This is a genomic window from Burkholderia sp. 4M9327F10 (assembly GCF_005503145.1).
GTDB lineage: Bacteria > Pseudomonadota > Gammaproteobacteria > Burkholderiales > Burkholderiaceae > Paraburkholderia.
Genome location: NZ_SCNV01000062.1, coordinates 1 through 51,265 on the forward strand (window position 1 = coordinate 1; position 51,265 = coordinate 51,265).

Here is a 51,265-nt window from a genome sequence, read left to right on the forward strand (position 1 = left end):
TCTGGAAGCGCTTTACCGTGGCCGCGCACGACATGGTGTCGCTGTTCACGCAGAAAGGCATGAGCCTGATCGCGGCGGCGGGCGCGGTCGTCGTACAGGCGCAGCGCGGACCCATGCAGCTTGCCGCGCAGGAGGACATGACCGTCGAATCGGTCAATGGTGCGGTTCACGTGAAGGCGGCGAAGGAGATCATTCTCAACGTGAACGGCACCTACGTAAAGATCAACGGGGGCGGCGTCGAGATCGGTTCGCGCGGTGGTGTGCTGTACCGAACTGCTGGTGTGAAGGGTAGCGGCCCCGCGCAGATGGATCTGAGCGGTGCGGCGTTTGCGCCGCGGTTCGTTCCATACTCTACGCAGTGCGAGGTGTGGCGTACCAATCCAGATTTTGTACCACCACCACCAGCACCAACGTCTGAGTTGAATGGGCTGGGAAGCACGGGAGCAGTGCCGCCCTCACCGTCGCCAGAAACAATCCTGGTGCCGCCGTCTGCGCTGGGTGACTTCTTTGGCGGCAATCGCAGTCCGATGAAGGTAAATGATCCTGACAATGCGCCGAAAACGGGATCGGCGGCCAATCTTGATGAATATCCTAAAGCGGTAAAATTGGCTCAGCCTGCGCCTTGCAATTGGACAATGAGCGCTTTTAATACGAGTGCAACGTTGCATCGGGAAACGCCGACTTACTACAGGTACGGCTCCACTGATCACACACCAGAAAAGGACGCCAACAATGATCCGATCAGTTGGGCTGGGCCAGCGGATACAACTTGTCACTTTGACTATGATTCTGACGCTAAGACGCTAACGGCAAAGGTAGTCATCGCATTGGTGCCGAGGTTACTGGTCAAAATGAATCCAGCAACCAATCAGCCTTTACGTGATGCTGCTGGTCAATACGTTATCGTCAATTACGAAACTGTTAGTAACGGCGCGAATTCCGGTAAGACTTTCGCGCAGCAAGGGCTTATGTTGATCGACCGGGATGTTAGCGACGTAAATGGTTCAATCTACAAAAATCTAATTGAAAAAACATTGAATCAAGGCGGATACAAATTGATTCTTGACGGTTGCCAGAGAGTTGCTTCATGCGGCTGCCGCGTTTCGGTAAAATTCTGCGCTGATATCCGGATTGTTACCCCGACGGAAGCTAGGCGGCTTAACGCTGATACTACCATTGATTTGTTCCCCAACGTGGATCGGGCAGACGCGAAGAATTGGCCCGCGGCGGATCATTACGGGGTTGATAATTCCGGGCAAACGGTAGCGGAAAATTGGCAAGTCAAGGCGCATGAGACAGGACACTTATTTGCGTTCCCCGATGAATACTGGAAATACGGGGGATTTGTGCACAAGCAGTACGTCAAAAGCGATATGACGCTTGATTTCGACCTTGGTAGAGAAAATGTAAACGACAACAAGACATGGCAAATCGAGTCGCAAGACAATCTTATGGGCTATGGATGCAACAAATCAAATGCCGTTATCCAGCCATATTATCTTGAATATATTCGGCAGTGGTTTTCAAGCTACACCAATAAGAAATGGAGGGTTGGCTATGAAAATAAAACATGATTTGCAGATGCAGCCGAGAGCTGCCGCGAATATAGCCCTGATGCACGGGCTGTTCACGGTGGCATTTTTTTTCGTGTCGTTCATTTTCTTATGGAGCACAAAAGTTATGGCTGCCGATAGCGAGGCATCGCTTGCTGATAGCGGAAAATTCACATTGCTATGGAGCGGTGGACACGACTGGGGTTCGAGAGAAATCAGCTTCGACGGAAATCGAAGGTTTTATTACGCGATCGGAGATACCTTGCGTAGCGACACGCAGACTGGAGTTGGTGCTTTCCAACTTGACTTGCAGAATGCTGATCTCGAAGAGGCCAAGACTGCTGCGAATATTCTTTGTGATAAAAGTATCCAAAAGGATGATTTCAAAACAACTGATTCCCCAGCTATTTTCTCTGTGACCTGTTTTGAAGGTGGGGTGCCCGTTACAAAAAAAGGCATTCTTCAAGCAATCCCTGACGATCTTAGGGGAAAGCTTTTTGTAATTACTTCTAGATTATCAGACAAAGCATATTTAGAGGGAAGAAGGCTGACCAAACTTGACTTTACGCCATACAAAGTGGAGTACCGCGATGGCAAATTCATTGTATCAGTCCGATTTATAAATTCTGGAAGCCGATGGATTAAATTTGCTACACCCGATCAGTGGCAGGGAACTACCTGGGGTGGGCGGTTGGGGATAGGTGCAATAAATAAGATTGGAGCCAATGGGGTAAATGAATCAGTAAAAGGTAGCTGGGGGTTTGCGTTGGGCGGGCAAACATTAATTAACAGGGATGAATTTTCAGGGGGAGTCGTTATTCTAAACCCAGGGGAATCGAAGATTCTCAAATTTCAGACTATCCCTGATAACAAAGCTTCAAAGGGGGAATACGAATTCTCTGGTGTCGCATTTATGAATATTGAATGTGAAGGAGGTGGGGCGGCACTGTCCGGGCTCGTGGTTCTGGGTCCAATCAAAACGCGCATTACCATCGACCGCGACTACCCCTCAACGCCAGAGGAACGCCAACAGTGGGAAGCGACGCATCGCGCCAGCATGTCATCCCGGCCAGTCAAGTCCGGCGAAACGTTCGCGGAGGATGGCCTGTACCGTGCGGCGGGCATGAGTTTCAGTGCCAACCAGCGCAGCCTTCAGGTCAAGCCGTTCAAGGCAGGGGACCTGGCGACGACCGAAAACGTGAAGATGCTGATGGATGGCGGCAATGGCCTCAACATCAACGGGCCGGTGCAGTGGATGTGGGAGGCGACCGCCCCCACGCCCATCAAGCAGTACTCGTTCGACATGATCGATGACACTCGCCAGTTCTGTGCAGCGGGTTCGACATGCCCGCGCAGTGGTCGCTGGCTCGCACGCACCCTCACGGAACGCCTGTCTGCGGACGAGGCATATCGCTATGATTTCACACGCATCGTTACCCTCCGGCGTGGCGATGCCATGCCTGCCGGTGACGGAAACACCGACTGGGAATGGGTGGGAGCCTGAAATGGAACCACGCGCCCATATCTACGAAGGGGATCGGACTACCGCGCGCGGGACCGTGGCCGATGGCATTGACGGTACCGGCTACAACGGACGCAGGATGGGCTATGTCGGCGCACCCGTCACCTGTCCCGCCTGCGGCACCACTGGCCGGATCGGCCGCAACGGCGAACGCTTCGAACAGGACTGGTACGGCAAGGTACCCGCGCTGGAGGGCGACTTCTGCCTGTGTGCCTGCAATCCGAAACCGCGGCTGCTTGCCTCGCAGCACGAATGGGCGGTTGATGCCTGATCCGCTATCGATGGAGACACGATGAAATTTCGCTGGAATCCGCCCATCGGCGGCGAGTGGTCGGCGGGTGACCCACCGCCCATCTGGATATATGCGGTGCTGTTTTTCCTGCTTCTATGCCTGTTTGCGGGAGGCACTATCGCGATGTGGCCGCACGGAAAGCCAGTCGCGTCAGATGACTTTGTACGAACTGCGCTGGTGGCCCCGTTCCTTCTCTGGGTGGCGATCAGTTCAACGATTTACACGTGGATGTACAGCAGTCTCGCTTTTGAAGTGGCAGTCAAGAATACGGCGCGCTGGCATGTGCTTACGCGATGGCAACGAAAGGTACGTGCGGGCGTGGCCGTTCTCGATAGCGTGGTTCTTACCCAGGTGCCGGATCTCGCAGAGCGCATGCTGAAGCTCGAAGGTGATCCGCCGGACAATCCCGGAAAGGTCATGCGACTCGATAGCGTAGATGAAGTGGAGGATGCGTTGCGGGAGCGCGCGATGCTCGAAAGGCTTTTGACGCCGCTCACTGTGCGGCTTGCCCGCGCGGCACGCGGCGATTCGTTCGACATCGTGATCCAGTGCGAGCGGGCTGAGTCATCCCTTCAGGTGCAGGCCGCGTGGGAGCAACTGCAATTGCCTGGACGACCTCGTATCCGGTGGTTGGGAAACGACCAGGACCCAGGCTTTGCCGATATCTGGTTCGAGGACGACAGACACGTGCCTTATGCTTATGGCTCGTCCGCACCAGACAGGACGCCAAAGTACCGGCTGGTACTGGCGTGGCATCTGAACGAAGCAGGGCCGGACAGCCAACCGCATACTTCGGAGGCAGCAGTGGCGTTACTGCTTGGCTCGCCGGCACTCATGCAGGAAAAACCAGAGCTAAAACGTCAGGCATGGCTGCTGCGCCAGATCGTTTCGGATGCTGACGAGGTGGACAAGGCGCTTGCGTTGCTGCTCGGTGCGGAACAGGTGCCGCGTGAGCGTATTCATCACTTCTGGTATAGCCGCCTCAAGGGACTGGCGCAGCACGCGACCCTTGGAGCGGTGCGCGACAACGAACTGAAGGTGGAGGAACATGCGCTCGACCCGGCAATGGGTCCACAAGCGCCAGTGGCACGCTGGGTCCTTCAGGCGCTCGCGGCGAAGATGGCCCATTTCGGACAGGGGGCGCAACTTGTCGCACTGCCCCGGGCAAATGGCGTCGCGCTGAATATCGTCGTCAAGGATGCGCCCGCTGCGAATGTGCCATGGAAAGCCGAATATGAGTACAACATCTTCGCATGGGCCGACCTGCTTGGTTGCATGAGCCTATGGGCGTTTGTGATCATGGTCTCGCCCGACAAGACGTGGGGCACCTTTGAGACCGTTTTTACGGTCGCGATTGTTGTCGCGGTCCTGTTGATTTTTGCATGGCGCATCTATCTGGGGCCGCGAATCTACACGGATTACGTCTGGCTCAAGTATGGCTCACCGTGACGAGATTGAGGACATGAAGAAATACATGGCTGGGCGTTGCCGACGTTGTTCCTGACGCGCTTGACGGCGGCGGTATCCATTGCGGTGATCAACTCCGTTGGGAATCTCGGTGGATTTGCCGGACCGTTTGCTATCGGCTACATCAAGGGGGCTGGGAAGAGCGCCACACCGGGGTTGCTGTTTCTGGCTGGATTGCTTGTGCTGGCGTTTTTTATGACTTTCTTTATTCAGGTTGTAGGGAAAGGCGCTTTCGGTACGCAACCCGTTACCGTCAAGCAGACCGGCTAAGGAAACCCCCAAAGTCGGCCACGCCGCAATACATCGCATGGCCGGCAAAGCGTTGCACTAGAAACCTTGCGTTTTAACGGAGATCATCAAATCGTTCGTTCTGAAACTCGCTTTTATGCTTCAACCTAAAATTCTCTGGACGAGTGAATTGTCTGAACTATACTAAACGCCGCGATCCATCTTGTATCCCGCCGAAGGAAGCCGGCCCGTGAACGGTCGCGCAGACACTGATAAGAGGCGTAAATGTCCGAGCTTGCGGCCAGCGATGTGAGCAACAAGAGCAACGGGAGCAAGGTCAGCGCTAGCCCGGCTACGTCGGGCAGCACTGATGCGGTCCGTGTCCTCGACGCCGAGATGAATTGGCTGGCCATGTTGCTGGACGCGGCAATCCGCCTGTACTTTGGCCAACCGTGCGAGGTGGACGATATCGCGCGTATTCCGGCTCCCGAACTGCGCGACGAAACCACGTGGTACGCGCAGATCGTCCGCGAGCACGCAACCGAACTGGACGAGCGCGTGACACTGGCGCTCGCGCTCGCACCTTATCTGCGCCCGCAATTGCTCGATCCGCTGTTTGCCCGCAACCCTAATCTCGAACGTGCCTTTTCCGAATTCGGCGGAACGTCGCGTGGCGCGCACGTCGGCTTCTGGCCGACCTATGAAACCGCTGCCTTTGTGATTGGCGGCGGCTTGGCACTGGAGCGGCGCATCAACCTGACGCGCCTTGCCGATGCCAGCCACCCGCTGCGCGAGGCGCGCATACTTCATCTCGAGCAGGCCGAGCACGTATCGAACTGGTTTGCAGCTCCCTTGCAGGTCGACCCGCTCGCGTTGTCGCGTATCACCTCAGGGGTCGAACGGCGGCCCGAGTACAGCAATACATTCCCCGCGCGTCGTCTATCCACTCCCCTTGACTGGAGCGATCTCGTGTTGCAGGCGGGTGTGCGCGCCGAAGTCGATGAACTGCGTGCGTGGATCGAACACAGTGCGACACTGCTCGATACGTGGCAACTCGACCGCCATATCAAGCCCGGTTATCGCAGCCTTTTTTATGGGCCGCCCGGCACCGGAAAAACGCTGACCGCGTCGTTGCTGGGAAAAACCACTGGGCTCGATGTATACCGCATCGACCTCTCGCTCGTGGTATCGAAGTTTATCGGCGAGACCGAGAAGAATCTCGCCCAGGTCTTCGATGAAGCCGAGAAGCGCGAGTGGATCCTGTTCTTCGACGAGGCCGATGCGCTGTTTGGCAAGCGCACCGCGACCAGCAGCGCGAACGATCGCTATGCGAATCAGGAGGTCGCGTATCTGTTGCAACGAGTCGAAGATTTTCCGGGCGTGGTGATTCTCGCGTCGAATCTCAAAGGCAATATTGACGATGCGTTCGCGCGACGCTTCCAGTCGATGATCTACTTTCCGTCACCGGGGCCAGTGGAGCGCCTGACGCTGTGGCGAAATGCATTCTCACGCGGGCCGGGGCTCGCAGCCGATGTCGATCTGGAGCGCATCGCGGCGGCCTACGAAGTCACGGGCGGCGCCATTGTCAACGTGTTGCGGCACGCGGCGCTCGCGACTTTGCGGCGCAGCGGCGAGACGATCGCGCAGGCGGATATCATCGAAGGAATTCGTCGCGAGTTTCGCAAGGACGGCAAGACGCCTTGACCGGCACTCGGGTGCGGCCATCTGGCGGCGCCTCTTTAACCTAAGTGCAGTGCGAATTGGAAAGGCTACTCGATGATCGACAAGGCTCTAGGTTTTTTGCTCGACGAACTGAACCGCTTTCTTGAGCCGCGTAGTCCCGGCGGCGAGCCGCTCGCCGTGCTGTCGAGTCTCGCCATACCGCACGGCGGTGCGGCGCCCGGCACGGACAACAAGCTCGTGATGTCGCTCCTCAGCATCGAGAAGGAGGGCGCGGCGGCGGCGCTGCCTGCGCCGTTGCGTGACCCCTCTGCGCCGGCTCCGGCCGGGGCGCCGGCTAGCTTCGCCCGGGTTGCGGCGCCTTTGCCATTGAATCTGAACCTGGTGGTGGCTGCCTCGTTCGGAACGAATTATCACGAGGCGCTCAAAGTGTTGAGCGCGGCCATCGGTTTTTTTCAGGCGCGTCCCGCTTTTACGTCGCAGAATGCGGCGAGCCTGCCGGCCGGCATTGAGCGGCTTTCAATTGAAATGGTCAGTTGCGATCTGACCATGCTGAGCAATGTCTGGTCCGTGCTCGGCGCGAATTATCTGCCTTCGGCACTCTACAAGATCCGCATGCTGAGCGTGCAACAGGGGTGGGTGGCCGCGTTCGAACCGGCGGTTGGTGGCGCCGCGACGGATCTCGGGACACGTTCATGAGCGTCTATCGCTTGTTGTTCGCGCTCGACATCCGCCATACCTATTTTCCTGACGGCTGGTGCCACGTGTTGAACGTCAGGCCGACACCGTCGTGCGAACGTCTGATGCGCGCGTACCGGTTGCTGTTCAAGGCCACTTACCGGGGCGCAGAAGTCTATTACGATGCGAGCGCGCAACGGCAAGGTGTGCCGGGCTCGCTATTGGGCTTCGCAGCGCAGGGGGCGTTCACGTTCATTCTGGAGAGTGAAGCGGCGGGGCTCACCAACTATACGGCGATCGATACGCAGCCGGCAGCCACGCCAGGCGCGTCGCTGTACTACTTCGACAATCTGAATGGCGGCAGCATGACCTTCGACGGCGCGGAGAGTGCATTGCTGCATCCCGCCGGCAAGCCGTTTGCTTACGGAGCGCTGCCCTGGAAGCCGCGCCGCTTCACTTACGTTGCAGGCGCACCGCTAACGGGCGCTGCGGTGCTCGCCGCACAGGACCGCTCGCCTGAGTGGGGGCCGGTGACGATTGCGCCGCCGGCGCCACGCGTTGCGCTCTCGCTCACGAATCTGGACGAGGGATGTTATCTGCTCGCGACGCCTGGCAACCCCGACTACCGGTTCTATCTGAGCGACGTCCTGCTTAATGGCGCATTCGCAATCGCAGCAGTTTATCCAGGCGGGTCGAAGGCTCCCGCTGGGTGTGCCGCGTGCCTCGACGCGCAGGGCAATGTCACGCCGCAACGCTATGCGATCGCGCTCGGTGCACGGGCAGTGCCCTGGCGTTACTTCATCGTCCCGCACCCACACCAGCCGCATGACGACTGGCGGGTCGAGGCGGTGATGCCGCCCGCAGAGTCAGCAGACGCTGTCGCCGCGCCGATGAGTTTCGTGCGCGCGGCGGACACCGTGCCGCTCGGCGAGCGTACCGCTGTCGTATTTTCGTCACCGAGCGCCCTTATCGTAGCGCAACGGCCGTCGGCCAGCCTGAGCGTACGGCTCAGCGGGAGTGGCTTTGCACAGCCGCTTGCGTTGCCGTATCCGGACTTGAGCGAGGTGCGCCTGCCGGTTCAGGTTTCGATATCGGCACAGGCTGCTGCGGATATCCCGGCGCCGCCAGACAGCGGCAACGTGGCTGATATCTACGTATATCTGTAAGGCGGTGAAGCCGTTTTATAAAATGTTAAAAAATTTTGTGGACGTGGCTATTGTCTGAACTATACTAGGCGCCGAGGCATCGTTTCAGTTGAGCACTGGTGGTAATAAAAATCCGTACAAGAAGTCGTAGACGAACACGTAAGGTATTTTCCGCGTGAACGTATTGGGCCGACGTATTGAGCCGAATGAGGCAGACCAGAACACGCAGTAGCTTGACCTTCCTTTCCATCGCATCAGGTTTCTAAATCCGGCGTTTCTCGGCCTTCGCAGTGTGCCTGCGAGGTTTCGTCGCGCCTGTGTGATCTTGCATCGATGTCTGCCCGCGAGCAGATAAAGACCTTCCCGCTTCCCATTGGGAAAAGGAGCGAGCATGCCGCAGTACAAGGTACCGGGTGTCTACATCGTCGAAAACGACGCGTTTCCGAACTCGGTGGTGGAAGTCGAAACGGCGGTTCCCGCGTTTATCGGCTATACCGAGATTGCCCTCAACGGAAAAGACTCGCTGCTTAATGTGCCATGGCGCATCGAGTCTATGGCGGATTATCAGACGTATTTTGGCAACCCGCCTGCGCCGGCATTTTCGTTCGCGTCTGCCGGGGCCGCCGGCGGCACCGGCTATACGTTGGCGGCTGCGGCGAGCGGGCAGTTTCTGCTCTATTACAGCCTGCGGATCTACTTCGACAATGGTGGCGGACCTTGCTACATCGTGTCCGTCGGCGCTTATACGACGACGACGCGGGCGGCGAGTGATTTTCAGCCTGCGCTCGATGCGCTGACGCGCGAATCGGAGCCGACCATGCTGGTCGCGCCCGACGCAGTGAATCTGAGCGATGCGTCCAAGTTGCCGCCGCTTTTCCTCGCCCATTGCGAGACGATGAAAAGCCGCGTGGCGATCTTCGACATACCCGGCGGCGACGCCAAGCGCGGGCAGGATAAAGCAGATCAGATCACCGCCTTTCGCACCTCGGTGGGTACCGACTCTCTGAATTACGGCGCGGCGTACTACCCATGGCTCAACACGCAGATCGTCGATAGCGTCGACTTTACTGCGATCAGCACGGATACGCTCGATGCCTTCATTTCGGCGCTCACCGCTGATGCCAACACAAGACTGACTGGCGACGCGAACAAGACCAAGCTGGCTGCGCTGACGCTAAAGATCAAGCAATTGAAGTCGCCTGCGACCCCCGTGGCCGACAGCGGCGGCAATACGCCAACACCGCCGTCGCCGCCGCCAGCGCCGCCGGCGCCGCCAGCGCCGCCGGCGCCGCCAGCGCCACCAGTGGACGGCAACGGCGGCCAGGGTACTCCAACGCCGACACCAGCGCCACCGGCGCCGCCAGTACCGGTACCAGCGCCACCTCCTGCCGCCACTGCGACACCAGCGCAGATCAAGGCGCTGCATCAGGTCCTGTATACGTCGAGCCCGCTGTATGCGCAGGTGATGGGCGACATCCAGACCAAGCTCAACCTGTTGCCGCCGAGCGGCGCGATAGCCGGCATTTACGGGCGCATCGATTCGACGCAGGGCGTATTCAAGGCGCCGGCCAACACCAGCATCAACTCGGTCGTCGGGCCCACGGTCAACCTGTCGGATCTGGACCAGGAAGACCTGAACATGCCGCTCGAAGGCAAGGCGGTCAACGCGATCCGAGCCTTCCCGGGCCGCGGCACGATCGTGTGGGGAGCGCGCACGCTGGATGGCAACAGCGACGATTGGCGCTACATCAACGTCCGCCGCACGCTGATCATGTTCGAGCAGTCGATCAAGGTTGCAATGCAGCCGTACGTGTTTGCACCGAACACGTCGACGACCTGGGTCACCGTGCAGAGCATGATTGAAAACTTCCTCACGAACCAGTGGAAAGCGGGCGCGCTGGCGGGTGCCAAGGCAAGCGATGCGTTCTCGGTCAGCATTGGCCTGAACGTGACCATGACAGGCGAGGACATCAACGCCGGGCTGATGAAAGTGCTGATTCTGGTCGCACCCGTGCGGCCGGCGGAGTTCATCGAGCTCACGTTCCAGCAGCAGATGCAGGTGTCCTGATATAGCACGCTCTAGGAGAGTTCAGCATGGCAGGTGAATCGCAAGGCAACGTGTGGCCGCTGCCGAAGTTCTACTTCTCGGTCGATATCGGTAGCCAAACCAATTTGCCGTTCCAGGAAGTCAGCGGTCTCGATACCGAAACTCAGGTGATTGAATATCGCGCCGGCAACAATAAAGTGTTTTCGACGATCAAGATGCCAGGCATTGCAAAGTTCGGCAATGTCACCATGAAAAAAGGCATTTTCGTGAAGGACAACAAGTTCTTCGATATGTACTCGAAGATTTCGATGAACCTGATCGAGCGTGTCACGGTCACGATCAAGCTGCTCGACCAGGGCGGCGCGCCGACCATGGTCTGGACTCTTGCCAACGCCTGGCCCACCAAGATCACCGGCACGGACCTCAAGTCCGACGGTAACGAGGTGGCGGTCGAGACGATCGAGTTCGCGCACGAAGGATTGAAGATCGAGAACAAGTGACGATGCGCGGGTACCTGCACAGCGTTCCGTTTCCGGCGGCGGGGGCGCGAGGCGTGTGCGGGGACCGCCGTCGCGCACTGCAGGCAAGACCACGATGTCCGATTACTATCCGCCAGTCAGCTTCTATTTCACGCTCGCCTTCCAGGGTATTTCGGGCGCGGACGATGCCGCCTTCATGGAAGCCAGCGGCATGGATGCTGAATTCACGGTGACGGAAATCAAGGAGGGCGGCGAGAACCGTTTCACGCACCGGGTTCCGGAGCGTGCGAAGTACGGCAACCTTGTGCTCAAGCGCGGCATGGTGACCGCGTCGTCGTCGCTTGCCACATGGTGCCGGCGTATTCTCGAGAGTGATCTGTCCGGGCAGATCACGCCGCGTTCCGTGCAGTTGTCGTTGCTCGATCACAACGCCAATCCGCTGATGACCTGGAATTTCGTCAATGCATGGCCGGTCAAGTGGAGCGTTGCCTCGTTCAATGCCCAGGAAAACAAGCTCGCAATGGAAACGCTCGAGTTTTCGTACAACTACTTTACGCGGCGCACGGGTGGCAGTTAGCGCGTGTGCGGCGGCAGGCTGGCCATTGAGCAATGATTGAAATACGGGAGTTGGTCATTCGCGTCAACGTCACTGAGCAATCAGGCGACGCCGAGCCCGCTCGCATCGAGGAACGGCTCGCTGCCCTCAAAGCGGATCTTCTCGAGGCCTGCGAGGAACGTATCCAGGCAGCCCTGCAGCGCGGCGTGGAGCGTTGATGGGAAAACTTGAGAAAGCTGTCGTAAAGGGCTATAGCGACGAGCGCTTCAGCGCATCGGCAGGTAGCTATACGCTCAAGATCAATCCAGCCTCGTTTTCCCAGCAGTTCAAGACCACCTACGACCCGAACAAGACCACCGACACGGCGGGGCGCGTGATGCGCTACGTGACGATCGAGCCACAAACCGTGAGCTTCGAGTTCTACCTCGACGCCACCGGTGTGATCGACGGCATCGACAGCGTCACCGACGAGATCGCCAAGTTCCGTGCGGTGGCCTACGATTTCAACGGCTCGATTCATAGCCCGAACTATTTACATCTGGTGTGGGGAACATCGCTGGACTTTAAATGCCGGCTGACGTCGCTCGACATCGAATATCAGCTGTTCGACCCGGACGGCACCCCGTTGCGTGCGAAACTGAAAATTTCGCTGGTGCAGTTTCTGAGCGCCGACGAACTGGCGCGCCTCGCGAACAAGACTTCGCCTGATCTCACGCATGCGCGCGTCGCCGTGGCGGGCGACACGCTGCCGTTGATGTGTTTCCGGATCTATGGCGATAGCCGGTTTTATCTGGCGGTCGCACGCTACAACGGTCTCACGGACTTCCGCAATTTGCGCCCGGGTACGAGCGTCATTTTTCCGCCCCTTGGAGCGTCGTCATGAGTACACCGCTGTCGGGCCGCATCGACGTTGTTTCGGTGTCGATCAAGGTAGCAGGGAGCGCGATTCCCGATTCCTGCGAGGTATCGGCAGTACGCGTGACGAGCGAGATCAACCGTATTCCGCAGGCGCGCGTGACGTTGATCGACGGCCACGCGAGCACCGGCAAGTTTGCCTGGAGCGAGTCGTTGCTGTTCGTGCCGGGCTCGGAAATCGAAATTCTCGCTGGTTATCACAGCCAGTATGTCTCGTTGTTCAAGGGCATCGTGGTGCGCCATGGGTTGCGGATTCGCGACGGGCGCGCGCACCTCGTCGTCAATTGCGCGGACAAGGCGCTCAAGATGACGGTCGCGCGTCGCAATAACGTCTATGTGGATCAGACCGACAGTGCGGTCATCGAGTCGCTGATCTCGGCCAACGGCTTGAGCCCCGAGGTGCAATCCACCTCGCTTTCACGCAAGAGCCTCGTGCGTTATTTCGCCTCCGACTGGGATTTCATGATGACCCGGGCCGAGGCGTGCGGCATGGTGGTGATGGTCGAGAACGGCACCGTGCGGGTGGCGGCTCCGTCATTAAGCGGCAACGCAGACGTGAGTGTCAACTTTGGCGATGCGCTGCAGGAACTGGACGCGGAAATCGACGCGCGTTCGCAACTGGCCTCGGTGACCTGCCGCGCCTGGGATTCGAACGCGCAGGTGCTGGTGGAGGGTAATTCATCTGAGCCAACCGTGAACGCGCAGGGCAATCTGACGGGTAAGCAACTGGCCGGCACGCTGGGCGTGTCCGACTACGACTGGCAGAGTGCAGCCACGCTTGCCGACGGAGAATTGTCCAAATGGGCCGACGCGCAATTGTTGAAATCGCGCATGGGCGCGCTGCGCGGCACCGTGAGCATGCCCGGTGACGCCAAGGTGAAACTGGGGCGGCTGATCGAGCTTGGCGGGGTGGGCGAGCGCTTTAACGGCGCAGCGTATGTGAGCGGCGTTGAACATCGCATCGAGCAAGGCGACTGGACCACCGAAGCGCGCTTCGGCATGTCGCCACGCCCATTTGTGGCTGAGCAGACCGATATCGAAGCGCCGCCCGCCGCTGGGCTGGCGCCGGGCGTGCAGGGTCTGCTGGTCGGGAAGGTGGCCAAGATCGATCAGGATCCCGACGGCCAGACGCGCGTGCAGGTCCATGTGCCGCTCGTCAAGATGGACGGCGACGGTGTGTGGGCCCGCCTTGCCAACGGCTATGCCACCAGCGGCGCGGGCATGTTCTTCATGCCGGAGATCGGCGACGAAGTCGTGCTCGGTTTTCTCAACAACGATCCCGCTTATCCGGTGATTCTCGGCAGCCTCTACAGCGGTGCCCGTATGCCGCCGCGCACGCCTGATGCGCAGAACACCACCAAGGCAATCGTGTCACGCTCGCAGGTCACGATCCAGATCGATGAAGAGAAAAAGCAGATCCGCATCAGCACGCCGGGCGGACATGCGGTCACGCTCGACGACGACAGCAAGACCGTGACCGTCACCGACTCCAGCAAGAATTCGCTTAAGATGTCCTCGGACGGCGTATCGCTCACCAGTCCCGGCAACATCACAATCAAGGCCGATGGTTCGATGACGCTCGATGGGCAGGCCGGCGTTACCGTCAAGTCGGCCGCCAACGTCACGCTGGACGCTCCGCAGATCGCCGCCAAGGCGTCGATGTCGTTTACCGCGCAGGGGCAGATGTCTGCCGAGCTGACCGCGTCCGGCCAGGTGACCGTGCGCGGCGCGCTCGTTTCGATCAACTGAAGCTCACTGAAACCACGACACCGATCGAGGACTGCGCCTATGCCACCCGCCGCCCGTGTGACCGATCTGCATACCTGCCCGATGGTGACGCCCGGCCTGCCGCCCATTCCGCATGTGGGCGGTCCGGTCATGGGGCCGGGTGTGCCGAACGTATTGATCGGCGGACTGCCGGCCTCGGTCCTCGGCGATATGGCCATCTGCGTCGGGCCGCCGGATGCGATCGTCAAAGGCTCGGCAACCGTGCTGATCGGCGGCCGGCCGGCTGCGCGTATGGGCGACAGTACGGCGCACGGTGGGGTGGTGGCGCTCGGCTTTCCTACCGTGATGATCGGAGGCTGACCATGGCGAGCGACGGATTCGCAGGCAAGCCCGCGTTTCTTGGCCGTGGCTGGAGTTTTCCGCCGCGCTTCGACCTGCACACGGGCGAGGTGGTGATGGTGGAGGCTGATCCGGATATCCGCGAAAGTCTTTATATCCTGCTGACCACGTTGCCTGGCGAACGGGTGATGGTGCCCAATTACGGCTGTGCGCTGCAAAGCTTTGTGTTCGCCTCGCTCGACGCGAATACGCAAACGCAAATCCGCCGTCTCGTGTCCGACGCGATTCTGTTCTACGAGCCGCGCATCGACATCCAGCACATCGGCGTCGAAATCGACATGCCCAACGGCGTTGCCTCGCTTTCGATCGATTACACGGTGCGCCGTACCAATAGCCGCAGCAATATCGTGATTCCGTTCTGTCACGACGAAGGCACTAACCTCACGGCACGCCGGGCAGCGCCGCCGCGGCTCTGAGCGCCGGCCGCATGTCTTCGACGTCCCGTAACCGCTCATGACCGATCGCACGTATTCGTTTGTCTATGGCCGCGGCGAGACACAGCACTCGCGCTACGACCACGCGCTTGCACCGGTGTCGGCTCAGGTGGACGACCGCGGTTTGCCGGAGATGCTGGCGTGGCTCTCCGAATTCGCGCGTCTGGTCGGTTTCGTCGACGAACAGGGCGAGCCGGCCGGCAACTGGAGCCGCTTTCTTGAGCAGGACGAGAGCTTTTTGCTCGCCGAGGTGTGCGCAACCACTGTCGAGTCGCTCGCCACTGGCGAGGCAGCGCGCGCTGTTGCCGGTCATGGCGCCGAGCCCGGCGTCTCCGCGTCGGCGCCGTTGTCGCGTATCTTTTCGATCTCATGGCGTATCGACACGTGGTACTCGACCGCGGCACGCCTCGATACCACCGGCATCGAGGCGCATCCCTTCGCGGTCAATCTCCAGCAGGTGATCGTCAACGACCTACGCCGCTATACCCGGCAGATCAATGCGGACCGCGTGCTCGGGCCCGCCTGGCGGCGCCTCGCGGAACGCGCGAACATGAGCTTCGCGCCGATCTGGTCATGGGACGATGGTCATGGCCTCAGCCTCAGCTTCGATTCGCAGGATCTGGCGCCCGTGCAAAGCGCGTTCGAACGCGCGCTGGACAATCTCAAGGTGCTGGCGCGCAGCTATCTGGAGTCGTCGCACCACGAGAGCAAAGATCACGCGCCGCAGACCGGTTTGCTGATTGCGTTCGTCAAACTGCTCAACCTGGAGCAGAGCGATCTGAACCAGTTCACCCTGCGGCATCTGCAGCACTACCTGACTCAGGTACTGCGGCTCGCGCCAAGGCCAAGCCAGCCGGACCAGGCGCTGGTGGCGTTTGCGCTGGCGCCGGGGGCGACGCCGCCGTTGCTCGGGACCGGTACCCGGCTCGCGGCGGGTGTGGATGGGGCGGGCGCGCCGATCGAATTTGCCACCGCGGCGCCGCTTGTCGTCACGCCGACGCAGATCGCAACGCTGATGGCGTTGAACGCGACGTACGTGGACGGCGGCGACAGTACGGAGGGCCAGCCACTGACTTCGATCGTCGCGTATCCGAACGCCGGGTCTGCCGATGGCCGCGGCGCCAAACTCGCCGCGCCGGCGCTCGGTTGGCCGAGCTTCGGCCCCACTCGTGCGGTTGCGATCGAGGCGGGGAATACGGCCCCCGACGCTCAGGTGGGCTTTGCGATTGCTTCGCCACTGCTGCTGTTGATGGGCGGCGAGCGCACGATCACACTCAGCTTCGAACTCGGTGCGCCGGGCGAGGGCGTGGGGCTCGCCGCCCTGCCGCCGACGGCGGCGGGCGGTGCGGCGGGGAGCGCTCCCGCGAGCAGCGATAACGCTTATGCTCGCCTCGAACGCCTTGCCGTCGCCTATGCTCGCGCGCTCGCGCCCGAAGCCGGCGCGAAGCTGGCCGCGGAGTCGCCGCCCAGTTCCAGTGAGCTGTTGGGCAACCTGCTCGCCGATGCGTGTCTGGTGAGTCTTAGCGGCAAGGACGGCTGGTTCGCGCCTCAAGACGCACGCCTAGTGGTGAGCGAGCGCAACACACTCGACCTCGTGATCGAGCTGTCGGCTGCGGCGCCGGCGGTGCTCGCCAATCCGGCGCTCGCATTCGACAGCGCACAGGCTGAACCGCTGCCGCTGTTACGCGTCACGATGAACCCGAGCGCGCGGGTTTACGGATATTCGTTTTTCGAGGCGCTGCGCGCCCTCAGCGCCAATCTCGAGGTACAGGTGCGCGGTCTCCGGACACTCGAGTTGCAGAATAATCTGGGGCCTCTCGTTGCCGGCAAGCCGTTCATGCCGTTCGGCCCGGCGCCGACGCTCGGCGGCTTTTTGCAAGTCGGATCGCCCGAACTCGGCTGCAAGCAGGTGTCGCATATCGGCTTGCAGATCGACTGGCTCAAGCTGCCCGGAGCCGGCGGCTTCTCCGCGTACTACCGCGGCTATCCGCCCGACGCGAACGGCGAGCCGCTGAGCCGCGAGTCGTTCGTGGTGGCCATCGAGCGTAACGACGGCCTGGCCTGGCGCCCGGCGAACGCGGGACGCTCGTCGCGCTTTGCGCTATTTGAGCCGGCCGGCAGTGTGCCGATCGGGCTGTCCACTGACGTTGCCGCGTCGACGCGCTTTGAGATCGACTCGGATGCCCCCGTGACAACCGCGGCGGCGGGACTTGCCCCCGCCACATATGCCGCGGCGCTGGTCCCCGGCTCGGAGGTGGGCGCGTTGCGGGTTGCACTGGCCGCGCCGGCCGGCGCATTCGGATACGACGCGTATTCGCGGGCGCTGGCCGAGGCGGTGTTGCATAACTCGCGCGCACCGCGCAAGCCGGGACCCGGTGATCTGGTGCCGATCCCGAATGAGCCGTTCGTACCGGTGGCGAGCGCCCTGTCGCTCGACTACACGAGCGCCGCGCACATCAGGTTCGACTCGCTCGACGAGCGCGATCCCATGCGCTTCTATGTGCTCGCGCCGTTCGGTTACGTGCGGGCACGGCAAGGACTCGCAACCCGCTTCGTGCCGGACGGCGTACGGGGCGCATTGTTTATGGGTCTCGTGGATGCGTCGCCCGGCGATACCTTGAGCCTGCTGTTCCAGTTGGCCGACCGTCATGCTCCGCAGAGTTTCGATTTCACCCAGAACGACCCGCAGGATGAGCGCGGCAGCAGTAGCGGCCTCGTGTGGCACTACCTCGACGGCAATCGCTGGCAGCGGTTCAGCAAGCAGGACGTGCTGAACGATTCGACCTATGGACTGACATGCTCGGGTATCGTCGAGCTCGTGTTGCCGGCGCAACTCGATGCGCAATCGACGCTAATGCCCGCCGGGCGCACGTGGCTGGCCGCGATGGTCTCCGATGCGAACGGCTACGCTGCAGTGTGCGACACGATTGCGATTTCGCCGAATGCGGTTATGGTCAGCCGCGTGTCGAGCGGCGCAACGGAGATTGCGAATCTTCAGCCGCAGTCCATCAGCGGACTCGTCAGCAAGCGGCCCGCGATCAAGGCGGTGCTGCAGCCATTGCCGAGTTGGGGTGGGTTGCCAGCCGAAACACCGGAAGCCTTCGCCGCGCGCGTAGCTGAGCGGCTGCGCCACAAGCAGCGCGCCATCCAGCCTTACGACTACGAGCGTCTGGTGCTCGGTGGCTTCGCCAACATCGCCCAGGCTAAGTGCATCGGACCGGGAAATAGCCGGGGTTACAGTGCGTCGCCGCCGCTGAGCGCCGGGGAGGTGGTGGTCGTGGTCGCGGCGCGGGGCGGCGACGCGTACGAATCCTATGTCGACCAGTCCACCTTGCGCGGCGCGGTCGATCTGTTGCGCCCATATGTGTCGCCGTTTCTGCGTCGCCTGACGGTCCGCAATCCGGCCTATGAACGCCTCAAGGTGGTCGCTGCGGTGCAACTGAAGCGGGCCACGAGCGGTACGTTCTACCTCAACCTGCTGGGCCGTGAACTCGACGCCGCGCTCGCGCCGTGGCACGCGAAACCGGACGGGCGGCTACCGATCGGCTATGGCGCGATCGACGGCGATTCGATTGCGAGTTTCATCCGGCAGCGCGATTACGTCGAGTCGCTCGAAGAGTTCAGTATGGTGGTGCTGTATAACGATTCGCCCGATGGCAGCGGCAACGATTGGCGCGAAAGCTGGTTTTGCCAGAACGAGAGTGTGCGTCCGAGTACTCCGTGGTCCGTGCTGGTGCCATCCGGCGATCACGTGCTGAAACAGGTCGACGCTCCCAGCCAGGATGGATCGGGCAGCACTGCCGCGGGCGGTGCGCCGCAACCCGATCCGAAGCTGGATGGAATCGGCAGCCTGACGATCGGCGAGGATTTCATCGCCGCACCGGCCTCTGCTGCGCCGCCTGCACCCGCACCGGATGAACCCGCGCGGCAGGCAGTCTACTACGTGAAGTTTCTCGACCGCACGCTGCGTCGTGAGTGGCGCAGCCGCGACGGCCGTGAGCGCGCGGACAGAGAAGAGCGGCGCGACGAGCGTGATGCGCGCGAGGCCGCATCGTTGCAGGACGCCTTTATCGATTTTCCCGACAATGGCACCGATATCGGCAGCGGCGCTGCCGACGGTCCCGCGGATTTCACGGACGCTTAATACCATGGCCACTACATCCACTTTCGCGATCGCGTCCCGGGCGGCGCTGAAGACCCTGTTCAGCGACGGCAAGCGGCCGAGTGGCGCAGACTTCGGGACGTTGATCGATGCCTTCGTGCATCGCGGCGATCGCGACGGCCAGGCGGGGAACCCGGCCGGGGCCGACGCGCAGGACGGCGATACCGTTACCTTGCAGGTCGGCAACCGTCACTTTGAGCTCCAGAGCGATGACGCCGGGAACGCGTCATTGACCGAAGCGCAACGTGCCCTGCTGAGCTTGAGCGAGGACGGCCAGTGGCGGGTGCCGGCCGGCAATGCAGCGGCGCCGCTCGCGGTCGACGGCTGGTTGTCGGCGGCGGCGCGCGTGGGCAGCTATGTGCCGTCGGTGATGGCGGCGAAGCCGGCGTTTCCGGGCGGCGATGCGGTGGCGCCCGGCAAGCTGCCCGCCAACGGCAAATGGCAAGTCGTGCTGCCCGCGGTGAATGGCTGCTGTGCGTTCGAGATCGTTGCGCATGCATCGGGTGCCGCTGCGTCGGGACGGCACGCCATGCTGCATGCAGTCGTCGTGACGAGTTTCAACGGCAGCCGCAAGGGTATTCGTACCACGCGCACCGAACGTGGCTGGGGCTGGCTGCGCCGCATCGAGCTGAGCTGGCGGCCGCGCCGCAGCCACTGGTTTGCCCGCCCGACGGGTTACGATCTGGCGATCCGCACGCACTTCGGCTATGGGCTCGACGACAGAGGCCAGCCGGCGCAGATCCGCTTTCACATCACCCGCCTGTGGTGACGCGGCATGCAGGCTAATCCGTCCTTTGTGGCCGAGCCACGGTGGTTACCGCGATGAATTCGTCCGCCACCATCCCGCGCGATCCGCCCTCCAATCCCGCACAAGACTACGCGGCACTCCTCGCGCTCGGTCTCGACTATTGCCAGCGGCTGACTGAGGACACCTGGACCGACTACAACGAGCACGATCCAGGGATCACGATTCTCGAACAGCTTTGCTATGCGTTGACCGATCTCGGCCTGCGCAACAGCCAGTCGGTTCCGGTTCTGCTGGCGCCAGAGCCGGGTAAGACGGCGCCGGCCGACACGCTGATCTCCGGTGAGCGGATTCTGTCGAGTGCGTGCTGGACAGTGGCCGATTACCGGCGCATGTTGTATGACCGCGTGGTGCATCTGAAGAACGCCTGGCTCGGGCCGCCAGGAGAAGCAGTGGCGGGGCAGGGTCCGGCCTTCGCGGCAGCGGCTGCGTCCGCGCGGTCCGCCGGACTCTATGAAGTCCGGGTCGAAAGCTTCGCCGAAGATCTCAAGAGCGACGATGAGCGTGCCGCGCTGATCGAGTCGGTCGCACGGCAGATGCGTGCGCAGCGCAATCTGGGCGAAGATCTCGCAAGCGTCGTGCTGTTGCAGTCGCATGCGCTGGAGGTGTACGCGCTGCTCGAGGTCGGCATCAATGCCGACCCCGTCGACGTGCTCGCCCAGGTGCTGTTCGATCTCCAGCACTTCCTTGTGCCGTTTCCGAAGGTCGAGCTGGCCGATGCGTTGCTGCAAGCCGGGATGGCGCCAGACGAAGTATTCCGTGGACCGCGGCTCGGTCTCGGCGTAATCGAAGATCGTGGCCTCGCGGACTACAAGCGCCATGTGACCCCCCAGCAGGTGATCGACATCATGCTGGCGGTGCCTGGCGTCCGGCGGGTCTCGAAGGTGCGTCTGAGCGGTGCCGGCCTGGACGCACGTGGTGAGACGGTCGTGCTGCAGGCGAACGAAGTGCCGCGCCTCGCGCCGTCGATTTTCGAGCCACCCGCCGGACGGCCGTACACGATCCAGGTGCAACTCGAGGGTGGCATTACGCAGTCAGTCGACTCCGGGCGCGTTTATCGCCGTATCGAGGCGCTCATTGCGGCGCTGACCGACCAGCAGAATTACACCCAGCTGCAAACGCGGGCGCTGGGCTATGGCCGGGCGGAGACTGCCACGTACGTGGATCTCGGGCATTACACCTCGATCCAGCATCAGTTTCCGATGACCTACGGCATCGGTCGCGAAGGCGTACCGGCCTTGCCGCACTGGAGTGTCGAGAACGCCGGCGGACGCTTGCCACGGGGCGCACCGGTCACATCCGACCGGCGTCGCCGTCAGGCGCTCGCGCAGCAGCTAAAGGGCTATCTGCTGCTGTTCGAACAGTTGCTCGCCAACCAGTTCGCACAACTTGCCAATGCTTGGCAACTGTTTGCTCTTGAACTCGGGCCGGCCGCCCAGCACAGTTACTTCTGGCAACCGCTTGTTCATACGCCCGAGCTCGACACCGATCCGCCGGATGTGCTTGCGCTGCTGACGCAGAAAGCCGGTCCGGACGGGACCGAACAGATGCAGCACGGCGTCTATGTGATTGACGAAGCACGGCGCGTGGTACTGGTCGGCCGTGAGACCGGCAATCTCTCCGATGCGCACGCGCTGCGGGCCGAACTGGTGCGCAGCGGGGCGGCGGTGGACGCTTATCGGATCGAAAGCGTTGTGCCGTCCGAACTGGCAGGCCAGGCGGAATTCCGTCTGACCGCGCACGCGGCCGATGGCAGCCTCCTCGCCTTCGGTGAAGAACGTTACGGCACGCTCGCGCGCGCGCAGTCCGCCATGACGCGGGTGGCGGCGCTGCTGGCGCGTTGTGTCGACGATCCCGTGCAGATGGCGCGGTATCTGATCGTGCGCACGCTGAGCGGGATTGCGGTGCGGATCGCCGACAAGGGTGGACGCATCGTGCTGGACAGCGGTGCGCTGCCGAGCCCGCAGGCGCGCTCGCGACGCGAACTCGAGCTGCTGCTACACGGGGCCGAGCCCAGCCGTTACCGCGTCCGGCGCGACGACCACGGCTGGCTGCGCCTGACCTTGCACGACGCGGAGCACGAGTTGCTGGCGTCCGGCGAAATCCGCTATGCGTCGCTTGACAGCGCGCGACTCGGGCGCGACGAACTGGTCGAGTGGATGCGAAGTCTGCGCGGCGACCCCGCACTGCGCGATACCTATATCGAAGCCTCGCCCGCAGAGCCGGGTAAAGCGCTGCCCGGCGCATATCTGGCGGGCCTCGCTGAACTGCGTGCGCGCTTCGATCCGGCGGTCGAGCGCCGCAACCGCTTCCTCGATCATTTGCTGGCGCGTTTCGGCGAGCGGTTCGAGGACGGCCTGCTGAAGCGGCTCGATCCGCGCGACGACGGTGGCGCTTCGCTGCGGATCGGCCTGCAGCGCGCCAAGACCCTGTTTCTGCGCAACCTCGTGCCGTTGGGAGCGGGACGCGCAACGGGACCGAACTATGGCCGTGCGCTGACGAGCGGCGACTACGGTCCAGAAGGTAAGGATGACGAACCGGCCGACGGTTTTGCGCGGCGTCTCGCGTTGTTGCTCGGCATCGAGGTGCCTGCCGACGCGGACGGCGTGCTGCGAAGCGCGCATTTCCATATGACGCGCGAAAATCCGCCGTTTCTCTACGCGGAACGCGAGGAAGGTGCAGGCACACACGTGGCGCCTGCCAACCAGCGTTCGTTCACGTTCCGCTCGAAGGATCCGGCGATCATTGCGAGCTTGCTCGAACACGGCCTGACGCTCGAACATTACAGCGTGCGTCACGAGGCGCATGCGCAGTATGGGGTGCGCCATGACGGTTCCGGCAGTTGGGTGCTGACGTTTGCCTGGCCGGGCGGCACGCCGCAGGATGTGCATCGCGCGGCTTCCCGGGAAGCGATTTATGCAGCGCGCGACAGGCTGATTTATCACCTGAATGCGTTGAGCCATGATGCAAGCGCACTGCAGTCGGGCGAGGGCTTCCATATGGTCGAGCACATCCTGTTGCGGCCGCAGCAACTCAGTGCTGACGACAGCTTTTACCACCAGCGTGTGAGTCTGTTTTTCCCCGATTGGCCGGTCCGCTTCCAGGCCCCGGAGTTCAGGGCCTTCGCACAACGCATCGTGTTTGACAACACGCCCGTGCATCTGGATGTGCGCTGCTACTGGCTCGGGTTCGGCGAGATGACTGAGTTCGAGCGCCTTGATGGCGTGTGGCGCTCGGAGTTGCATCGCTTTGCGAATCAGCCTCAAGGGGAGCGGCCAGGCGAGGCGGCGCAGGCAATGCGGGCTTTTATTGAGCGGATTGATCTGCGCGATAGTGAGAAAGCGGGGGGCGGGGGCGCAGGTGAGAGCAGGACCCACGGTGGATCAGGCGGCCCTCGGCGGCATGGTGCAACTGGCAGGGCTACGGGATGACACGGCCGCCGCTGGTGAACCGGGTGGTGCTGGAGCCGTTACTGAAGCGTCGTGACGACGGTGAGCGGATTGCCGGCCGGCTTTCCCGCTTCGCCCGCGAGCGCCTGCCGGCGCTGCTGCACGACGCCTTGAGCGGCTTTGGTGAGGATACCGTGGAGCGGATCCTTGACCGGTTCGAGATCGACCTCGGCGACGCGCCGCCGGACCGGCTCGAACAGGTGCTGGAAGAACGTCTTGCGAAGGTGCTGCGGGACCGTCTGATAGACCGGTTCGGTTTTCCGGCGGGTGCGTTCGACCGCACAGGTGTTCGTGCTCAAGGGGAATCTGGAGGCACCGTGCCCTACGTGGGCAATGCAAACCTCGAGGCGTTGGCGGGCTGGCTCGAAGGGCGCGTCCAGCTGGATGCCCGGGCGGTGAACCGGCTGTTTACCGATACGCTTGCCGTGTCCGCACACGATGTTGCACTGCTGCTGCGGGAGCACGGTCGCAGTGAGCTGCGTCGCGAGCGTCTTGTCATGACGCTTGAAGCACCGGTGCGTGTGCGGGTCGTGCGTGCCCTCCGGCCGACCGATGCGCAGCAGGTGATCGGCGACATCGACCGTTTTTCGGAGCATCATCGCGCGGCCCCCGTTTCTGCCATGACTCAGCAGGCGTTCGACGCGGTGCTATGGCAGACCGTGTTCGCCTATCTCCTGGCCGATCGCGGCAGCCGCTTTAACCGGCGCATGTTTCTCGGCTCGCTGCTGACGAAACTCGCTGCGCACGCAGGGGTGGCGTTCACGGATTTGCTGGACAGCCTGCTCGCGCGGGTGGCGGATAACCACCATGCAGTGGAACGGGATGAATCTTTACGCGAGGTGTTGGAGTCGTTGCGCAGAACGGCAATCCCGCCCGAGCTTGCTGACGGCAGCGCGAGCGAAGCGCGTCCGCTGCCCGGAGGCAGCCGGCTCGCCGATGGCGCGGGCGATACCGGGACGGTGCCTCCGGGCTCAGCGGAAAAGCGCGATCTGGAGGCGCTCGACTTCTACCTGGAGCAGGGCGCATGGCCGTGGTTCGCCGCGCACGCGGCCGAGCCTGCTGCGCTCGTGCTGCACCTGGCAAGGCATGCGCCGCTTGGGCTCAGCATGGTGCTGCGGCGCCGCGACTCGGCGGCGGGGCAGGAAACACGTCTCATGCGGCTCGCAGCGACGCTGGATACGCCGCAGCGCGATCAGTTGATCGGCGCTCTCGAGCCGGCGGCGCATCGTGCGATGGTGGCGGTGCTGGCTGCGCTGGACACCCTGATCGAGAGTGCCGGATTTTCGGCTGCACAGCGCCGCTCGCTGCGATCTGGCCTGAACGCTGCCACGCTCGAGCGGATCTCCGCGGTGCGTGGCGGAGCCTTCGATGAACCGGCGTGGCTCGCGCGGATTCTGTCCAGCGCGGCGCGAGCCGCTGGGCTCGAACCCGGCGCGCTTGGCGCAGCACTGTTGCTGGCCACGCATGGCGACCTTGCGCGAAAGCGGCGCGTGCGCTGGATGCGCAGCCGGCTCGTCGAGGCGGGTGCCGGTGGTGGGAGGGAGCCGGGCGACGACGCGCAAATGACGGGGCATATCGAGCAAGGCGTGCTGGCGGTTTCCACCGAGTCCAGTTCGTCAAGCGGACTCGATGGAAACCGCCTTCTGCGAGCATTTTTGCTTGCGTGGCCCACGCTTGTCCGCGCCTTGCGTTTTCCGCCTCGCTTACTCGAGGCCGTCCGGGTCCAGGCATTCTTGGGCGATCTGGCCGTATCCCCGCCGGCGGCGCCTGCGAATCTTCCGCTCGACGCAGTGCCTGCGGGCTTGTCGTCTGAATCCGCTCAGGATTCCTTACGTCAGGCATTGCGCCAGGTGCTGAAACGTACCTGGACCTCGGAGACACTGTTCACCGCACTAAACCGGCTTGCACTTTTATCCGGCATACCGCTGCGCCGCTGGCTCGCTGCGTTGGCAACCGCGCAAGAGTGGCGTGAAGCCGACACGAGACTCAAGATGTTGCGAAGCTGGCGCGCCCACCCCTCCCGGCAATCGCCGGCAGAAATCGTGATTGCGCCGGCGCCCCTCAGACACGTATCGCCACCGCTGCCCCTCCCCACTGCCGGCGCTGCGTTCGTCCACGTCTTCACAACCGGAGCCTCAAGCCCGAACATTTTGCATGGGTTCCCAGGATCGTCCGACGCCTGGCTCAGCGCCGTCTTGCGTGACGATTTTGCAGAAGTTGCGGCGGCACTACGGGCTCGCAGTCCGGACGAACGTATGTTTCAAAGGCTTGCGCGGCACCTCAGACCCGCCAGTCTCGAACGTCTTGCCGCGGCGCTTGAGCCGAAGCTATCGGCACTGTCGCTCGGCTTGCTGCGCGCGAGCCGCGTGTTTGCAGCGACAGCGCGGGGTGGGGCGGGCGTCGCTGCGCTCGAGCATGCGGTGCTGGCTGTGCTATTGGCTCCGGCGTCGGCCCGGAGCTCGGAGCGCGTGTACGTCGATCGTGTGCTCGACGGCCTTGCGCGCAGGCTCAGCATGAAACCGGAAGACCTTGCGGACGAACTTGCCGATGCAGCGGTGGAGCACAGTCCGGTGCTGCACGGCCTGTTGAAGGCGAGATCCTTGGGCGCCCGCGCCGGTCATGATGCCGTCGCCCAGGCGAAGCGTAGCGATACCCAGCCGCACTGGGCACAAGCCAAGTCTTCTCGAGGTGCACGTGAGCAACCCGTCTATGCTGATGCATGGCGGCAATTTGCGATGTTCATGCGCTACGGAGAGCGGCCGCGGGAACCCGGTGCATCGATTGAGGCGGCCATCGCGCAACTGGCGCACGCCGCACCGCAGCTGCTCGCTCGCGCATTGCGCGAAAACGCGACTGCGGAACCGACGTGCACCTGGCTCGCATCGCTTGACGCGTCGACCTTCGCGCAACTCGCGCAGGCTTGGGCACCGCGTCGCGCGAGCACGCTCCTCGCGCTGCAGTCGGTGGTTGCCGGCTTCGCCACGCGGGATGCCGCGTTCATGACGTCGTCCGCTCAGGCCGCGTGGCTGCATCATGCCTCGCGAGGCTCGGTGCGTGCGATGCTCGCTGTACTCGTCGAGGATACCCTCCACAGCGCCGGACGCGCAGCCCATACGGTGCTCGCCCGCTGGCGGCGTGCCGTGCGGTTGGCTGGCGTCGCACCTGCGCTGGGGCGTGAATGGCTTGCGTGGCTCGCAGCCCGGGAGACCTTGCTCGATCTGGAGGCCGTCGCGGCACGCCGGGTCACTGGAACGCCGACAGGCGCCCTTGCGGTGACCGCTTCCTCGCGATCCGGAGTCGAAGCGGAAATGAGCGGCACACCTCGCGCGATGCCGAGGTCCACAATGAGCGCATCCTTCAACCCAGGCAACGACAACGGGCTGGAGTCTGCAGACAGCGCCGCCGCACACGGGCGGTCACGGCAATCCGTCGGCCACGAAAACCAACCGATCTACGTGGCTAACGCGGGCATGGTGCTGCTCTGGCCGTTTTTGCATCGCTACTATGAGCTGCTGGGTCTGGTGCGAGAAAACGCATTCATCGACTTCGACTCCCGTAGCCGTGCCGTATACCTGCTACATTCGCTTGCCAGTGGACGCACCGCGTACCACGAAGCGGAATTGCCGCTGGCGAAGGTAATGTGCGGCATTGCACCGTCAACCCTGCTGGCCGCGGCTAGCGAGGGCGAGCCCGATGCGCGCGAGCAGGCGGTCTCCGAGGAACTGCTCGGCGGCGTCAGACAGAACTGGGACAAACTGCGCAACACCACGACGGAAGGTTTGCGAGAGTCTTTCCTGATGCGAAACGGCCGTCTTGTTCGCGACGAAAGCGGTACCGGGCGTAACTGGACATTGATTGTCGAGGCGAAGGCGTATGACGTTCTGCTCGATACGCTTCCGTGGAGAATCTCGACAATTCAGCTGAGCTGGATGACGGGCATGCTTGCAGTTCAATGGCGTCGCTGAACGGGGGAATTCGACACGTGAAACGTCAAGCAGTGCGATCCGTTTGCGCGGCGACACCGGCTAACCTGTCTGCCGTGCATCCATCACCTGGTGAGACGGGCTGGAACTTCTGCGGAACATAAAGACGGATTGGTATTCCGCACGGCCCCGCCTGAGTGCGCGTGCGGCGGGTTGCCGCCGCGCAAAGGCCTTGATGCACAAAGAATGAATTGATCGATTGGCTCCACCGATGGAGGCAGTACGATGTTCCGACGTCACGAACCGCTCAAGCATGAAGACGCTGCCGAACCCGCCGCGCGGCATTCGGCTACACCTCAAAATAGTCCGGGGCCCAAGGCAGCGGCGCCGCAGCGCGCGCCGTCGCTGCCAGCAGACCCAGGCGGGCTATCGGCTACCTTGCAGGCGATTTCGCGCAGTCCGCGCGTCACGCTGCAGCGCGCGGCGCTCGACAGCGCATTTGGTCCCGATACGCCCCAGCGAGCCCGGGAACCGGCGCAGCCACCCGCCGGCGCAGCGGCTAGCAACCGCACCGGTATGCCCGATGATCTGAAGCGGGGCGTCGAGGCGATTTCCGGCGTCGATCTCTCCGACGTGCGGGTTCATTTCAATTCGCCCGCACCCGCGACCCTGCAGGCGCATGCGTACGCGCAAGGAAACCATATTCACCTCGCACCGGGGCAGGAGCACCATTTGCCGCATGAGAGCTGGCACGTGGTCCAGCAGAAGCAGGGACGCGTGCGGGCCAACCTGCAATTGCAGACCAGCGATGACGAGGATGAGGTTCATGACGAGGGCGAAGAATACGACCTCGACGACGAACAGGATCTTGAAGCGTCCGGGTCCGGCGACGGTCATGATGCCGATTACGATGACTCGGAGCCGGACGACGTGTACGACGACATCGACGCGCAAGCGGATGCCTACATGGAGCGCTTCTCGTCGCCACGAGCCGCCAAACGCGCGAGTGAGCCTCGCCGTCCGCCGAGCCGGCCGAAAATTCCGGACCGGCACAAAAACCGGCGCTCTGACCACAAGACGACATGGGCGGCGTTTGCCGGGTCGGGCGCGCGAGCCGCGCCGGTGATCGAAGGGGAGGAAGGCAATGTCGCAGAGGATGCAGTCCGCGAGGACGACCCCGCCGAGGCCGTTCATGCGATGGGCTTCGGCCCGGAGATTCATCGAGGCCGCAAGTCGCGCGCGCCGGGTGCCCGGCTCGGCATGGGGCGCAATCTCGAGCCCGCCGCCGCCGGTCCACGGACCGGCCTGATCGGCTGGCCGCAGACGACCGGGCGCGAAGTGCTGCACAACGTGATGAGTGGCGAAGCGCCGTTGCGGCCTGAACTGGGGCAGCACGGACACGTGTCGTGGGCGAGCGTCACCCATCACGGAGATGAGCGTCTGCCGAGTCTTGCCTACAGCGGACGCGACGATCCGGCCAACGCCACTGCCACGGTGAGTTTCGACATGGACTCGAACGACCGGCATATTTCCGCGGCGACCGCCGAGCGGATCTACACTCACCATGCATCGCAGGCGTTTCGCCACGCGCGTCGAAAGAACAAGGGCGAACCCGGCGACGAAGGCCGACGGGCACTGATTCGCCAGGCCAGTGTGCGCACCTTCAAGACGCTTGGCGTGCATGGCGAAAAAGGGCCGGGCCTGACCACGATGTCTATCCCAGGCAACAGTCCGCTATCGTCCACGGCGGGCGAATTCGTTGTGATGCCGCAGCAGGCGCGCGAGCGCATGTGGATTGAAGGTCAGGAGCGCTACGCCAAGCCGCACGGGCGCCGACCCCGGCGCGCGCAGCAGGACGGTTCGGATATGGCGGCTTTCCTCGGCACGCTTGAAGATGGCGCCTACGAGCAGGTCAACGATCGCGCCGATTCGCCGCCTGGAGCGTCGAAGAAGCGCCGTGCACGGCGCAAGCGCGGCGCGCCGCGCGACTCGCGCCACGGCCGCGACAACCGGCCGACGCAACGCAAGCTGCACAGCGCCGGGGCCGCGCCCGCCATGCGTGGCGTCGCAATCAATACCGACACGCAGCTCGAACGCGAAGCCGATGTGATGGGCGCACTCGCGTTTAAAGCGGGCCGCTCGGGCGCCGTGGCGAGTGGCCCACTGTCCCCTGGGGCAGCGCCGGGGAGCAGCGTGCAGCGAAAAATCCAGTTTGGTGCGCCGGACCACCTGGAAGTTGCCCGCGGTTCCGACCTTAATCTGTATCGCAAACTGCTGGCGCATTTCGATGCTAATTACGCTCAACGCAAGGGGATCGAGACGCTACGCGACTTGCTGTTTGCCTATGCAGCCGACGAACGAACCTACACGCTCGAAGGGTTGGTCGAAGAATACTTCGAGCGCGGCGCGCGACTGCCTGGACCCAAAGGTGGTGATGCAGCGGTATCGAGTCCAACGGACAAACCGAAAGGCCTGATCTCCGGCGATACCGAGGGGGAGCGACTGGGTGCGTGGTTGAAGCGTTCGCCGGAAACCAAGGACGTGTCGGGTGCGAAGAAACATCGCGAACTGCTCGGTAACCTGAAGCAGGATTTGGCGGAGCGCCGCTCGACCAGGCCCCTGAATCCGGACAATGACGCGATCGCTGTCACCGCGGGACTGCAATACCTCGCGCACAACGCCTCGCATCTGCCGCACTCGATGACCGGCAAGGTGCAACGCCCTGAGTCCTGGAAACCGTTGTACTACTTCCGCTCGCAGTCGCAAAAGGGCAGCGTTCACGAATCGTTCAACGACCAGATGGTGCGGCGTGTCCGGCCCCCGGTGAAGGCGATCGAACCCGGCGCTTACGCCCGTATGCCGGACAACGACGCGTTGCTCGACGAGGCGGGGGTCAAGGGAGACGGCGGCCCAGTCCGCGCTGCGTTCGGCGGCCGGCGTAACAATGTGTTTGTCTACCAGGATCTGGTCACGACCGCGCTGCATGAGCCTGACGACTCGAATCTCCTGGGTGTCACTGAAGAGCAGTACGGGCCATTGCCGGAAGCGCCGCGCGAACTGGCCCCCACGGACGATTTACGCCGCGAACTTTCCGGGCTGAGGATGCTCGGGCGCAGGGAAGAATCGCAGGCGCCGGAAACCTCGTCGAGCTCGCCTGCCAGGAAGCGGGACCCGCTTGCCCAGTCGATGCTCGACGCCCGGCGTCGAGCGGCTGAAGCCGTGGCGCGGACCGCAGCCGAGGGAAAAGGCTCCCCGCATTTCAATGTGTATAACGTCGAAGGCAACCCAAATCTGCATATCCGCTTGACTAACGCTGGCTCCGCAAGCGCCGACTATCCGTTTCTGGTCGACGCCGCGGTCGCCTACTTAGGTGGCCTGCTGAATTTTCTGTGCAAGAGCGCGGGGATTCCGGTTTTCACGTTGCGCCGGCAAAGCTTCGGCTTCATGACGCCGACGCTAACCGACACCGATCAGTCGATCCGTCTGTCGATGGGCGGCCTGCAGCCCGATCTCTATGTCGACGTGGTGTTGCACGCACTGTCCGTGATGGACGCGGCTCTCACCGAACTCGACGGCGCGTTTAAAGAAGAGGGTGGTGTGTTCAACGCTGGCTTGCTCGCGCAGTTGAAACGGTATCTGGGCGACGAGAGCCGTAAGGTGCTGGTCTATCAACTGGCAGAGGCGGTGTTTGCGCGGCAGGGCAGTATGGGATTTGCGCGGATGATGCTGTATATCGCGAAGCATAACCACCTCGACATGCTGGTTGAGTACGACCGTAGCAAACGCGAGAAGAAGGATGCGGAGGGGGAGAAAACGCGGGCGGATCAGGAGCAGGAAACTGCTACAGGCGAATTCGACGCGTTGCGTTCCGGACCGAGGAACGAGAAGTGGCAGACGGCGCTTAGCCGCCAGAGCAACGCAAAGAAAGCGAGTCAGAACGCAGCCGCCACGGTCAAGCTGGTGACCGAAAAGTTCAAGGAGCAAAAGGGCAAGGTGGGGGTGTCGAAAGACACGGTTCTTGCGCTCCGCGCCAAACTGGAGGGCAAAGCGTCTGTTACGCGAACGTTGCCCGGCGAAGTCACTCCCTCCCACGTGCCATCGCCGGTGGCCGTGCAGTTGCTCGAAGGCGTGCTGACGCTCGTATCGGAAAGCGCCGCCCAGATAGAGGACGTGAAGACGTTGCCGTTTGCGAACAGTTGGCGCTTTGCTGCCCAGACGCTGATCAACAATGCGAAGAAAGCGAACGTGTTGCTGCTCTCTGCGGGCACGACGCCAGCCGGTATGTTCGAGGCCAAGACACTAGTGCTGGTCGACAACCTGCTTGAGGCGCTGGTGCTGTTCCGTTCGTTTTCCGGGCTTAACCTGAAAAAGCAGGATCCCGAAGCAGAACTTCACGAACAAGTCGCGGCGCAACTTTTATTGCCCAGTAAAGTCACCCTCGAAGTACTGCGTACTGACAGCGGCGAGCAGGCGGGCGCGATCAGCCTGCTTGCGTTCATTGCCGAAACGAAAGCGGCGCACGACGACTTTGAACTGCTCCACGACAAGCCTTATTTCGAGCTGGTGAGCGCGATCAAAACGATCGGCGAAAAGTTGCCTGCGAAACCGCAATCAAGCCATCCGGGTGATTCTTCTGCCTCGATATCGACATCCAGTCCGAGCCTGTCGTCTAGCCCGGTACCGAGTAGCAGTACTGGTGAAGCGTCCTCGTCGCAGTCCCTGTCGGGCGCATCCTCGACTGATCTATCTCTTGCGGCGACGCACAGCTTGCCGCGCAAGCGCAGCGCGCTGATCGCCGATCTGCATCCGGGCGAGGCGAATCTCGATATATCGGGTGTCCAGTCAACCAAGGACCGCTTTCTTCAGTTGATCGAGCGCGTAAGGGGAGCGAAGATCGGGCACCTCGTCGTCGACATCACGAATGCGGATATCTTCGAAGCGAAGGTGCTCGATGGCGTACGCGCTTGGATCAGCATTGCGGACGAGTTGCCTAAACGATCCCGGCTCGTTCTCTTTGCGAGCCTGCTCAAACATAAACAGATGGGGCTCGACAAATACCAGGCCGGGCGTCTGTTCGTGTTCACTGCGAATGGGGAATCGTCGCCCAGCAACCGGGAATTCGACCGGGTGATCGGGTTGGGTACTGAGGGTGTCAAGACACCGCTGATCGATGATTATCTGGCAATGATGGACCGGCTAGGTGCGATGAGGTGACTCCTGAACAATAAGCTGCGCGATTAGCCGTCAAAGCGGCTTCGGTCGGCCATCCAGTTGGCTGCTGCGGCGGACAGCAACGCGACCGCTGCGGCGTTGAGCGACGTGAGATCTTCGCACGTCTGCGTGACCGTTGCCGTAGCACCGGGTTGTTCCATGGCTTCCGCACACACGAGCAGTTGACCCAGCACACCAGTGCGCGTCTGGATAGCTTCGCACACCGTTTGCGCAAGCTGCAATTCGGAAAACAGCTGCGAAGGGTTTCGCTGCAGCACGGCAGGCAACAATGAAGTCATGCCTGTCATGAATGCGTTGTCGACGAACTCCTCGTCATGTGGCCTGAGTCTGCGGGCGGCCAGTTCCATGAATCGTCCCCGTGTGCCAACCAGTTGAACAAGTGCATTGGATGCAATCGGCCGGCTGTCGCCGTCCGTGTAAAGGGCAAGTAGTGCCCAACGGCGCAGCCACCTGGTACCCACAAGCTGGACGGCATCGCGGATCCTCAGACGCTGCCGGGTCGGTGCGCGATGTGCTGAACTGGCGAAGCGCAGCAGTTGCATTGTAAGTGCGGGATTGCGCTTGACCTCGTCTTCGATGGTTGGCAGCGCCGGCTCAGAGCCCAACATTACCAGCAGCTTCACCAGCGCATGGCGCAGCGGTGGAATCCTGCGCACCGTGAGCAGGTGCGGGTGGGCAAAGTAGTAGCCTTGAAACAGGTCGCAACCGGCCTCATAAGTCCAGCGGTAGTCGTCCGGTGTCTCGACCTTTTCCGCCACGACACGCTTGCCCGCGCGGTGCATCGCGGCAACGAACGGCGTCAATTGCAACGCGGTCCAGTGCGACACATCGATCTTGACGGTCTCGGCGTAATCCATCACCTCTTTATGACCCAAGGCGCTCTCGCGAACATCCTTCAAGGCAAAGCGGTAGCCAGCTTGTGCAAGCGACTCGATGCGTTGCACCAACTGGTCGTCGTATTGAGTGGTTGTGAGAATTTCGGCGACGAAGTGGGCCGACGGCAGCAGCGTGAACATCTCGTTCATCAGCCAGTCCCGCCCCGCATTGATGTAGCCGACGCGTCCTCCCAATACGCTTTCCATGCCCAGTTCACCGAGCGTTTCGATGACGAGATCGGCGGTGGCGCGGGTTTCGTCGAGCGGTGTGCTGTCGGCGGATTCGGCGCGGTCTGCAGCGAACGGCCGGAACAGCAGTTCGTAGGCGACGAGTTGCCCCTCACGGTTGAGGATGGGCTGCCGTCCGAGATACGAAGTCATCGCGATCAGGGACAACGCGGCAGCATCGTGCGACATATCATTCATGCAGGTAACCCGTTAGTGAATCTGCGCCATGCTGCTCGATCGTCGGCGCGTGGAGCGTAGAGGCTCTAACGATGAGAGCGATTGCAAACAGGAAAAATTTGATGGTGGGTAAGAGGGCATAAGGCGTTTGGGCGTCCAGCGCTTCGCGACCGCGGCGAAATTGAAGCCGTCCTCGTGTATCCACGAGAAGGGGAAAAGACAAACAGGATGTGGTTTAAACAAACCGCTCGGCTTTCTGGCTGGCGAGCAGGATCGCGGTGTGCGTTGGCGTCACGTCCACGCGCGTCCCGGACTGGGCCACGGTGGGGAGGATCGTGTGAGCATCGAAACGGCACCGGCAGAGCATGTGATCGGATGCAGCGAGTTTGACCGTTTGTGCCAGCGTCAGCGTCGCGAGAAGCTCTGCGCTCTGCGCAGACAGGCCCAGGCGGAACATGCCGACGAGCCGGTCCTCACGGAGCATGCGTTGAGCGAGCATGATGTACGCCAGATTGACTTCCCTGATGAAACCCTGCGCTTCGCCGTCGCTCATGATTCTCAGCTCCCCGGTAAACATCAGCTCATCTCTTGCCGGTAATCGTAAGGCGCGCAGAGACCTCGTACGCATCGAGCAGGCGCATGGCCAGCTTCGCGGCATTTACCAGCAGAAACACAAAGTTACATTTTGATACGTTTGAGTGGAGTTTAAGGATTCGTCGCAGTGGAGACAATGCCGGCGGAATTTTCCGAAAGATAGATCGTTGGGCGATCATTACCTCGCCTTACGTGCGCCGTTGATGTTCGGCAAGAATCCTGTTCACTCGCCACCCCCGATGGCGGGTTCCCTCTACTTCCCGCTCAACAATTCCGTGCGCATGTGCGCGGTCGATCAACTGACGCATGCCGACAGTGATGTCGTCAGCCGTAACGGCCTGCTCCGATAGGCCCGCCGCGCCCACATGGCCGATATCGTTGAGCCTGATTCCTCAGCCGGTGACAAATAAAGCATAAGCTGACAGAAAATAAACCAAAAGTTGAACGTCAGATAGGGAGTGCGGTACTGTTCAGCAGGCGTTGAATAAACCAAAAGCCGACAACTATTTGCAGAAATAAAGCAAAAGCTGATATCGTTTGATTTTATACGTAAGTATTTGATTTTAAATGTGATTTCGTGTCAATCAATTGCTGGGTAAAGCATATGTTGAGCGTTTCGCGGCCGTGACCCTCCAGCGACAACCGCCTGCTGGATTATTAAGCAAAACGTGGTGCGTCCGAGATGTTCACATAGCTGAAATCCAAGGGCTATGAGCATCGAATTCCACGTCCCTAAGGTTGCTGCGCCGTCCGCAGGTCGAGCGAACAGTTGCCTGAAAGCATCGAATCAAAACAAAAAGGAGAGCCCGATTCGAGTTCTCCCCTTAAAATAGCGCGCGGAAAAACGTTGATGCGTCAGCCGGACACACACCGAAACCCCGCATACACATACTGATAATGCGCCTGAAACCAGTTACGAAACTCAGGCCGCAACATGCATCGCGCGGTGCGCGCAGATCCGCCCTTGAGCACGTAATGCTGCCCATCGAAGAAGTTCGCCGAGTACCCCAGATAAAACGGAAACGGCTCGAAGCCGGGCAGCGCGTCGAATAAGGTCGAGGTCCATTCCCAACCATTGCCGAACTGCCCTTGCACGCCGAACGTGCTGACGTTGTCCGGATGCGCGTCGACCGGCTGCGGGTCCCAACTGCGAAAATCGAAGTTGCCCGAAGCCGCGTGCGGTGCGCCGAGCGCCGCGCGTTGCCACTGCGCTTCGGTCGGCAGCGCTTTGCCGGCCCAGCGGGCGTACGCGCTGGCTTCCGCATGGCTGACGTACACCGGCCAGGCGAGCGGCAACTGGATCTCCTGGAACATGGTGCGCAGCATCCATTCACCGTCGCCGTCGCGTTGCGACCAGCCTGCCGGCTGGGTGATCCGCTCGCTTTCCTTCCAGGCCCAGTCCTTGTCTTTCCACCACGCGCGCTGCTGGTAGCCGCCGGCCAGCAGGAACTCGCGGTACGCGCCGTTTGTGACCATATAGCGGTCAATCTCAAAGGCAGGCACGTCTACGCGCAGTTCGCCGAATTCGTTGTCCCAGCCGAACCGCCCGCTATCGCGCGGCATGCCGAGTTGCGTCGGGCCGGCGGACACCTGAACCATCTCAGCGTAAGCGGGCCCGCTCGCTCGAATATCGTGCTCTGGCGCTGCGTCGTTGACGTGACGCCCAGCGTCGCCATTACCGCGTTGGTCCGGGGCACGCTTCTGCGCGAGCGGCAACTGATGCAGCATGTAAGCCAGCGTCTCGGCGTGCATCAGCCGATGCTCGATGGCGACGTGCAGCAACTGCGCAGCCGCGCCAACTTGCGCGTTCTCCGCATGCGGCTGTCCGTCGATGTTCAATGCCGCCAGTTCGCGATCGATCTGCGCGCGCGCCTGCTGGCCGTAACCGCGCACGACTTCGAGCGACGGCCAGTCGCCCGGCACATCGGTGGGCAGCTCGCCGTCGACGGGATCGATACCGAACGCGAACAACTGATCGAGTGGTGCATCGAAGGCGGGCAACGCGCACAGACGCTGATCGAACAGGTTGCGGTCGAATGCTTCGAGATGGCCGATGTAGAACACGATCCGGTGGCGCTCGCGGATCGGCCGTTCATACAGGTACTCGGGTTTGACGACGGAGAAGAGGGCGTCGGTGATGTGACGCGCGTCGATCAGGCGCTGAACCAGTGGATGATGTGGGGCAGGGTCGCGATTCATGTCGCCGGGTCTCCTGAAGGAGGACAGTTTGAAGACTGTACCCTACCTTCCCGCAGGACGCATGCCACGGCATGGCTGCGCCACGAAAGAGAGCGGCCCGCAGCAGCGCGGGCTAGCCGCGCTGTGTGAGGCTGCGTGGCTTACACGTGCCGCAGACCTTCAATGTCGACGATCCGGATGAACTTGCCTTGCGTGTCGATCAGGCCGCGTTTTTGAAATTTTGAAAGCGTGCGGCTTACCGTTTCGAGCGTGGTGCCGAGATAGCTGCCCATGTCTTCGCGCGTCATGCGCAGATTGAATTCCGCCGACGAATAGCCGCGTTTCGCGTTGCGTTCCGAGACATCGAGCAGGAACGTGGCGACGCGCTCTTCCGCCGAGAGGGAGCCGAGCACCATCATTTGCCCGCCCTCGCGGACGATCTGCTCGCCCATCAGTTTGTGCAACCGTTCCTGCATGGAGCCGACTTCGCGGCACAGGTTCTTGAGCGCCACGTAGGGGATGATGCAGACGGTGCTGTCTTCCAGTGCAATGGCGCTGCAGGCGTGCTTGTCGTCGCTGATGCCGTCCAGGCCCAGCGCTTCGCCCGCGAGGCGCAGGCCGGTGACCTGCTCTCGGCCGTCGCGGTGCGCCATGGTGGTTTTGAGCGAGCCCGAGCGCACGGCATACAGATGCTCGAAGGCGTCGCCTGCCCGGTAAAGCCTGTCGCCGCGCCGCACCGGGCGCGCGTTGCAGATCAGCGCTTCGAGCCTGGGCAGTTCGTCGGACGTCAGGCCTTGCGGCATGCACAGTTGGCGCATCGCACAGGTAGAGCAGTGCGCGGTGCTGCGCGAAACGGGGCGCAGGGGACGGGCGGAGCCGGTGCCGGCACGGCGGGCTGAGGGCGGGGTGACGACGATGGGCGTAAGCATGGTGTACGACCGTTTGTAAGGAAACAAACCCATTGTCCCACCATGGTTAATCGCCGTTTTGCGACAAAATGACGCGCGGGGGCGCTTCGCCTGTTTGAGTAAGGTCACACGGGGGCGAGGTTGCATCCGGCCCTGGGAACGCCGGGCCGGGAGCGTTGTTAAGGCACCCGGCCCGCGGGTTCATGCGTTTGCCTGAGCCGCCTGTTCCTGTCCGGCTGCCGATGGAATCAGCAGTACCGGCAACGCGGCCTGCCGGACGCAGCGTTCGGCGACGCTGCCAAGGAAGAGCCGCTGCACGCCACGGCGTCCGTGCGTGCCCATCACCAGAAGATCGGCATTGAATGCGGCCGCGGCTTTCAGCACGACCGTGGCGACGTCGTCGAGCGACGAAGCTTCTCCTACCGCCATGTCCCCCGCCACGCCTTGAGCACGCATGGCCTGGGTGAATTCGGCGCCGAGTTCCTTGCCCTGATCGACCAGCCGGTTGCGCAGGATGGACGGGTCGTAGCCCGGCGCTTCAAAATACATGGGCGTGTTTTCGACCACGTAGAACGGCTGGAGCACGGCGCCCGTCGAACTGGCCAGGCTCAGTGCGGATTCAAAGGCACGGCGGGAAGTGTGGCTGCCGTCGACCGCTACGAGGATACGTTTGTACATGGTTGGACTCCGGGTCGGAAGGGTTCGGTACCGGCTGCGCCGCCTGACGGTAGCTGATTCGGCGACTGATTCGGCAACTGCTGAGGCAATTGCCTTAGCGGCCAATTGCCGGCTCCAGCCCGAATGATGACTGAAGAATGCGCCTTTTCGTCAGGATGTAAATCAAACACTTGTCAAATTTCGAGATGTAGGGTCATATAGTCTCTGCGCCGTCCAGCCAGTACCGGCGGGCGTTTTTGAGGCCTTACGGCCGATTTTCACGCATGCGCGGCGCGTTGTTTGCCTTACAATCGTGGTCTATTCAGACAAGCCACCCATAGCGAAGATGAACGAGCGCAAATCAACGGGCTTGCCCGACAAGATCTACGGCGACATCCTCAATCAGATACTCGAAGGCGAGTACAAGGAAGGGGAGCGTTTGCCTACCGAGCACGCACTCGCCGAACGCTTTGAAACCTCGCGGCCTACCGTGCGCGAAGCGCTCGCGCGCCTGCGCGCGGACGGCATTATCGTGACGCGGCATGGCTCCGGCACCACGGTCGCGCGTCGGCCGGACCCGGACGTGCGCCGCTTCGCGCCGCTCGAGACGCTCTCCGATATCCGCCGCTGCTACGAATTTCGCATCGTCACCGAGGCCGGCGCCGCCGAACTCGCGGCGCAAAAAGCGGAGCCGGAAGACATCGCCGCCATCCAGCACGCGTGGGACGAACTGGAGCGTATCGTCGAAACCCAGGGGATCGGCGCGAAGGACGACTTCTCGTTTCACCTCGCTGTCGCACGGGCCTCGAAGAATCCGTTCTTCATTACCGTGATGTCCTTCATCGAAGAACAGATCGTCTTCAGCATGAACCTGTCGCGCAACCTCTCGCTGGTGAAGACGCTCGAGCGTCAGCGGCTCGTGCAGGCCGAGCATCTGGCGGTGCTCGAAGCGATCCGGCGCAAGGACGGCCCTGGCGCCGGGCATGCCATGCGTCAGCACCTCGAAAACGCGCTGGAGCGCATGTTCGGCTCCTGAGTTGTTCCCGTCTCTGCGGGCCGCGTGACACGCGGCCCGTTTTTTTAACCGGTCCGGCCTCGTGTCTGGCTTTTTCACGCGCTGTGCCGCGTCGTTCGAAGTGAACCTCCCCCGTCCCCTGCCTTTCCGCGACGCGCTGCTGGCAATGCTCGGCATCGCGCTCGTCAACATGCTGGTCGCGCTCGACCAGACCGTCGTCAGTACCGCCTTGCCTTCGATCGTTTCCGAACTGCGCGGCTTCGAGTTCTACGCGTGGATCGCGAGTGCCTATCTGCTGGCCTCTGTCGTGACAGTGCCGGTGTTCGGACGGCTCGGCGACTACTTTGGCCGCAAGCGCTTCGTGCTGGCGGCGGTGATCGTCTTCACGCTGGCCTCGCTGTTGTGCGGGGTGGCGCCCAGCATGCTGTTTCTGGTGCTGGCGCGAGGCCTGCAAGGCGTGGGCGGCGGGATGATGGTCGGCACTGCGTTCGCCTCGATCCCCGATCTGTTTCCCGACGCACGAGCACGGGTGCGCTGGCAGGTCATCATGGCGGCGGCCTACGGCATCGGCACGGCAGCGGGGCCGTCGCTCGGCGGCTGGCTGAGCCAGCAGTTCGGCTGGCGTTCCACCTTCCTCGTCAACCTGCCGGTCGGCGCGCTCGCGCTGTACTTCATCTGGGCGCATCTGCCCAATTACCGGCGCGCGGTGAGCGGCGAGGTGCGCATCGACTGGGGCGGCGCCGCGCTGGTGGCGCTGGTGCTGGGCGGCCTGCAGACGTTTATCGAAGCCGTGCCGAAGTCGGGGCTCACAACCGGCAATCTGCTGCTGGCGGCGCTGGTCGTGGTTGGCGCCGCGGCGCTGCTGGTATGCGAGCGCCGCGCGACGCATCCCATCATCCCGCTCGACCTGTTCCGCGACGGCCAACTCGTGACGTTGTTCACGCTGTCGCTGCTGTCGGGCTTCGTGATGTTCTCGCTGATCTTCTTCGCACCACTGTTGCTGCAGGGCGGCTTTGGCCTGACCCCGCAGCAGGCGGGGTTGCTCGCCACGCCGATTGCCGCCTGCATTGCGCTCGGCAGCGTCATCAACACGCGCATTGTGATTCACATGCCGAAGCCGACGCTGATTCTTTCGATTGGTTTCTCGCTGCTGGTGATCGCGTCGGTGGGCATTGCGCTGGCGACGCCGGCCACGCCGCATCTTTATCTCGAACTGGCGATGGCCGCGGTCGGCATTGGTCTCGGCTTCATTCTCAACAACCTGAACGTGTTCGGCCAGGAGATTGCCGGGCGCGAGCGCTTCGGTATTACGACGGCGCTGTTGCAGTCCACCCGGATGGTGGGCGGGATGCTCGGCACGAGTATCGTCGCAACCATCATCAACCGGCGCTACGAAGCAGGGGTGGCCGATGCCCTGCAGGTACTCGGCGAACCGGTGGCCTCCAGATGGCTGCCAAAGTTGTCTGACCCGCGGATTCTGATCGACCCGAGCCTGCGCGATGCGCTGCTCGGCGAGCTGGGACGGGCAGGCCTCGCCGGCACGGCGTTAGTGGAAGCGGCGCGCCATGTGCTGGTTCAGTCGATTCATATCGGCGTGATCCTGACGGGCGCTGCCGCGCTGGTGGCGGCTTTTATCGTGCGCAGAATCTCGCATATCACTTTCAAGCGCAGCGGCAATTAAACGGCGCTTTTTACCTCTTTAGCCGTGCTGCAATCTGATGGCCCGGCAATAATTTCTTGATTTTCCAGCTTAGAAAACACGCAAAAATCGCTATGCGTGTTGGGTCGAATTTGCACCTACCTACCTGGATAGGTGTGTGGTGGTTCAGGGTCGCTCAAAATCCAGACAAATAACACCCAATCCACCTGAGAGACTAAACATGGAATTACTCGAAAATCACTGGAAAGCACCCGTCACCATTCAAAACCGTGCGGTTGAGGCAGAGCAGGAGACGCCAGCTTCGGTTGACCGTCATCTGATCATTGCTTATCGCAAAATGAAGAAGGAAAGCCAGCGGCGTTTCTGGGCACGCTTTGGCGTGACGCAATCGCGCGGCAGCCGGTTCGAGTCGGGCGCGGAAATTCCGCCCCCGGTTTCAATCCTGCTGGGGCTTTACTTCCTGAAGACGATTTCCGATGGCGATTTGGGGCGTGCAGAACGGGTGATTTACAGCCGCGATGCCGCTGCTTTGCTTAACCCGGGTCAATAAGACCCATTTGAGCTGCAATCACGGCCGCCGCGCGCCGCGAATTCACCCCGAATTTCGCTCTGATATTCTTGACGTGGAAGTTCACCGCAGCTTCCGAGCAACTGAGAATATGTGAAATCTCCCAGGTGGATTTGCCGCGCGCGGTCCATTTCAGGCATTCGCGTTCACGCGGCGTCAATTGCGGCAGCAGGCTTTGCGCATGCGAGCGGAGATGCCGGCGGCTCGTATCGATCACCAGATCGCGCAGCAGGACCAGATTGGGCAGCACGCCGTCGATCTGCGTCCAGAACGCGTCGGTCGTGTTGAAGTTGTTGGCAAAACATAGCATGCCGGCTTCCTGATTCGGCCCGTGGATCGGCAGCGACACGCCCGAACGCATCCCGTGCAGGCAGGCCATTTCGTACAGTTCCCGCTGCGGGCGAGTGGTGAACAGCTCCGGCGACCAGATCAGCGGCGTAGCGCGCGTCAGGCAATGGCTCACCACCGGGTCGATATGCACGAAACCGTGCTCTTCGTAACTCCGCCGCCAGTTTTGCGAGTACGTGCTGCGCAGGTAGGCGTCTTCCAGGCGCATGCCGGGGCGCGGCATCATCGCGATCAGAACCCGATCGAAGCCCCAGGTGCTTGCAATGGCGGTGAGCGCGTTGAACCACGTCGCTTCGTCTGGGGCATCCACCAGTGGCGACATTTGCTCAGAAAAATGTAGCGACACTTTTGTTCTCTCAATCGCAGCTGACCGGCTGCGGGTTTCGCCGACGCGTACTCGCGACCGGCATGGTATTGGGCAGCAATTTATCACCGTTTATAACCAAGCGGCTCAAAACGCGAAATCTGATGCGCGTGGTTCCGTTAGCCAGATTCTCTTGCGTCGCGTAGCGACACCAAAAATATCGTCAACAGGCCAATCTTTGCCCAGTTGGGTGTTGCCTGGTCTCGTCCCGTGTGTCCACGGCCGGTGTTATTCAACAACTGTCAAATCGGCGTCACTGAAAGCCATCCTCATTCGATTTAACCCTTGATGGGACGGGCTTCTGCGCCTCTCGACGGACGCATGGGATGGTACGGGTGGCGCCTATAAACCCCTCCTTTCAATGAGGGCCAAATGATTCGTTGCCGGAACCGCACAGTCACTCAAAAACTTCGTCTCAAAATTAATCGGCGAGCCGGTTAGAGGCGGTATTTTAACTTGATAGAGGATTCATTCAAGAAGTTGAATTAACAATAACTCGCGTTCTGCCTGTTTGATTAATTCGATAATCGTTCTGCCTGGCCGATCGCAATACTGCCTTACCGTTCGATTTTCAGATATCGGATAGAAACCGCCGCTTTCATTTGCGGTGGAGTGGTTTTGATATGTTGTCATACGAAATTCGACCATTTCCGAGGCTGGAAAAAGATCCTTGCGCGTGTTGCTTCGAGCCGGGAAGCCGATGAATTCAAAGATTTCTTTCGCCTTGCGGGGTGCTTACGGCACAGTTCGCCTGAGCGAGCATCCCGCAAATGTTGTTTGACAACATTGCCGGACGGGTGCTACCTTGGCATCAATTCTTCGATACCGTCCTGAGGCGCCATGAAACTCTCCCCCATCCACGATAGCGAGTTCGCCGCCACCGTCATGGCTGTGCCGCCGCTGGCCCGCCGCGCCGACTACACGCTAGACGCGGTGGAAAACCAGAAACTGATCCGCCATATCGAGGCGGGTGGCGTGCGCACGTTGCTGTACGGCGGCAACGCGAACCTCTATCACGTGGCGGTGAGCGAGTACCGCGAACTGCTCGACATGCTGGCTGAAAGCGCTGGCCCGGATACCCGCGTGATCCCGGCGATCGGTCCGGACTACGGCAAGATGCTCGACCAGGCCCGCATCCTCGCGCAGACCTCGTATCGCACGGCGATGGTGCTGCCGCTCGGCGGCTTTACGACTTCCGAGGGCGTCGAGGCGGGGCTGACGCGCATCGTGGAGGCGGCCGGCATTCCGCTCACGCTCTATATCAAGAGCGAAAACTATGTGGACGTGGACACGCTGGCGCGTCTGGTGGACCGCGGCACCTTGCTGGCCGTGAAATACGCGATCGTGCGCGACAATCCGTCTGATGACGCGTATCTGCGCCGCCTGCTGCAAAGCGTTCCGGCCGCCAAGGTGGTCTCGGGCATGGGCGAGCGGCCGGCGCTGGTGCACGTGCGAGAGTTCGGCCTCGCTGCATGGACGACCGGCTCGGGCTGCATTGCGTCCCACGCGGTGACGGCCCTGCTGCATGCGGCCAAGTCGGGCAGTATGGACGAGGCGCAGCGCATCTATGACGAATTCATGCCGCTCGAAACCCTGCGTGACGACATCTCGCTGATCCGCGTGTTACACGACGCCGTGACGTTCTCGAAGATCGCCGACATGGGCCCGATGCTGCCACTGCTGAGTTCGAGCCCGCTGGAGCATCATGCGAGTATCGACCAGGCCACCCAGGCGCTGCTCGCGTTCGAACAGCAGTTTGCTGGCGCCGCAGCAGCGCGTTAAAGGGAATCAAACAAGGAATCAGACAAGGAATCAGACGATGCAGATTACTGGCGAAATGTTGCTCGGCGCGTCCGCCGTGCGCGGAACCCAAGGCACGTTGCGCGCGTTCGATCCGGTGCGCAATACGGAAATCGAGCCGGCGTTCGGCGCCGGCGGCACAGCGGAAGTCGAGCGCGCCTGCGAACTGGCGGCACGGGCGTTTGACGCCTACCGCCACGCGCCGCTCGACACGCGCGCACGGTTTCTGGAGGCGATTGCCGAGAATATCGTTGCACTCGGCGATGCGCTGATCGAGCGGGCCCATGTCGAATCCGCGTTGCCGAAAGCGCGCCTGGAAGGCGAGCGCGGCCGCACGGTAGGGCAGCTCAAGCTGTTTGCCGCGCTGGTGCGCGAGGGACGCTGGCTTACCGCCACGCTCGATTCCGCGCTGCCGGAACGCAAGCCGCTGCCGCGCTCCGATTTGCGTCTGCAGAAGATTCCGGTCGGGCCGGTGGCCGTGTTCGGCGCCAGCAATTTCCCGCTGGCCTTTTCCGTGGCCGGCGGCGATACCGCCTCGGCGCTCGCGGCGGGCTGCCCGGTGGTCGTCAAGGCGCATCCGGCGCATCTCGGCACCTCGGAGCTGGTGGGGCGCGCAATCCAGAAGGCGGTGGCCGACAGCGGCTTGCCCGAAGGCGTGTTCTCGCTCGTCATCGGCGCGGGCAACGAAATCGGCGAAGCGCTGGTGAAGCATCCGGCCATCAAGTCGGTGGGCTTCACCGGTTCGCGGCGCGGCGGTGTTGCGCTGGTCGAGATTGCCGCAAAGCGCCGTGAACCGATTCCCGTGTTCGCCGAGATGAGCAGCGTCAATCCGTTCTTCGTGTTGCCCGGTGCGTTGGAAAAGCGCGCCCAGGCGCTCGCACAGGGTTTCGTGGATTCGGTCACGTTGGGCGTCGGCCAGTTCTGTACCAACCCGGGCCTCGTGCTGGTGCTCGAAGGGCCGCATACGCGCGGCTTTATCGATGCCGCCGCGCAGGCGCTCGCCGGCAAAGCTGCGCAGACCATGCTGACCGCCGGCATTGCGGCCGCCTATCAGGGTGGTGTCACGCAGCGCGCCGCGCTCAACGGTGTGCAAAGCGTGGCGCAGGGCACGCCCTCGGACGCGGCTTGTGCCGCCTTGCCGGTGCTGTTCGAAACCACGGCGGCGCAGTTTCTCGCTACGGCGCCGCTCGAAGACGAAATCTTCGGGCCGACTTCGCTGATCGTCACCTGTGTGGACATCGAAGAGATGCTCAAGGTCGCCGAGCATCTCGAAGGCCAGTTGACTGCGACTCTGCAGCTTGAAGCCGGGGACTATCCGCTGGCGCGGCAACTGTTGCCGACGCTCGAGCGCAAGGTGGGGCGGATTCTGGCGAACGGCTTCCCGACCGGTGTCGAGGTCTCTCATGCGATGGTGCATGGCGGTCCGTACCCGGCCACTTCCGACGCGCGCGCAACCTCGGTCGGTGCGACTGCAATCGAGCGCTTCCTGCGTCCGGTCTGCTACCAGGACTTGCCGGCCGAACTGCTGCCAGACGCGCTGCACGACGACAACCCGCTCGAGCTCTGGCGCTTGCGCGACGGTCAGCTCGTGAAGGGTTGAGCGGTGAGGTGGATCGATGCGGGTTGAGCGATGCGCGCTTGCCATGAGGCTAGGGTGAGTGGCAGGCTTAGGGGCCGGCATCCGTGCCCGTGGTGCGCAACGCACCGCGGGCCTCAACCCCACAGGCACCCGAAGGACAAGGCATGACCGACACCAACCGACGCTATCCCGACCCCGCCATCCGCATTCTCGATCCGCGCTTCAAGGCTTTGCGCCTTGCCTCGGCCTCGGTCGAATGCCTCTATCAGGGCGCGCGCTGGTCCGAAGGACCGGTGTGGTTCGGCGATGGCCGCTATCTGCTATGGAGCGATATCCCGAACAACCGCATTCTGCGCTGGGATGAACAGAGCGGAGCGGTCACGCCGTTTCGCCAGCCCTCGAACAACGCCAATGGTCACACACGCGATCGCGAAGGGCGGCTCGTGAGTTGCGAGCATCTGACGCGCCGTGTCACGCGCACCGAGTACGACGGCTCGATCACCGTGCTCGCGGACCGCTACCACGGCAAGCGTTTCAATTCGCCCAACGACGTGGTGGTGAAGTCGGACGGCTCGATCTGGTTTAGCGATCCACCCTTCGGCATCGACGGCTTTTACGAGGGCGAGCAGCAGGAGTCGGAATTGCCGGCCTGCGTGTATCGCGTGGATGGGCAGACCGGCGAGGTGTCGATGGTGATCGACGACGTGCTCGGACCCAATGGCCTCGCGTTCTCGCCGGATGAATCGATTCTGTACGTGGTGGAGTCACGCAGCGAGCCGCGCAAGATCCGCGCCTTCGATGTCAACGGCAATACGCTTTCGAACAGCCGCGTGCTGATCGACGCGGGGCCGGGCACGCCGGACGGCTTCCGCGTGGACATTCACGGCAACCTGTGGTGCGGCTGGGGCATGGGCACCGACGAGCTCGACGGCGTGCGTGTCTTCACGCCGCAAGGCGAGGCGATCGGCCATATTGCCTTGCCGGAGCGTTGCGCGAACGTCTGCTTCGGCGGCCGGCATCGCAACCGGCTTTTCATGGCGGCGAGCCACGGGCTGTACTCGCTGTATGTGAACACGCAGGGTGTGAAGGGTGGTTGATGCACGAGGTAGCGTCCGACGTTGCCTCCTCATCCGCCGACCTTGAGTTTGCTTGACATCGGTAGCAGCCGTTCGCTATGTTGCATTGAGACGCACCGACCGCCAGCCCCGCGATTCGACCGGCGGACTCCCATACCAAGAAGCGAGGAGACGTAATGACTTTTTCTGGCAGCTTGCCGGTCAGGTTAGCGGGTATCTGCGTGGCGGTAGGGGCCGCTTTGGTGGCGACATTGGCGTCGCCGGCGTACGCCGACCCGGTCACGCTCAACATCGTCGACGTGGCGGGCGATCTTCAGTTGACGCAAAAAGGCTTCGAAGCGTTCAGGGCGAAGTACCCGAACCTCGTGGCGAACATCACCTACACGAACGCGCCTGCACCGCAGTTGCCGGGCAAGATCAAGGCCATGCAGGCAGCCGGCCGCTCCGATATCGATCTGGTGCTGACCGGCACGGACGCGCTCGCCGCCGGCATTGAACAGAACCTGTGGACCAGACTGCTGCCGGATCAGGCGGCCGCTTTCCCCGGCGTGCTCGACAGCTACGCTGCGGGGCCGCGCAAGATGCAGGATCTGGCACAGGGCTATGGGCTCGAAGTGGCTTACATGCCGGCCGGGCCGCTGCTCGAATACAACCCCGCGAAGGTCAGCGATCCGCCCAAAACGCCGGACCAGTTGCTGCAATGGTGCAAGGCGCATCCGAACAAGCTGATCTATGCGCGTCCGGCCAACTCCGGCCCAGGTCGCACTTTCCTGATGGGCCTGCCGTATGTCCTCGGCGACAAGGACCCGCGCGATCCGATTCATGGCTGGGACAAGACATGGGCGTTCCTCAAGCAACTGAACGATTGCGTGCCGTATTACCCCGGCGGCACGTCGGCGGTGATGAAGGAACTGGGCGAGGGCACCCGCGACATGACGGTCACGGTGACCGGCTGGGACATCAATCCGCGTGCGCTTGGGATCGTGCCCGCTGAGTTCCGCGTGCAAGGTTTCGACAACATGACGTGGGTCAACGACGCGCACTATATGGTGATCCCGAAGGGTGTGCCGAAAGAAAAGCTTGATGTGCTCTACAAGCTGATGAATTTCATGCTGCAGCCGGCCCAGCAGGCGCTGACCTACGACGACGGTTATTTCTATCCGGGACCGGCTATCAAGGGCGTCACTGTCGATCAGGCGCCGGCGCATAGCCAGGACGTCCTGAAGAAGTACGGCCGTCCGGAGTACACGCAAATGCTGGTCGCGCATCCGCATGTGCTGCCACTGGACGCGGCTGCGATGGTTGCTGCGTTTCAGAAGTGGGATCGTGAGATCGGGGCGCAGAAGAGCCAGTAGCGGGAGGCCCTGCTAACGCGCTAACTGTGGCCCACAGGAACTCGCCATGAAGCCTTATTTTGAGCAGTTGCGTCTCGACTCGGTGAGCCGCAGTTTCACGAACGCCGAAGGCCATGCTGTGGCCGCCTTGCAGGGGCTCGATCTGGACATCCGGCGTGGCGAATTCATCGCGTTGCTCGGGCCGTCAGGCTGCGGCAAGACGACCGCGCTCAACTGCATTGCGGGCTTGCAGCCGCTCACCCGCGGCGGCATCTGGCTGGACGACACGCGTATCGATGTGCTGCCGCCTGAAAAGCGCGGCTTCGGCATGGTGTTCCAGAACTACGCGCTGTTTCCGCATATGAGCGTGCTCGACAACGTCGGCTTCGGCCTGAAGATGCGCGGCGTGGCGAGGAGCGAAGCGCTGCGCCGTGTCCGCGAGGCCCTGCAACTCGTGCAACTGGTGGGACATGAACGCAAGCTGCCGGGTCAGTTGTCCGGTGGCCAGCAGCAGCGCGTGGCAATTGCGCGAGCCATTGTGATCGAGCCGCCGCTCGTGCTGATGGATGAACCGTTATCGAATCTCGATACGAAGTTGCGCATCGAAATGCGCGCCGAGATTCGCCGCATCCATAGCCAGCTCGAACGCGCGACGATCTACGTCACCCACGACCAGGACGAAGCGTTGTCGATGGCCGATCGCATCGTCGTGATGAAAGAAGGTGTCGTGCAGCAGATAGCCACGCCAAAGGAAGTCTATGGGCGTCCCAAGAATCTGCACGTCGCACGTTTTATGGGTTATCGCAACGTGATCGAGTTCACGCTCGAGGGAATGCAGGGCGAAGCCGTGGTGGTCAGCGCAAACGGTGTGCGTCTGCTAGGCATGCCGATGCACGGCTTCGATAGCAAACGCGTGAGCGTCGCACTACGGCCGGAAGATCTGGAGCGCAGCACCCCGGGCGCGGAAAACGCATTTGCCGCTGAAGTGAGCACGGTCGAATACGGTGGACGTGATTCGCTGATTCGTGTGCGCTGCGGCTTCGGCGATCTGTGGGCGCGTGTGGCGGGCGATTTCGCGGAAGGCGAGCGCATTACGCTGCGCGTGCCGCCCTCGCGCACGCTGGTCTACAACGGTGACGCATCGTGAATACCGGCGCGCTGCCCGGCTTGCCGCCGCCAGTCGCCCCGCGCGACGCCAAGGGCTGGCTGGTCGCGCCTGCGCTGATCTTTATCGTCGCGCTGTTCATCTACCCGTTTGCGTATGGGCTGGTGCTGTCGTTTCAACCGATGAACGGCGGTGGCCTATGGGCGAACTACGTGTCGTTTTTCACCGATACGTCGATGTGGCCGACCATCCTCGTCACGCTGAAGCTCGCGGTGCCGGCGACGCTCATCAACGTGGGCGTGTCGGTTCCGGTGGCCTTTGCCTTGCGCCATAACTCGCCGTATCAGAAGCTCGTCACCACGCTGCTGGTGATTCCGGTCACGCTGGGCACGGTGCTGATTGCCGACGGCATGCTCACGTATTTCGGGCCGAACGGCTGGTTTCCACAGGCTTTGCAGGGCTTGCAGCTGTACACCGGTGAAGTGCGGCTGACGCATAATTACTGGGGTGTCCTGATTTCGCTGATCGTCTCGGGCTTTCCGTTCGCGTTCCTGCTGACCTTGTCGTACGTGACCGGGATTGATCCGACGCTCGCCAGCGCCGCCGCCACGCTCGGCGCAAGCCCGTGGCAGCAGTTTCTGCGCATTTACCTGCCCTTGCTCGCGCCCGGTTTGACGATGGCGGCGTGCCTCTCGTTCGTGCAGGCCTTCTCGGTGTTTCCATCGGCGGTGCTGCTCGGCGCGCCTGCGGGGCCGACTCGGGTCATGTCGATTGCCGCGGCCGAGGCCGCGTTCGAAAACTACGACTACTCGCTCGCTTCGGCCATCGCCATGGTGATGGGCTTTGTGCAACTGCTGGTGGTGGCCGGCATGCTCGGCGCGCGCCGCTTCTTCTATAGCGGCCCGGTGACGGGGGGCAAGGGCTGATGACAAACGATCATCGCGCCACGCCGGCCTGGCCCGCGTCCGCCAAGCCGCATTCGCCACTGCAGCCGAGCGGGAGCGATGGCGACAGCGCGGGCCGCAATCGCGGCGTGCAGCCGGGCAATGCCGTCAAGCAGCGTACGCCGCTTGCCGAGCGCGTCTGGAAAATGCTGGTGTGGGGGGCGATGGTGTTTTTCCTGCTCAACGTCGTGCTGCTGATCGCCACGGTGGCAGTCAGCTCGGTGGGCACGCGCTGGTTCGGCACGCTGCTGCCGGAGGGCTTCACGCTGCATTGGTACGCGCAGGCGTGGAGCGATTTCCAGTTGGCGAGCGTGCTGTGGGTCACGGTGGAAGTAGTTGGCGCGGTGGTAATCCTCTCGGTGCTGCTTGGCGTGCCAGCCGCCTATGCGCTGGCCCGCGTGCAGTTCCCCGGAAAACGCTTCGCAGTGCTGGTGTTTCTGCTGCCGCTGATGGTGCCGCCGGTCACCTACGGCATTCCGATGGCAACCGTGATGTACAAGGTGGGACTCGCGGGCACGCTGCCCGGTGTGGTGCTCGCCAACCTCGTGCCCGCGCTGCCGTTCGTGATTCTGGTGATGACGCCGTTCATCGAACAGATCGATCCGAATCTCGAAGCCGCCGCGCGTATCTTCGGTGCGAATACGTTCCGTTATTTCCGCCATGTGCTGCTGCCGCTGCTCGTGCCCGGCATGCTGGCCGCGGCTTTGCTCGTGCTGGTGCGCACTATCGGCATGTTCGAGCTGACCTTCTTCACGGCCGGACCCGGCACGCAGACACTGGTGGTCGCGCTGTACTACGCGGTGTTTTCGACTGGCGTGCGCGCGCCGCAATCCATCGACGCCATGGCGATGATCTATATGGCGATCACCCTGGTGTGGGTGCTGATCGCATTGCAATTCGTGAGCCCGACGCAGATCGTCTCACGTGTGAAGGAACAGAAGCGCTGAGCCGGGCGAACGGCCGCGCGAGGCAGCGCGGCAGCCCACCCGGCCTGGCGTGTTGATTAACGGGCCTTGTAGCCAAGACGCAAGCTGGAGAGAGTGTTGTGACCAAGAGAAAGACCCCTGAAGAATTGCGCAGCCACCGCTGGTACGGGGTGAACGACCTGCGTTCGTTCGGCCACCGTTCGCGCACGGCGCAGATGGGCTATAGCCGCGAGGA

38 protein-coding genes are annotated in these 51,265 nt (G+C 62.2%); 32 read left to right on the plus strand and 6 right to left on the minus strand.

Going from position 1 to position 51,265, the window contains the following annotated elements; all coding sequences use genetic code 11:
* The 21 genes from FFS45_RS34455 to FFS45_RS34550 form a co-directional block, all read left to right on the plus strand.
* Positions 1-1,574, plus strand: a 1,574-nt coding sequence (locus tag FFS45_RS34455) for a DUF2345 domain-containing protein (protein ID WP_137959104.1), incomplete at its 5' end; no start/stop codon positions are given.
* On the plus strand, positions 1,558-3,057 hold the full coding sequence (locus FFS45_RS34460) for a hypothetical protein (protein WP_137959105.1): 1,500 nt from the start codon (positions 1,558-1,560) through the stop codon (positions 3,055-3,057). The genes FFS45_RS34455 and FFS45_RS34460, both read left to right, overlap by 17 nt.
* 1 nt (position 3,058) lies before the next feature.
* Entirely contained in the window at positions 3,059-3,346 is a 288-nt protein-coding gene (locus tag FFS45_RS34465; RefSeq protein ID WP_137959106.1) for a PAAR domain-containing protein, read from the plus strand.
* 21 nt (positions 3,347-3,367) lie between these two features.
* On the plus strand, positions 3,368-4,816 hold the full coding sequence (locus FFS45_RS34470) for a hypothetical protein (protein ID WP_137959107.1): 1,449 nt from the start codon (positions 3,368-3,370) through the stop codon (positions 4,814-4,816).
* 36 nt (positions 4,817-4,852) lie between these two features.
* The gene (locus FFS45_RS34475; protein ID WP_349292338.1) at positions 4,853-5,104 is read left to right on the plus strand and encodes a hypothetical protein; all 252 of its coding nucleotides are present in this window, start codon (positions 4,853-4,855) and stop codon (positions 5,102-5,104) included.
* Positions 5,105-5,347: 243 nt separating this feature from the next.
* Complete coding sequence (locus FFS45_RS34480; RefSeq protein WP_137959108.1) at positions 5,348-6,766, plus strand: ATP-binding protein; 1,419 nt, start codon at positions 5,348-5,350, stop codon at positions 6,764-6,766.
* Between the two features lie 72 nt (positions 6,767-6,838).
* The gene (locus tag FFS45_RS34485) at positions 6,839-7,441 is read left to right on the plus strand and encodes a DUF4255 domain-containing protein (RefSeq protein WP_137959109.1); all 603 of its coding nucleotides are present in this window, start codon (positions 6,839-6,841) and stop codon (positions 7,439-7,441) included.
* On the plus strand, positions 7,438-8,586 hold the full coding sequence (locus FFS45_RS34490; protein ID WP_137959110.1) for a hypothetical protein: 1,149 nt from the start codon (positions 7,438-7,440) through the stop codon (positions 8,584-8,586). Before FFS45_RS34485 ends, FFS45_RS34490 begins: the two co-directional genes overlap by 4 nt.
* A gap of 370 nt (positions 8,587-8,956) precedes the next feature.
* Positions 8,957-10,633 carry a phage tail sheath C-terminal domain-containing protein gene (locus FFS45_RS34495; protein ID WP_249363037.1) on the plus strand — a complete coding sequence of 559 codons (1,677 nt, stop codon included), beginning with the start codon at positions 8,957-8,959 and terminating at the stop codon, positions 10,631-10,633.
* A gap of 26 nt (positions 10,634-10,659) precedes the next feature.
* A complete protein-coding gene (locus FFS45_RS34500; RefSeq protein ID WP_137959111.1) occupies positions 10,660-11,112 on the plus strand; it encodes a phage tail protein in 453 nt (150 codons plus the stop codon).
* A 94-nt stretch (positions 11,113-11,206) separates the two neighbouring features.
* A complete protein-coding gene (locus FFS45_RS34505; protein WP_137959112.1) occupies positions 11,207-11,668 on the plus strand; it encodes a phage tail protein in 462 nt (153 codons plus the stop codon).
* A 32-nt stretch (positions 11,669-11,700) separates the two neighbouring features.
* Positions 11,701-11,865, plus strand: a complete 165-nt coding sequence (locus FFS45_RS41960; RefSeq protein ID WP_171029834.1) for a DUF5908 family protein — start codon at positions 11,701-11,703, stop codon at positions 11,863-11,865.
* Entirely contained in the window at positions 11,865-12,530 is a 666-nt protein-coding gene (locus tag FFS45_RS34510) for a LysM peptidoglycan-binding domain-containing protein (RefSeq protein WP_137959113.1), read from the plus strand. The genes FFS45_RS41960 and FFS45_RS34510 overlap by 1 nt, the downstream gene beginning before the upstream one ends.
* Positions 12,527-14,311, plus strand: a complete 1,785-nt coding sequence (gene vgrG / locus FFS45_RS34515) for a type VI secretion system tip protein VgrG (protein WP_137959114.1) — start codon at positions 12,527-12,529, stop codon at positions 14,309-14,311. Before FFS45_RS34510 ends, vgrG begins: the two co-directional genes overlap by 4 nt.
* 39 nt (positions 14,312-14,350) lie before the next feature.
* Positions 14,351-14,650 carry a PAAR domain-containing protein gene (locus FFS45_RS34520; RefSeq protein WP_137959115.1) on the plus strand — a complete coding sequence of 100 codons (300 nt, stop codon included), beginning with the start codon at positions 14,351-14,353 and terminating at the stop codon, positions 14,648-14,650.
* 2 nt (positions 14,651-14,652) lie between these two features.
* Positions 14,653-15,105: a GPW/gp25 family protein gene (locus FFS45_RS34525; RefSeq protein ID WP_137959116.1), complete on the plus strand. Its 453-nt coding sequence runs from the start codon at positions 14,653-14,655 to the stop codon at positions 15,103-15,105.
* 37 nt (positions 15,106-15,142) lie between these two features.
* On the plus strand, positions 15,143-19,267 hold the full coding sequence (locus FFS45_RS34530) for a baseplate J/gp47 family protein (RefSeq protein ID WP_137959117.1): 4,125 nt from the start codon (positions 15,143-15,145) through the stop codon (positions 19,265-19,267).
* Between the two features lie 4 nt (positions 19,268-19,271).
* Positions 19,272-20,054 carry a hypothetical protein gene (locus tag FFS45_RS34535; RefSeq protein ID WP_137959118.1) on the plus strand — a complete coding sequence of 261 codons (783 nt, stop codon included), beginning with the start codon at positions 19,272-19,274 and terminating at the stop codon, positions 20,052-20,054.
* A 53-nt stretch (positions 20,055-20,107) separates the two neighbouring features.
* On the plus strand, positions 20,108-23,521 hold the full coding sequence (locus FFS45_RS34540) for a hypothetical protein (protein WP_137959119.1): 3,414 nt from the start codon (positions 20,108-20,110) through the stop codon (positions 23,519-23,521).
* Complete coding sequence (locus tag FFS45_RS34545; RefSeq protein WP_137959120.1) at positions 23,518-27,504, plus strand: contractile injection system tape measure protein; 3,987 nt, start codon at positions 23,518-23,520, stop codon at positions 27,502-27,504. The genes FFS45_RS34540 and FFS45_RS34545 overlap by 4 nt, the downstream gene beginning before the upstream one ends.
* 243 nt (positions 27,505-27,747) lie before the next feature.
* Positions 27,748-32,676: a DUF4157 domain-containing protein gene (locus FFS45_RS34550; RefSeq protein WP_137959121.1), complete on the plus strand. Its 4,929-nt coding sequence runs from the start codon at positions 27,748-27,750 to the stop codon at positions 32,674-32,676.
* 23 nt (positions 32,677-32,699) lie between these two features.
* Here the strand turns inward: FFS45_RS34550 and FFS45_RS34555 are convergent, their stop codons facing one another.
* Positions 32,700-33,995 carry an EAL domain-containing protein gene (locus tag FFS45_RS34555; protein ID WP_137959122.1) on the minus strand — a complete coding sequence of 432 codons (1,296 nt, stop codon included), beginning with the start codon at positions 33,993-33,995 and terminating at the stop codon, positions 32,700-32,702.
* Between the two features lie 214 nt (positions 33,996-34,209).
* Complete coding sequence (gene flhD, locus FFS45_RS34560; RefSeq protein ID WP_137959123.1) at positions 34,210-34,527, minus strand: flagellar transcriptional regulator FlhD; 318 nt, start codon at positions 34,525-34,527, stop codon at positions 34,210-34,212.
* Between the two features lie 208 nt (positions 34,528-34,735).
* Between flhD and FFS45_RS34565 the strand changes: the two genes are divergently transcribed.
* The gene (locus FFS45_RS34565) at positions 34,736-34,918 is read left to right on the plus strand and encodes a hypothetical protein (RefSeq protein WP_137959124.1); all 183 of its coding nucleotides are present in this window, start codon (positions 34,736-34,738) and stop codon (positions 34,916-34,918) included.
* Positions 34,919-35,423: 505 nt separating this feature from the next.
* Here FFS45_RS34565 and FFS45_RS34570 read toward each other — a convergent pair.
* From FFS45_RS34570 to FFS45_RS34580, 3 genes are all read right to left on the minus strand, one after another.
* Positions 35,424-36,767 (minus strand): SUMF1/EgtB/PvdO family nonheme iron enzyme, encoded by a 1,344-nt coding sequence (locus tag FFS45_RS34570; protein ID WP_137959125.1) that lies wholly within the window; start codon positions 36,765-36,767, stop codon positions 35,424-35,426.
* A gap of 140 nt (positions 36,768-36,907) precedes the next feature.
* Positions 36,908-37,675 (minus strand): fumarate/nitrate reduction transcriptional regulator Fnr, encoded by a 768-nt coding sequence (fnr, locus tag FFS45_RS34575; protein WP_137959126.1) that lies wholly within the window; start codon positions 37,673-37,675, stop codon positions 36,908-36,910.
* A 180-nt stretch (positions 37,676-37,855) separates the two neighbouring features.
* Complete coding sequence (locus FFS45_RS34580; protein WP_137959127.1) at positions 37,856-38,332, minus strand: universal stress protein; 477 nt, start codon at positions 38,330-38,332, stop codon at positions 37,856-37,858.
* Positions 38,333-38,657: 325 nt separating this feature from the next.
* On the opposite strand from FFS45_RS34580, the gene FFS45_RS34585 reads away from it, so the two are divergent.
* The 3 genes from FFS45_RS34585 to FFS45_RS34595 all read left to right on the plus strand — a co-directional run bounded on the left by FFS45_RS34585 (position 38,658) and on the right by FFS45_RS34595 (position 41,536).
* A complete protein-coding gene (locus tag FFS45_RS34585) occupies positions 38,658-39,347 on the plus strand; it encodes a FadR/GntR family transcriptional regulator (protein ID WP_137959128.1) in 690 nt (229 codons plus the stop codon).
* A 145-nt stretch (positions 39,348-39,492) separates the two neighbouring features.
* Complete coding sequence (locus FFS45_RS34590) at positions 39,493-41,007, plus strand: MFS transporter (RefSeq protein ID WP_137959139.1); 1,515 nt, start codon at positions 39,493-39,495, stop codon at positions 41,005-41,007.
* Between the two features lie 199 nt (positions 41,008-41,206).
* Positions 41,207-41,536: an XRE family transcriptional regulator gene (locus FFS45_RS34595; protein WP_137959129.1), complete on the plus strand. Its 330-nt coding sequence runs from the start codon at positions 41,207-41,209 to the stop codon at positions 41,534-41,536.
* Here FFS45_RS34595 and FFS45_RS34600 read toward each other — a convergent pair.
* Positions 41,520-42,224 (minus strand): LuxR family transcriptional regulator, encoded by a 705-nt coding sequence (locus FFS45_RS34600; RefSeq protein WP_137959130.1) that lies wholly within the window; start codon positions 42,222-42,224, stop codon positions 41,520-41,522. The two genes, FFS45_RS34595 and FFS45_RS34600, sit on opposite strands and share 17 nt — an antisense overlap.
* Positions 42,225-43,106: 882 nt before the next feature.
* On the opposite strand from FFS45_RS34600, the gene FFS45_RS34605 reads away from it, so the two are divergent.
* From FFS45_RS34605 to FFS45_RS34635, 7 genes are all read left to right on the plus strand, one after another.
* Positions 43,107-44,048: a dihydrodipicolinate synthase family protein gene (locus tag FFS45_RS34605; RefSeq protein ID WP_137959131.1), complete on the plus strand. Its 942-nt coding sequence runs from the start codon at positions 43,107-43,109 to the stop codon at positions 44,046-44,048.
* A 37-nt stretch (positions 44,049-44,085) separates the two neighbouring features.
* Positions 44,086-45,666, plus strand: coding sequence for an aldehyde dehydrogenase (NADP(+)) (locus FFS45_RS34610; RefSeq protein WP_137959132.1), 1,581 nt, complete (start codon positions 44,086-44,088; stop codon positions 45,664-45,666).
* A 143-nt stretch (positions 45,667-45,809) separates the two neighbouring features.
* Positions 45,810-46,742, plus strand: coding sequence for an SMP-30/gluconolactonase/LRE family protein (locus FFS45_RS34615; RefSeq protein WP_137959133.1), 933 nt, complete (start codon positions 45,810-45,812; stop codon positions 46,740-46,742).
* A gap of 155 nt (positions 46,743-46,897) precedes the next feature.
* Positions 46,898-48,076 (plus strand): extracellular solute-binding protein, encoded by a 1,179-nt coding sequence (locus FFS45_RS34620; RefSeq protein ID WP_137959134.1) that lies wholly within the window; start codon positions 46,898-46,900, stop codon positions 48,074-48,076.
* A 46-nt stretch (positions 48,077-48,122) separates the two neighbouring features.
* Positions 48,123-49,202 (plus strand): ABC transporter ATP-binding protein, encoded by a 1,080-nt coding sequence (locus tag FFS45_RS34625; RefSeq protein ID WP_137959135.1) that lies wholly within the window; start codon positions 48,123-48,125, stop codon positions 49,200-49,202.
* On the plus strand, positions 49,199-50,086 hold the full coding sequence (locus FFS45_RS34630; RefSeq protein ID WP_137959136.1) for a sugar ABC transporter permease: 888 nt from the start codon (positions 49,199-49,201) through the stop codon (positions 50,084-50,086). The genes FFS45_RS34625 and FFS45_RS34630 overlap by 4 nt, the downstream gene beginning before the upstream one ends.
* Complete coding sequence (locus tag FFS45_RS34635) at positions 50,086-51,051, plus strand: ABC transporter permease (RefSeq protein ID WP_137959137.1); 966 nt, start codon at positions 50,086-50,088, stop codon at positions 51,049-51,051. Before FFS45_RS34630 ends, FFS45_RS34635 begins: the two co-directional genes overlap by 1 nt.
* The last annotated feature ends 214 nt before the right edge of the window (positions 51,052-51,265 follow it).

Bases quoted from the DNA above. Each gene is read 5' to 3' on its own strand.
- FFS45_RS34495 (WP_249363037.1), top strand. From the start codon at position 8,957: ATGCCGCAGTACAAGGTACCGGGTGTCTACATCGTCGAAAACGACGCG.
- FFS45_RS34535 (WP_137959118.1), top strand. From the start codon at position 19,272: ATGGCCACTACATCCACTTTCGCGATCGCGTCCCGGGCGGCGCTGAAG.
- FFS45_RS34620 (WP_137959134.1), top strand. From the start codon at position 46,898: ATGACTTTTTCTGGCAGCTTGCCGGTCAGGTTAGCGGGTATCTGCGTG.
- FFS45_RS34635 (WP_137959137.1), top strand. From the start codon at position 50,086: ATGACAAACGATCATCGCGCCACGCCGGCCTGGCCCGCGTCCGCCAAG.
- FFS45_RS34570 (WP_137959125.1), bottom strand. From the start codon at position 36,767: ATGAATCGCGACCCTGCCCCACATCATCCACTGGTTCAGCGCCTGATC.
- FFS45_RS34545 (WP_137959120.1), top strand. From the start codon at position 23,518: ATGACACGGCCGCCGCTGGTGAACCGGGTGGTGCTGGAGCCGTTACTG.
- FFS45_RS34590 (WP_137959139.1), top strand. From the start codon at position 39,493: ATGCTCGGCATCGCGCTCGTCAACATGCTGGTCGCGCTCGACCAGACC.
- FFS45_RS34595 (WP_137959129.1), top strand. From the start codon at position 41,207: ATGGAATTACTCGAAAATCACTGGAAAGCACCCGTCACCATTCAAAAC.
- FFS45_RS34610 (WP_137959132.1), top strand. From the start codon at position 44,086: ATGCAGATTACTGGCGAAATGTTGCTCGGCGCGTCCGCCGTGCGCGGA.
- FFS45_RS34460 (WP_137959105.1), top strand. From the start codon at position 1,558: ATGAAAATAAAACATGATTTGCAGATGCAGCCGAGAGCTGCCGCGAAT.
- fnr (WP_137959126.1), bottom strand. From the start codon at position 37,675: ATGCTTACGCCCATCGTCGTCACCCCGCCCTCAGCCCGCCGTGCCGGC.
- FFS45_RS34555 (WP_137959122.1), bottom strand. From the start codon at position 33,995: ATGAATGATATGTCGCACGATGCTGCCGCGTTGTCCCTGATCGCGATG.
- FFS45_RS34480 (WP_137959108.1), top strand. From the start codon at position 5,348: ATGTCCGAGCTTGCGGCCAGCGATGTGAGCAACAAGAGCAACGGGAGC.
- FFS45_RS34540 (WP_137959119.1), top strand. From the start codon at position 20,108: ATGAATTCGTCCGCCACCATCCCGCGCGATCCGCCCTCCAATCCCGCA.
- FFS45_RS34510 (WP_137959113.1), top strand. From the start codon at position 11,865: ATGGGAAAACTTGAGAAAGCTGTCGTAAAGGGCTATAGCGACGAGCGC.
- FFS45_RS34530 (WP_137959117.1), top strand. From the start codon at position 15,143: ATGACCGATCGCACGTATTCGTTTGTCTATGGCCGCGGCGAGACACAG.
- FFS45_RS34585 (WP_137959128.1), top strand. From the start codon at position 38,658: ATGAACGAGCGCAAATCAACGGGCTTGCCCGACAAGATCTACGGCGAC.
- FFS45_RS34500 (WP_137959111.1), top strand. From the start codon at position 10,660: ATGGCAGGTGAATCGCAAGGCAACGTGTGGCCGCTGCCGAAGTTCTAC.
- vgrG (WP_137959114.1), top strand. From the start codon at position 12,527: ATGAGTACACCGCTGTCGGGCCGCATCGACGTTGTTTCGGTGTCGATC.
- FFS45_RS41960 (WP_171029834.1), top strand. From the start codon at position 11,701: ATGATTGAAATACGGGAGTTGGTCATTCGCGTCAACGTCACTGAGCAA.
- FFS45_RS34465 (WP_137959106.1), top strand. From the start codon at position 3,059: ATGGAACCACGCGCCCATATCTACGAAGGGGATCGGACTACCGCGCGC.
- FFS45_RS34580 (WP_137959127.1), bottom strand. From the start codon at position 38,332: ATGTACAAACGTATCCTCGTAGCGGTCGACGGCAGCCACACTTCCCGC.
- FFS45_RS34490 (WP_137959110.1), top strand. From the start codon at position 7,438: ATGAGCGTCTATCGCTTGTTGTTCGCGCTCGACATCCGCCATACCTAT.
- FFS45_RS34605 (WP_137959131.1), top strand. From the start codon at position 43,107: ATGAAACTCTCCCCCATCCACGATAGCGAGTTCGCCGCCACCGTCATG.
- FFS45_RS34625 (WP_137959135.1), top strand. From the start codon at position 48,123: ATGAAGCCTTATTTTGAGCAGTTGCGTCTCGACTCGGTGAGCCGCAGT.
- FFS45_RS34505 (WP_137959112.1), top strand. From the start codon at position 11,207: ATGTCCGATTACTATCCGCCAGTCAGCTTCTATTTCACGCTCGCCTTC.
- FFS45_RS34525 (WP_137959116.1), top strand. From the start codon at position 14,653: ATGGCGAGCGACGGATTCGCAGGCAAGCCCGCGTTTCTTGGCCGTGGC.
- flhD (WP_137959123.1), bottom strand. From the start codon at position 34,527: ATGAGCGACGGCGAAGCGCAGGGTTTCATCAGGGAAGTCAATCTGGCG.
- FFS45_RS34470 (WP_137959107.1), top strand. From the start codon at position 3,368: ATGAAATTTCGCTGGAATCCGCCCATCGGCGGCGAGTGGTCGGCGGGT.
- FFS45_RS34600 (WP_137959130.1), bottom strand. From the start codon at position 42,224: ATGTCGCCACTGGTGGATGCCCCAGACGAAGCGACGTGGTTCAACGCG.
- FFS45_RS34520 (WP_137959115.1), top strand. From the start codon at position 14,351: ATGCCACCCGCCGCCCGTGTGACCGATCTGCATACCTGCCCGATGGTG.
- FFS45_RS34485 (WP_137959109.1), top strand. From the start codon at position 6,839: ATGATCGACAAGGCTCTAGGTTTTTTGCTCGACGAACTGAACCGCTTT.
- FFS45_RS34615 (WP_137959133.1), top strand. From the start codon at position 45,810: ATGACCGACACCAACCGACGCTATCCCGACCCCGCCATCCGCATTCTC.
- FFS45_RS34550 (WP_137959121.1), top strand. From the start codon at position 27,748: ATGTTCCGACGTCACGAACCGCTCAAGCATGAAGACGCTGCCGAACCC.